This window comes from Acidovorax sp. ACV01, from assembly GCF_014851495.1.
GTDB classification, from domain to species: domain Bacteria; phylum Pseudomonadota; class Gammaproteobacteria; order Burkholderiales; family Burkholderiaceae_C; genus Acidovorax; species Acidovorax radicis.
On record NZ_JACUZT010000009.1, the window covers coordinates 166,710 to 224,380 of the forward strand.

Genomic DNA, 57,671 nt, shown 5'->3' on the forward strand with positions numbered 1-57,671 from the left:
GACTGCAGGGTGCTGCTCCAGCCACTGCGCCAGAGCCAGGGCCGTGGCACTGGTGCGGTCCATGCGCAGCGACAGGGTTTCAGCACCCAGCGCGATCTGGTGCGCGGCGTGGGACGACAGCGTGCCACCCATGTCGCGCAGGCCCTTCTTGCGCAGTTGCTGCAGGCCCCAGCCCTTGGCGTCGCCCTTGCGGTAGGGCGCAAAGATGTTGGGGTACGTGCTCCAGTCGAACAGACCGGTGTCTGTTACGGCGCCGCCCAGCGCCGCGCCCTGCCCGCCAATGCTCTTGGTGAGCGAGTTGAGCACCAGCCCCGCGCCCACCGTGGACGCACGGAACAGGTAGGGCGACGCCACGGTGTTGTCCACCACGTACAGCAACCCGCGCTCACGGCAGACGGCGCCCACACCTTCCAGGTCGGGGATCTGCGTACCGGGGTTGGCGATGGTCTCGACAAACACCATGCGGGTGTTGGGCCGCACCGCAGCGGCCACGTTGGCGGCGTCCGTCACGTCCACCAGGGTCACCTCGATGCCCAGGTCGGCCAGCGTGCCGAACACGCTGTTGGTGTTGCCAAACACAAACTGGCTGGCCACCAGGTGGTCGCCCGCCTTCAGCAACGTGAGAAAGATGGCGCAGATGCCTGCCATGCCGGTGGCGAACACGATGGTGCCCTGCCCTTTTTCCATCTGCGTGATCTTGGCCTCCAGCGCCGCCGTGGTGGGCGTGCCCTGCCGGGCATAGTTGAAGCCGCCTTTGGCCGTGCCCTGGAACACGGCAATCAGATCCTCGACCTTGTCGTAGCCGTACTGGACGGACGTATGGATTGGCTTGTGGATGGCCCCATGCTCGGCGCCGCCCTGGCGGTCTGCGTGCAGGATCTGGGTGGTGAAACGTTGGTTCTGCGGTGTCGTCATAAAAATCTGCGGCTGTTTTTACTGGTCTGCGTGCAAGGCATGGCGATGAATACTGGCGCGTCCCAATACCAGCGCACCCGTGGAACTGGCTCCGCCAGGCCACCGGGTGCGTCCCCCTCGGGTGGGAAGGCGCGCAGCGCCTCAGGGAGGTCAGCGCTCCGGCGCGATGTGCTCAGCGTAATCGTACAAGGCGCCCAGGATGTCCTGCGCGCGGTCATCGGCAGTTTCCGACATTTCATCGATCTCGGTGAAGAGTTGCTCGACCGTGCGCGCCCCGCCCTCGCCATCGAACAGGCAGGCTGCGCGGTGCGCCTCCCAGCGCTCCGCCTCTTCGGGCGACAGCGTTTGCGGAAAGTTGCGCGAACGGTAGCGCCAGAGCAGCTCTGCGAGGCGCGGGTCATCAAAATTCGCCCGGGCCTTGGCCAGCTTGTCGCCGCCCAGGGTGCGCAGGTCGTTCAGCAAACGCCGGTCGTTGTTGCCCACAAAACCGCCATACAGATCCTGGTCCACATCCGTTGCAGGTTCTTGCGGGCGGGCAAACACGGCGGGCCAGATGCCACTCATGTCGGGCAGCGCGTGTGCCACCTCGGCGTGCTGGGCGGCCTGCGCCATGTCGATGCCCCAGCGCTGCGCCAGCGCGGGCGTGAGCGTGTTCACATTGCCCACCACCATGGGTGACTTGTTCAGGTGGATGGTCTTGACCGGCAGACGTGTCACGCCCTCAGGCAACGCATCGGCCTTGCTGAACATGCGCAGGCGGATCTCGTCGGGGCCCATGGTGGCAAGGGGTGCGGGGTCATGGGCCAGGTCCCAGGCGATGAGTTCATTCTTGTTCGTGGGGTGGCTGGCCAGCGGCCACATGACAGCCAGGCAACCTCGTTCGGCAGGGAACATGCCGGACACATGCAAGAACGGCCGAGCCGTGATGGCGGTGGCCGGCAGGCGCAGTTCAGCCGCCACACGGTCCTTCTTGTGCAGGCTGAGTGCAAAGTCAAACAGCTTGGTGTTGTGCTGGCGAATGAGCCGTGCCAGCGCAATGGTGGCGCGCACATCCGACAGCGCATCGTGCGCCGCCTCGTGCAGCAGACCGTTGGCTTTGGACAGATGCTCCAGCTTGAAGCTGGGCGAGCCGTCTTCTTTTTTGGGCCAGGTGATGCCGTCGGGCCGCAGCGCGTAGGTCATGCGCACCACGTCCAGCAGGTCCCAGCGCCCACACTGGTTCTGCCACTCGCGCGCATAGGGGTCAATGAGGTTGCGCCAGAACATGAAGCGCGTGATCTCGTCATCGAACCGGATGGTGTTGTAGCCCACACCGATGGTGCCGGGCTGGGCAAATTCAGCTTCGATGCGCGCAGCGAACTGGTGCTCGGGCACCCCCTTCTCCAGGCAGAGCTGCGGCGTGATGCCGGTGATCAGGCACGAGACGGGATCAGGCAGGTAGTCGTTGGCGGGCTGGCAATAGAACATCAGCGGCTCGCCGATCTCATTGAGCTCAGCGTCGGTCCGGATGGCCGCGAACTGCGCAGGCCGGTCACGGCGCGTGTTGGCACCAAAGGTTTCGTAGTCGTGCCAGAGGAAGGTATGGGAGGCCATGGTCGGTGGGCAAACAGGGGCGGGACAAGGGCAGGGCAAAGAAGACATCGAACTGTACCCTGATTCGCAGGCACTTTTTGACCCCTAGCGCATACTGTAAAAGCGCAAGCAGCTATTGATTTTATAGCAAATGCACATTGCCACCCTGGCAGCCCTTTCACGCAGTGATACACCTGCGGCAGGGCTCGGGCACCGCCGCGCAGGACAATGGCGCATGCAACGTACCCCTCCAGCAGATTCCTCGGTCCCACGGCCCTCCCCTTCCCTGGCGTTCTCGCTCCCGCTGGTAGCGTGGGTGGCGGCTTTGGCCCTGGCGGGCTGCGCCTCAGCCCCAACGCCCACCCCTCGCCCGGAAACGGTAAAAGCACCCTTGCCACCCACCGCGCCACCTGCAACGGCTGGTGCACCGAGCCTGGACGCGCCCGCATCCACGGGCGGCCCAGTCATGGGCGTGGACCATGTTGCGGGTTTTGCTGCATGGCGCGACGCATTTTCGGCGCAGGCCTTGCAGGCAGGTATCCAGCCTCGCACGGTGCGCGATGTGCTGGGTCGGGCGCAATGGCAACCGCGCGTGGTGGAGCTTGACCGGGCCCAGCCCGAATTCACGCGCGCACCCTGGGCCTACCTTGACAGCGCGGTCTCACCACAGCGCATTGCCCAGGGGCAGGCCAAGCTGGCCGAGCACAGCGCCACGCTGGAGGCCGCCGCCGCCCGCTATGGCGTGCCGGCCACCGTGGTCACCGCCATCTGGGGCATGGAGAGCAACTACGGCAGCAACTTCGGGACATTCCGCACCGTGGACGCACTGTCCACGCTGGCCTATGAAGGCCGCCGCCGCACCTGGGCGCAGGCCGAGCTGCTTGCCGCGCTGCGCATCGTGGACCAGGGCGACATCGCAGCGGACCGCATGCTCGGCTCCTGGGCAGGCGCCATGGGGCACACGCAGTTCCTGCCCTCGGTGTTTCTGGCCTACGCCGTGGATGCCGATGGCGACGGCCACCGCGACATCTGGGGCAGTGTCCCCGATGTGGCGGCATCCACAGCCCACTTTCTGGCTCGGTCTGGCTGGCAAGCCCACGAAACCTGGGGCGCCGAAGTGCTGCTTCCGCCCTCGTTTGACCATGCCCGGGCAGACCCGGGCACGCGCCAAACCACGGCGCAATGGGAAGCAGAAGGAGTGAAGGCCACCGACGGCCAAGCGCTGCCGACCCTGAGCGGGGCTTTCATCGTGAGCCCCGCAGGCGCACGCGGCCCGGCCTTCTTGGTGGGAGCCAACTTCCGGGCCATCCTGCGCTACAACAATTCTGTCAACTACGCGCTGGCCGTGGCACTGCTGTCACGCCAGATCGGCGGCGGCGGACCGGTGGTTGCCGCATGGCCCCGCGACCTCGCGCCCCTGTCACGGCAGCAACTGCAGGAGCTGCAGGAGGCACTCAACCGCAAAGGGTTTGCGGCCGGGACCCCGGATGGCGTGATGGGCCCCGCCACCCGCGCAGGGCTGCGGGGCTATCAGCGCAGCATGGGCGTTGTGGCGGACGGCTATCCCACCGTGGAACTGCTGGAGCGGCTTACGGCGCCCGAATAAACAGCGCGACGGCCTCCCCAGCAGGCAGCCTCACGGTGTCACCAGCCCGTCCATGCGCACAACCTCAAAATCACGGCCCAACACCTGCCGCAGCTCGGATTTCAGGCGGTCGTTGTTCCAGCGCTCATCCGGCGCCCCGCTCAGATACCAGTTGGAGCCGTTGTCGGCCACCATCATCCCGTGGGTCTTGAGGGCGGTGAGGATGGCGCGTGTTTCGGCAGAGAAGCCTGCCGGGATCGCATAACCCGCCTTCAGGCGCACGCGCATGCCCATGGGAGGAAGGTTGAGGCTGGTATTGCTCGACGCCCAGTGGGTGGCGGGCGGCACGTAGGCGCGCCGGGTCTGGCTGACGGTGAAGCGCAGCGCGTGGCGGATGCCACCGGGGCCCAGCGACGCCTCGTCGTACCGCACCAGGCCCGGGAAGATCGGCAGGCCCGCTGCGTCCGCGCTGGTCCATCGCGGCTGCGCGGTCGGGCGCACGTTGTTGTTGTCCAGGTGAAAAACGGCACCACCTGACGCACGCCAGCTGCCATCGGGCTGCGGATAGCTGTTGCCGGTTTCATACAGGCGGTTGTTGTCGCGGTCGATCACGATCACGTGCCTGTCGCCCGCGCTGGAAGGGCCGCCTTCGATAGGCGCGTTGGGCGAAATCGGGTACGGGCCTGCATCACTCTCGTCGCCGTAGTCGGTGAACTGCACTGCCACACGTGGCTGGGTACCCGCCACCACCACATAGGGAATACCGATGGGCGCGCCTTCCCACAGGCCCGCGCCGAAGTCCGGAAACAAGCCCCGGGTGAGGCCGATGCTGGCGATGAGGTTATCGGAGTTGGGGTCCACCGCGCGCGTGGTGACGTCCGCGTTCCAGGCATTGTCGGCAGGGAACGGCAGTGCGCCATTCAGCGGTGCGCCCACGCCCAGGGTTGCGCCCCGCACATCACCATAGACATTGACCCCAGGGGCTGGTGCGGGTGCAGGCGCGGGTGCGCCTGGCGCTGGCGAAACGGGAGGCGCCGAAACCGGCGACGCGTCACTCTCTCCGCCTCCACCACAACCGGCCACCACCGCGCCCAAACTGGCGATGGCGATGCACCGGCTGATCGCGCCCAGACGCTGCGCGCGAAAGGCGGCACCCTGGACAATCGGGGCGGAGGGTGTCGGGGTGGGAATGGTCATGGGTTGTCTCCTGAATGAGCTCGCAGTATCCCGCCCCGCCCCCTCAGCCTGCTGCAGAACTGTACGAAAACGTTTCAAAGACCTTGGGACCGCGCACGGCGTCCGCACCCACCGATTCGCTGACGCGGCGGATCAACGCCTGTCGCTGCAGGTTTCGCAACCAAGCTGCAGATGCAGCATGGCGGATGGCGAAACCGGTGCGCGACGCAGGGGCGAAAAAAAGCCAGCCATCGCAATGATGGCTGGCTTCGGGAGGGGGCCGGTGCGTGTTGCAAAAGCGCCAGCGGCGCCAATGCCCATCAGTCTGCCGTGGCTTCCTCAGGCTCGGCGGGCTCGGACTTCGCGGAGCGCTCCTTCTTGGCCAGCGGCTGGATATCCAGCAATACCTCGGAGGTTTCCACGCCCTTGTCGTCGGTCTTCAGCTCGATATCGACCGTCAGGCGTCCACCCTCCGTCAGGCGACCGAACAGCAACTCATCGGCCAGCGCACGGCGGATCGTGTCCTGGATCAGGCGTTGCATAGGGCGGGCACCCATCAGCGGATCGAAGCCCTTCTTGGCCAGGTGCTTGCGCAGCGTGTCGGTGAAGGTGACTTCCACCTTCTTCTCGGCCAGTTGCGTCTCCAGCTGCAGCAAGAACTTGTCCACCACGCGCAGGATGATCTGCTCATCCAGCGCCTTGAAGTTGACGATGGCATCCAGCCGGTTTCGGAACTCGGGCGTGAACAGGCGCTTGATGTCGCCCATCTCGTCGCCCGCCTGGCGCGGGTTGGTGAAGCCGATGGTCGCCTTGTTCATGGTCTCGGCGCCGGCGTTCGTCGTCATGATGATCAGGACGTTGCGGAAGTCGGCCTTGCGGCCGTTGTTGTCCGTCAGCGTGCCATGGTCCATGACCTGCAGCAGCACGTTGAAGATGTCCGGATGCGCCTTCTCGATTTCGTCGAGCAGCAGCACAGCGTGTGGCTTCTTCGTGATGGCTTCGGTCAACAGGCCGCCCTGGTCGAACCCGACATAGCCCGGAGGCGCACCAATCAAGCGGCTCACGGCATGGCGTTCCATGTATTCCGACATGTCGAAGCGCAGGAGCTCGATGCCCATGATGTAGGCCAGCTGCTTGGCGGCTTCGGTCTTGCCCACGCCCGTGGGGCCGCTGAACAGGAACGAGCCGATCGGCTTGTCGCCCTTGCCCAGGCCAGACCGCGCCATCTTCACTGAACTGGCAAGCACTTCCAGGGCTTTGTCCTGGCCGAACACCACGCTCTTGAGGTCGCGTTCCAGCGTCTGCAACTTGCCGCGGTCGTCATTGGAGACATTGGCGGGCGGTATGCGCGCGATCTTGGCCACGATCTCTTCGATCTCGGCCTTGCCAATGGTCTTCTTGCGCTTGCTCGGCACCATGATGCGCTGCGCCGCACCCGCTTCATCGATGACGTCGATGGCCTTGTCGGGCAGATGGCGGTCATTGATGTACTTGGCGCTGAGCTCAGCTGCCGCCTGCAGGGCCGCCGCCGCGTATTTGACGCTGTGGTGCTCTTCAAAGCGCGACTTCAGGCCCTTGAGAATGTCGATGGTTTCGGCCACGCTGGGCTCGACCACGTCCACCTTCTGGAAACGGCGCGACAGCGCCGCATCCTTTTCAAAGATGCCACGGTATTCCGTGAAAGTGGTCGCGCCGATGCACTTGAGCTGGCCGCTGGAGAGCGCGGGCTTGAGCAGGTTCGACGCATCGAGCGTGCCACCCGAGGCCGCACCCGCACCGATCAGGGTGTGGATCTCGTCGATGAACAAGATGGCGTTGGGCTTGTCCTTGAGCGACTTGAGCACGCCTTTCAGGCGCTGCTCGAAATCGCCCCGGTACTTGGTGCCCGCGAGCAGCGCACCCATGTCGAGCGAATACACCACAGCCTCGGCGAGGATCTCAGGCACGTCGTTCTGCGTGATGCGCCATGCCAGGCCCTCGGCAATCGCGGTCTTGCCCACGCCAGCTTCACCCACCAGCAGCGGGTTGTTCTTGCGGCGGCGGCACAAGATCTGGATGGTGCGCTCCACCTCGTAGTGGCGACCGATCAGCGGATCGATCTTGCCTTCCTTGGCGGCCTGGTTCAGGTTCTGGGTGAACTGCTCCAGTGGCGACGCTTTCTCGTTGCGCTCGGACGCGCCCCCCTCTTCGCTTTCAGACGGGTTTTCGGCCTTGGCCGGCTCCGGCGGCTCGCCCTTCTTGATACCGTGGGCAATGAAATTGACCACATCCAGGCGCGTCACGCCCTGCTGGTGCAGGTAGTACACGGCGTGCGAATCCTTTTCGCCAAAGATGGCCACGAGCACGTTGGCACCCGTCACCTCCTTCTTGCCATTGCCCGTGGACTGCACGTGCATGATGGCGCGCTGGATCACACGCTGGAAGCCCAGCGTAGGCTGGGTGTCCACCTCATCGGTGCCGGCCACCTGAGGCGTGTTGTCTTTGATGAAGTTCGCCAGCGATGAACGCAGATCATCGATGTTGGCAGAACAAGCGCGCAGCACCTCCGCTGCGCTGGGATTATCGAGCAATGCAAGCAACAGATGCTCCACGGTAATGAACTCGTGGCGCTGCTGGCGGGCCTCAACAAAGGCCATGTGCAAGCTGACTTCCAGTTCCTGGGCAATCATGTGAACTCCTTTGTGCTTGCGTGGAAGGGATAACTGTAGATCGGGATCAAAAACCTGTTATTCAACAGGCTCACTGACACATTGCAGTGGGTGGCCCGCCTTGAGGGCGGCGTCAAGCACTTGTTCCACCTTGGTGGCAGCCACATCGCGGGAGTACACGCCGCAGACGCCTTTGCCATCGAGATGGATCTTCAACATGATCTGGGTGGCTTGTTCACGGTCCTTGCTGAAAAACTCCTGCAATACGACGATGACAAACTCCATGGGGGTGTAGTCATCATTGAGCATGACCACCTGGTACATCTGGGGCGGCTGGGTCTTCTGGGTGCGTCTTTCGAGCACGACCGAACCGCCATCATCCCGCGCTGGCCGGGTCACGGGCGGCGCGGTGGGGGGTGAAGGTGGTTTTGTTGCCATGAAAATCATTCTAGCGACCCACGCGAGGGGCTGCCGCAAGAGAAGTTGGTTGTTGACCCTGTATTTTTCAAGCCAAGTTGCCCCGGATATTTTGGGAAGCGCTGCCTTACTCGTAAACCACCGCAGCCGACCCCGACCCCACCTGCGCCGTCCAAGCAGCCAAAGCGGCGTCAGTAGGGAAAAAGCGTGCGTTTTCGCCCAATTGCAGTTCAGCGACGGCAGTTGCATCTTCGGCCTTGCAGCGCACGCCCATGCGCACGCGCAGGCCATGCATCAATTCGCCTTCGGCAACCTCCTCCCGCCGGGGAGGAAACTCCTGCACCAAACGCGGAACATCCGGCACCTGGTCCCCCACCATCACATGCAGGTATTTGCCAAACCGGCAGCGTGCCCCAGCCAAGTCCCACACCTGCTGCACTTTCACGCGCAGGCCGCCGCTGAAGTGGTCAAGTTGCAGGCGTCCCATCATCACCACGAACTCATCTTCCTTGAGCTGGTTGCGGTACGTGTTGAGCAAGGCCTCATCGGCAGACGCCTCAATGACGGCAGACTTGTCATCCAGTTTGAACAGGCCCAGTTTGCCCCGCTGTCCATTGATGACCCGGAAATCACTGATGATTCCGGCCAGAACCTGGGGTTCGCGGCTGTCCAGCAACTCATCGATCTGGGTGCGCACAAAGCGGCGCACCTCGGTGGCCACTTCATCGAACAAATGGCCCGACAGATAGAACCCGACCGCCGTTTTCTCCAGGGTGAGTCGTTCCTTGATCCCCCAGGGAACCGCGTCCACCAGTTCAGGCTCCTGCGTGCTGGAACCATGGGCATCGTCGCCCATCATGTCGAACAACCCACCCTGGTTCACGTTGGCCAGCGTGGCGGCCGCAAAGTCAAAAGCCCGGTCGATGGACGCCACCATCGCTGCCCGGTTCATGTTGATCGAATCAAAAGCACCCGCCTTGATCAGCGCCTCCACCGTGCGTTTGTTCATGCGCGCCTTGTCCACACGCAGACAGAACTCGAACAAACTCTTGAAGGGCCCGGTAGTGGTGCCATGCGGCCCCTCACCGCGTCCTTCGCGCGCAGCCACCATGGCCTCGATGGCCTGCTGGCCCGTGCCTTTGACGGCGCCCAGGCCATAGCGGATGATTTTGTCGGTCACGGGCTCGAACCGGTAAAAACCTCGGTTGACGTCCGGAGGCTCGAACGAGAGCCCCATTTTCTGCGCGTCTTCAAACAGCACCTTGAGCTTGTCGGTGTCGTCCATTTCGACCGTCATGTTGGCGCAGAAGAACTCTGCGGTGAAGTGCACCTTGAGCCAACCCGTGTGATAAGCCAACAGGGAGTAAGCAGCCGCGTGTGACTTGTTAAAGCCGTAGCCTGCGAACTTCTCCATCAAATCGAACACTTCGTCAGCCTTCTCCTGGCTGATGTTCTTTTCGGCCGCACCCTTTCGGAAGATCTCCCGGTGCTCGGCCATTTCCTCGGCCTTCTTCTTGCCCATGGCGCGGCGCAACATGTCGGCACCACCCAAGCTGTATCCCCCGAGCACCTGGGCGGTCTGCATCACCTGCTCCTGGTACACCATGATCCCGTAGGTCTCGGCCAGCACGGGCTCCACCAGCGGATGGGGATACTCCACCACTTCCTTGCCGTGTTTGCGGTTCACGAAACTCGGGATCAGGTCCATAGGACCCGGACGGTACAGCGCGTTCAGCGCAATCAAGTCTTCCAGCCGGCTCGGCTTCGCTTCCTTGAGCATGCCCTGCATGCCGCGGCTTTCAAACTGGAACACGGCCTCGGTCTTGCCGTCGGAAAACAGCCGATAGGTGGGACCATCGTCCAGCGGAATGGTCTCGAAGGCAAAGTTCTCCTGGCCCTTGTGGCGCTTGATGATGAACTCACGCGCGATTTCCAGAATGGTGAGGGTGGCCAGGCCCAAGAAGTCGAACTTCACGAGGCCAATGGCTTCCACGTCGTCCTTGTCGTACTGGCTCACGGCCGATTCGCTGCCAGGCTGCTGGTAGAGCGGGCAGAAATCCGTGAGCTTGCCAGGTGCAATCAACACCCCGCCCGCGTGCATGCCGATGTTACGCGTCATGCCTTCGAGCTTCTGCGCCATCTCGATGATGGTCTTGACGTCCTCTTCCTTCTGCACGCGCTCGTAGAGCATGGGCTCCAACTCCAGCGCATAGTTGTTCTTGTCGCCGTCCTTTTTCACCTCGGGCGGGTATGCCAGGGTGTAGGACATGCCGGGCTTGCCCGGCACAAGCTTGGAGATGCCATCGCAGAACATGTAGCTCATGTCCATAACCCGGCCCACGTCGCGGATCGCCGCCTTGGCAGCCATGGTCCCGAAGGTGGCAATCTGGCTCACGGCGTTCTTGCCGTACTTGTCCTTCACATAGTCAATCACCCGGTCGCGGTTGGACTGGCAAAAATCGATGTCGAAGTCGGGCATGGACACCCGCTCTGGGTTCAAAAATCGCTCGAACAGCAGGTTGTATTGCAGGGGGTCCAGGTCGGTGATCTTGAGGGCATACGCCACCAGAGAACCCGCGCCCGATCCCCGGCCAGGCCCCACGGGGCAGCCATTGTTCTTGGCCCACTGGATGAAGTCCCCCACAATGAGGAAGTAGCCCGGAAAACCCATCTTGAGAATGGTTCCGATCTCGAACTCCAGGCGTTCCACATAACGCGGGCGCTGCTGGTCCCGCTCAGCCTCTTTGGGGAATAGCAGCTTCAGCCGCTCCTCCAGACCGTCGAACGATGCCACGCGGAAATACTCGTCGATCGGCATCCCGTTGGGCGTGGGAAAGTCTGGTAACTGCGGCTTTCCCAGCACCAGGGTGAGATTGCAGCGCTGGGCAATTTCCACGGTGTTCGCGATGGCAGAGGGCACATCGGCAAACAGAGCCTCCATCTCGGCCGTCGATTTGAAATACTGATCCCGGGTGAACTTGCGAACCCGGCGCGGGTTCGCCAGGATCTCGCCCTCGGCGATGCAGATGCGGGCCTCATGGGCTTCATAGTCGTCCGCCGTGGCGAATTGCACCGGATGGGTCGCCACCACCGGCAAACTCAGGCGCGCTGCCAACTGGGCTGCGGCCACCACATGACTTTCATCGTCCACGCGGCCCGCCCGCTGCAACTCGATGTAAAACCGGTGAGGAAACAACCCCGCCAGGCGCAGGGCAACCTGGGCGGCCCCCGACTCATCACCCTTCAAGAGTGCTTGCCCTACAGGCCCTGCCTGCGCCCCGGCCAGGGCAATCAGCCCCTCGGATAGCTCTTCCAGCCAGGCCCAGGTGCAGAGCGCCAGATTTTTGACGACATTGCGCGTCCACGCGCGCGCCAGCAGTTCGGACAGATTGAGGTAGCCCTGCCGACTCTGCACCAAGACGATCAAGCGCGAGGGCGCTGCGCCCGCCTCGCCTTCCAGAAAAATCTCGGCCCCGAGGATAGGCTTGACGCCCTTGCCCCGCGCCTCCTTGTAGAACTTGATCGCGCCAAAAAGATTGTTGAGATCGGTGATGGCCAGGGCAGGCTGGCCGTCTTTGGCAGCCGCCTTGGCCACCTCATCGATTCGATTGGTACCGTCAACGACGGAAAACTCGGTGTGCAGGCGCAAGTGAACAAACATGGGGCCATTGTAGAAAGCCCCGGCACCTCTCCCCGGGCGAAAGCTCGCCGCGCAACGCCTCTTGACAGGTGCCGCCCCCGGTACAATGCTTTTTCGTGCCCCGGATACCAAGGGCGGTCGGTCCGCTGGACCAGCCCAGACATAGATATCCTGCACCCCTGTTTCCTCTTTTGCTGAAAGCTGCCTGCGATGCTGCGTGCCCCACTGCCCCTCGTTTCTGCCCTGCTGCTTGCCGGTCTGCTGGCAGGTTGCTCCAGCACGACCGAAGACAAAACGGCCAACTGGAGCCCCAACCGCATCCATTCGGAGGCACAGGACGAAATGAACAGCGGAGCCTACGACAAGGCCGTTCCCTTGCTCGAAAAGCTCGAAGGACGTGCCGCAGGCACTCCACTGGCCCAGCAGGCCCAGATCGACAAGGCCTACGCGCACTACAAGGCTGGCGAGAAAGCCCAGGCCATCGCGACGCTGGACCGCTTCATGAAGTTGCATCCGGCCAGCCCCGCTTTTGACTATGCGCTGTATCTCAAGGGCCTGGTGAATTTCAACGACAACCTCGGTCTGTTCTCGTTCATCTCTCGCCAGGATCTTTCCGAGCGCGACCAGAAAGCGGCCAAGGACTCCTTCGAGGCCTTCAGCGAGTTGGCCACCCGCTTCCCGGAATCCCGCTACGCGCAGGACGCACGCCAGCGCATGACCTACATCGTGAACTCGCTGGCGCAGTATGAAGTGCATGTGGCGCGCTACTACTTCCGGCGCGGTGCCTACGTGGCGGCCATCAGCCGCGCGCAGCTGGCCTTGGCGGACTACCAGGGCGTGCCAGCCTTGGAAGAAGCGCTGTACATCCTCATCCAGTCCTACGACGCGCTGGGCATGACACAGCTGCGTGACGATGCGCGCCGCGTGATGGACACCTCTTACCCCCAAAGCGCCTATCTGCGCGGCGGCCTCAAGGAAAAGGCTGAACCGTGGTGGAAGGTCTGGTAAGCACCTGAAGGGCGGCGTCAAACTCTGGCTCCGACTCCAGGCGCCGCATCGGAGGCAAGGCCGCCAGCAGGCGCTTGCCATAGCCCATGGTGACCAGGCGGGTGTCACCTACCACCAGAATGCCTTGGTCGGACTCACGCCGTATCAACCGCCCCGCCCCCTGCTTGAGCGCAACGGCCGCCTCGGGCAGCGCATACGACTTGAACGCTTTTCCACCAGATTTTTCAATGCGCTGCGTGCGTGCCTCCACCAAGGGATCTCCCGGAGGAGGAAAAGGAAGCTTGTCGATCACGACGAGTTGCAACGCATCGCCCGGCACGTCAAAACCCTCCCAGAACGTGGCAGACGCCACCAGCACGCAGCCTCGCTGCCCATGATCGCTGCCTTCGCGAAAGCGCTCCATCAGCCGGCGCTTGGGCCATTCGCCCTGCACCAGCACTTCCAGCGCCCCTGACGCAACAAACTGACTTGTCAGCGCGTCGCCAATCGTGCGCAGGGCCTTGAGTGTCGTCGTCAGAACCAGTGTGCGGCCGCCCAGCTGCGCTGCAGCATGTGCCACCCATTGCGCAAGCACCACGCTGTGCGAAGGGTCGGCCGGGGGCGGCAGGTGGCGTGGCACATACAGGGCCGCCTGGGACGCATAGTCAAACGGGCTCGCGACCCGCAGGACCTGTGCGTCCTGCAAACCCGCCCGCTCCGTGAACCAGCTCAAGTGTTCGTCATCGCCCAAGGTGGCCGAGGTAAAAATCCAGGCCCTGCCGGGCCCTGCGGCAGGCTCCCCGGGCCATCCATCTTCTCCCACCGGTTCTGCGGGTGCAGCCAGCAGGCGCGTGCGCATGGCCTCGGCAATGTCGAGGGGGGATTCCGTCAAACGCAATTGCGCCCCCACATCGACCCAGCGCACCGTATCCGGGTTGCCAGGCCCAGAAAAATGGGCCAAGCGCGCCAGCAGCTCTGTCCCCCGCTCGTACAAGCGCACGAAGTCGGGCGCTATTTCGCTGACGGTGTCGAGTGCCTCCTGAGCCTGGGCGCAGGCTAGCGCCATGCGGCGGATGGCCACGAGCCATTCATCCTGCCTGACCCCCTCGGGTGTTTCATCGGTCCAGCGCAGCTTTGCACCGCCCCGCATATCTCCCGCCGCCAGGCGCAAATCCCTGGCAGACATATCTACCTGGCTGGCAAGCCCTGACCAATCGGCAAGGCCCCGCGCAAGCTGGAGCCCGGCCGCCAGCAGATCCCGGCCGAAATCCATCAGCTGGCCTGTGGACAGCGTCAGCCCCAGAAACTGCACGCCCGTCTCGTTGATCTGGTGCGCCTCGTCAAACACCACCACGCGCACCGTCGGCAAAAGTTCGGCCATGCCCGACTCGCGCACGGCTACATCGGCAAAAAAGAGGTGGTGATTGATGACCACGATGTCCGCAGCCAACGCCTCGCGCCGCGCCAGATGCACATGGCATTCACGAAAGCGGGGGCACTGCGAGCCCAGGCAGTTCTCGCGGGTGGAAGTAACCAGCGGTATCACGGGCGACCGTTCGTCCAGCCCCGTCAGCTCCGCAAGATCACCCGAGCGCGTGGCGTGCGACCAACCCTCCACCTTGGCCAGCACACGCGCCACGCCAGGCTCGCGGGCGGATACGTCCTGGCGCGCCAGTTCCATCCGGTACAGGCACAGATAACTCGCCCTGCCCTTGAGAAGCGCCATGCGCACCGGCAGGCCCAGGGTCTGCGCCAGGCGCGGAAGATCGCGCGCAAACAGCTGGTCCTGCAGCGCCTTGGTGGCAGTGGACAGCAGTACCCGCTCGCCACTCATAAGTGCCGGCACGAGATAGGAGAAAGTCTTGCCCACCCCCGTACCCGCCTCCACCACCAGCGCGCCACCCATTTCAATGGTGTGCGCCACGGCCATGGCCATTTCCGTCTGCCCTTCCCGGGGCTGGAAGTGCACATCCGCCCGCGCCAACACACCGCCGGGGGCAAACACCTCCTGCACCATCTCCATCAGAGCCATCAGGCGGGCTCTTGGGGCTGGAGATCCCGTTCCAGGCGATCCAGGGCATCGCGCAGAGCGAGGCGGCGTTTTTTCAGGCGGCGCAGCGTGAATTCGTCCGGCGCCCCCTCAGGTGCACACAGGTCGATGAGCGCATCCAGATCGGCATGCTCGATGCGCAGCTCAATGAGTTGGCGCTGGGGGGAATGGAGGCTAGGGTTCAAGGCGGGGGCCGTGGGATGGCAAAAATGCCACAGGCGGGCGGATAATACGCGTTTGGCACCCTTTCCGCGACGGCCGTTTGCGTACGCGCCCCCACAATCACCAGCATGACCAAAGCGTTTCGCCTCATCGCGTCCACCGGCATCCACAAGGGTGACCGGGAGTACCAGCAAGATCAGGTGGCCTTGATCTCCCACGAGCGGCACAACGGCTGCGTGCTGGGTGTCATTGCCGATGGCATGGGGGGTCGAAGTGGCGGGCGCAAGGCGTCTGACCAGGTCATGATGACCGCCCGCCAACTCTTCGAGCGCTATTCGCCAGACACCGACGACCCCGTGGCGATGCTCAAGAGCATGGTGGAAGAAGCCCACATCGTGATCAGGCTCACAGCCATCTCTGCCGAGCAGGAACCACACAGCACCATCGCGGCCTTCCTCATCAACCCCCGGGGCGACTGCCACTGGGTGCATGCTGGCGACTCACGCCTGTACCACTTCCAAGGCGCGCGCATGGTGTTCCGCACCAGCGACCACTCCTATGTCCAGGCCCTGGTCGACCGCGGAGAGCTGACGGAAGCCGAGGCCAACAACCATCCACACTCGAACATACTGGTCGGCTGTCTGGGCACCGAAAGCGACCCGCCCATCACCACCCATGTGATCCCGCAGCTACAGCCCGGCGATGTGCTCATGGCCTGCAGTGATGGGGTATGGCACTACTTTTCCCCCACCGAACTCGGCTCCGTGGTGGACTCTCTCTCGCCACGGGAAGCCACGGAATTCCTGATCGAAAAAGCCCGTTCCCGCGCGCGAGGTGGTGGCGACAATCTGTCGCTGGTCATCGTGAAGATGGAGGCCCTGGCGGAAGAAAAAAAGGTCGTCCGCTTGGTGCCCGCTGACGCAGGCCGCCCTTGAAGTAGTTTTCATTCGTACGTGTTGGCCGGGCAAGCAAAAGGCTTGCCCCCCACCGAACAGAGCGGCGCAGACGCCATTCCCGCTGGGCCGTTGCTTCTTCAAGCGTCTCTCCGACCCCGCGCACCGAGCCAAGTGCCCTGAGACACACGCCCTGTCAGCGTGCTGCCGAGCCTGCTGGCAATGGCGCTGCGGGCAGGCGCCCCTGGGCGGCGGCCTCTGAGCGGGATTTCTCGACACGTGCGCGGCGCTCTTCTGCCGCTTGAAGTGTTTGCGCATGGCGCGCGCGAGCCTCTGCGGCACGCTCGGCATTGCCACTGGTGCGTGCTGCCTGCTCCTGTGCCTGCTTTTGCACCTTGCTGCGCTGCTGCTGTGCCCGCTGTTCAGCCTCATGGTCACGCTGTGACTTCAGGCCCTGGGGGTCTTGCGACGGCTTGCGCAACACGGCGCTGGCAGCGCTGCTGCCCTCTGCAGGACGACTCGGTACCGCCCCCTGCTTTTCTTCGATAGATTGGAGGCGTTCCGCCGCTTTTTCCTTGCGCTCGGCATCATTGAGCTCAATTTCCTGCGCGCGCAGACGGGCTTCTGCGTCGCGCACTCCGGCCCGCACAGTGCGCAGGCAGTCCTCCACGGAAAATCGTTGGTAACAGGCCGACTCATCCTGCTGGCGCTTGGCCTTGATGATCTCGCGTTCGTGGCGGATGCGATCGTGTTCCGCCTTGCGATGCGCCGCCGTGGCAGCCGCCTGCTGCTGCCGGTGGACCTCCGCGCCCGGGGCCGCCGGCTGCGCGATGGCCGAAGCGGTGAGCCCGCAGGCAAGCAGCGAGAAGATGGTGGAGAAGACCAAGCGCCTGAAGATCATGTCAGCCCCGTATCGACAGTGCGACGCTCTAGCGCCAGGAATTCCTTCGACTGCATCTCGTTGAGCCGCGAAATCGTGCGCGGAAACTCATGCGCCAGAGGGCCTTCGGTGTACAGCTGCTCGGGCGGTACCGCAGCAGACAGGATGAGCTTGACCCGCCGGTCGTACAGCACGTCCACGAGCCAGGTAAAACGCCGCGCAGGCGAAGCCATGCTCACCGGCATGTAGGGCACGTCGGAGAGCAGCACGGTATGGAACTGCGTCGCAATTTCCAGGTAGTCGTTCTGCGACCGGGGGCCGCCGCAGAGGGTCTTGAAGTCGAACCACACCACCCCGCCGGCCTTGCGGCGGGCCCGGATCTCGCGGGCCTCGATGTGCAGCACCGGATCTTCGTCGTGCACTTCGGCCAGCTGGTCGAACGCCTGGCCCATCTCGGCATCCGCCTCGGGGCCCAGCGGCGTGTGGTACAGCCTCACATGCTCCAGAGTGCGCCGACGGTAGTCGGTGCCGTTGTCGACATTGACCACTTCGAGCTTTTCGTTGAGCAGTGCAATCGCTGGCAGGATGCGGTCGCGGTGCAGGCCGCCGGGGTACAGGTCGTCGGGCTTGAAATTGGAGGTGGTGACAAAACCCACACCGTTGTCGAACAGTGCCGCCAGCAAGCGGTGCAGGATCATCGCGTCGGTGATGTCCGCCACATGAAATTCATCAAAGCAGATGAGTTTGTAGCGCCGCGCAATGCGCTCGCCCAGCACATCCAGCGGGTTCACCGTGCCCTGCAGGGCTGCCAGCTCGCGGTGCACCTCGCGCATGAACTCGTGAAAGTGCAGGCGCACCTTGCGCTTCAAGGGCACGGCATCAAAAAAGCATTCCATGAGGAAGCTCTTGCCACGCCCCACCCCGCCGTACATGTACACGCCGCGCGGAATGTCAGGGCGGTTGATCAGCTTCTTGAGCGCATTGGAACGCCGGGCTTTGTAGGCAGCCCATTCGTCCGCGCAGCGCTGCAGTGCGTCCACGGCCCGCAGTTGGGCGGGGTCGCTTTGGTAGCCTTTGGCGGCCAGCTCGGCCAGGTAAGCCTGTTTGACAGTCACTGGATGGGCACCACTCTGATACTATGAATTTAATAGCTACCAGCGCTTGATTATCAAGCGCTGGAGCCCTTTTTTATTCAAGATATCAGAAGTTCAGCGTGCGCTTGTCCACCGCCAGGGCCGCTTCCTTGGTGGCTTCGCTCAGGCTGGGGTGCGCATGGCAGATGCGTGCGATGTCTTCGCTGCTGGCCTTGAACTCCATGGCCACCACAGCTTCGGAGATCAGCTCGCTGGCCTGCGGGCCCACGATATGTACGCCCAGGATTTCATCGGTGTCGGCATCGGCCAGCATCTTGACCATGCCGGTGGTGTCGCCCAGCGCACGTGCCCGGCCGTTGGCCAGGAACGGGAAGGTGCCCGCCTTGTACTTGACGCCGTCGGCTTTGAGTTGCTGCTCGGTACGGCCCACCCATGCGATCTCGGGGCTGGTGTAGATGACCCAGGGCACGGTGTTGAAGTTCACGTGACCGTGCTGGCCGGCAATGCGCTCGGCCACGGCAACGCCTTCCTCCTCGGCCTTGTGCGCCAGCATCGGGCCTCGCACCACGTCACCCACCGCCCACACGCCGGGCAGGTTGGTCTTGCAGTCGGCATCGACGACGATGGCACCGCGCTCGTCCAGGGCCAGGCCAACGGCTTCGACGTTCAGGCCGATGGTGTTGGGCACGCGGCCGATGGAGACGATGAGCCTGTCCACTTCCAGCGCCTGGGCTTCGCCCTTGGCGTTGGTGTAGGCGATGCTCACGCCCTTCTTGCCGGTCTTGATCTCGCCGACCTTCACGCCCAGCTCGATCTTCAGGCCCTGCTTGTCGAAGGCCTTCTTGGCTTCCTTGGCGATCTGCTCGTCCACCGCGCCCAGGAAGGTGGGCAGGCCTTCGAGGATGGTGACTTCGGCACCCAGGCGGCGCCACACCGAGCCCATTTCCAGGCCGATCACGCCCGAGCCAATGAGGCCCAGCTTCTTGGGCACCGCGCCCACGCGCAGCGCGCCGTCGTTGGACAGCACCAGCTCTTCGTCGAACGGCGTGCCGGGCAGCGCACGGGCATTGGAGCCAGTGGCGATGATGATCTGCTTGCCAACGATGGACTCTTCAGCGGCGCCAGCCACCTTGATCTCGTAGCCACCTTCGGCGGCCTTGACGAACGAGCCACGGCCGTGGAAGAAGCTGACCTTGTTCTTCTTGAACAGGTACAGGATGCCGTCGTTGTTCTGCTTCACGACGGTGTCCTTGCGGGCGATCATCTTGGCCACGTCCATCTTGACGCCGGTGGCCGTGATGCCGTGGTCGGCAAAGTGCTTGTTGGCGTGCTCGAAATGCTCAGACGACTGCAGCAGCGCCTTGGAGGGGATGCAGCCCACGTTGGTGCAGGTGCCGCCCGGTGCAGGGCCGCCCTTTTCGTTCTTCCACTCGTCGATACAGGCCACATTGAAGCCCAGCTGGGCAGCGCGGATGGCGGCAATGTAGCCGCCGGGGCCGCCACCGATGACGATCACGTCGAATTGTTTGCTCATGGTAAATCTCGCTCAGTCTGTTGGAGAAAGACCCACCGGCGGGCAGGACCAGAGGCCAGGCCACGCGGGTGGGTCAATAAGGTCAGGGGGTCAGATGTCGAACAGCAGGCGCGATGGATCTTCCAGCGCGTCCTTCATCGCCACCAGTCCCAGCACGGCTTCGCGGCCGTCGATGATGCGGTGGTCGTAGGACATCGCCAGATAGTTCATCGGACGGACGACGATCTGGCCGTTTTCCACCACCGCGCGGTCCTTGGTTGCGTGCACGCCCAGGATGGCCGACTGGGGCGGGTTGATGATGGGGGTGGACATCATCGAACCGAACGTGCCGCCGTTGGAGATCGAGAACGTACCGCCGGTCATTTCTTCAATGCCCAGCTTGCCTTCGGCAGCCTTCTTGCCGAACTCGGCAATCTTCTTCTCGATGTCGGCAAAGCTCATCTGGTCTGCATTGCGCAGGATGGGCACCACCAGGCCACGGGGCGAGCCCACGGCGATACCGATGTCGAAGTAACCGTGGTAGACGATGTCGTTGCCATCGACCGAGGCGTTCAGCACAGGGTACTTCTTGAGGGCGTGCACAGCCGCCTTCACGAAGAAGCTCATGAAGCCGATCTTGACGCCATGTTCCTTGGTGAAGGTGTCCTGGAACTTCTTGCGCATGTCCATCACCGGCGCCATGTTCACTTCGTTGAACGTGGTCAGGATGGCATTGGTCGACTGCGATTGAAGCAGACGTTCGGCCACGCGGGCACGCAGGCGGCTCATGGGCACGCGCTGCTCAGGGCGGTCACCCAGGTCTTCCTTGGCGGCAGGGGCCGACACCTGAGGCAGTGCCTTGGTAGGCACGCCCGTGGGAATAGCGCTTGGGGCGGCCACAGCAGCCTTGGCAGCACCACCCGCCACTGCGCTGAGCACGTCGCCCTTGGTCACGCGGCCATCCTTGCCGCTGCCAGCCACGGCCGATGCGGACAGGTTGTTCTCGGCCAGCAGCTTGGCGGCGGCGGGCATCGCCACGTCACCCTTGGAGCCGCCAGCAGCGGCCGCAGGTGCGGGAGCAGCAGCGACAGGTGCCGATGCGGCAGCCGCTGGAGCTGCAGCAGGAGCCGCAGCGCCAGCCTTGCCTTCGGTGTCGATCTTGGCGATGAGCTGATCGGCCACCACGGTGGCGCCGTCGCCCTGGACGATTTCGGTCAACACACCTGCGGAGGGTGCGGGCACTTCGAGCACGACCTTGTCGGTTTCGATCTCGATCAGGATCTCATCCACTGCCACGGCCTCACCGGCCTTCTTCTTCCACGTCAGCATGGTGGCTTCGGCCACGGATTCGGACAGCTGGGGGACTTTGACTTCTACGATAGCCATATCAATTCTTTCGGAATGGGGTTTTGTTCTGTTGTCGGGTCGCAGCTGGCCTTATTTGGTCAGGACAAAACCCTTGAGCTTGGCAAACGCGCCGTCCACCAGCGCCTTTTGTTGTTCCTGGTGCAGGTGCGAGTAACCGACGGCAGGCGACGCGGAAGCCGCGCGGCCGGAATAGCCCAGCTTCTGGCCTTCGAGCATGTTCTCGTGGATGTAGTGCTGCACGAAGAACCAGGCACCTTGGTTTTGCGGCTCGTCCTGGCACCACACCACATCCGTGGCGTTGGAATAGCGCTTGATTTCAGCGGCAAACGCCTTGTGCGGGAAGGGGTAGAGCTGCTCCACGCGCAGGATGACCACATCATCGTCTTCGCGCTCGGTGCGCTTCTTGACCAGGTCGTAGTACACCTTGCCCGAGCAGGCAATGATGCGCTTGACCTTGGAAGCCTTTTTCACAATGGCTTCATCCTGCTCAGGGATCACGGTCTGGAAGCTGCCCTTGGTGAACTCGGACAACGGCGAGGTCGCGTCCTTGTTACGCAGCAGCGACTTGGGCGTCATGATGATCAGCGGCTTGCGCAGATCTCGCACCATCTGGCGGCGCAGCACATGGAAGATCTGGCTGGCCGTGGTGGGTTGCACCACTTGCATGTTGGCATCAGCCGACAGCTGCATGAAACGCTCCAGGCGGGCCGAGCTGTGCTCGGGGCCCTGGCCTTCGTAGCCGTGGGGCAGCATCAGCGTGATGCCGTTGACACGGCCCCACTTCACTTCGCCCGAGGCGATGAACTGGTCGATCACAACCTGTGCACCATTGGCGAAGTCGCCGAACTGTGCTTCCCAGATCACCAGCGTGTTGGGATCGTTGGATGCGTAGCCGTATTCAAAGCCCAACACCGCCTCTTCCGACAGGATGGAGTCGATGACAACAAAAGGAGCCTGGTTCTCGGCCACGTTCTGCAGCGGCGTGTAGGTACCGATGTCCCACTTCTCGCGCTTCTGATCATGGATGACCGAGTGGCGGTGCGTGAACGTGCCACGGCCACAGTCTTCGCCGGACAGGCGCACGGGGTAGCCGCTGGCCACCAGCGACGCGAACGCCATGTGCTCGCCCATGCCCCAGTCCACAGGGATGTCGCCACGGCCCATGGCAGCGCGGTCGTCGTACACCTTCTTGACCAGCTGGTGTGGCGTCACGCTCTCAGGAATGGTCGTGATCTTCTCGGCCAGACGCTTCCACTCGGCCAAGGGGATGGCGGTATCACCTGCGTCCGTCCACTTCTTGCCCAGGAACGGGCTCCAGTCCACGGCGTACTTGCTCTTGAAGTTGGTCAGCACCGGATCAACCGTGTGCTTGCCCGCGTCCATGGCGGCGCGATAGGCCTTGACCATGTCGTCGCCCAGCGTCTCGCCCAGGCCTTGCGCGGCCAGTTTGTCGGCATACAGCCTGCGGGTGCCAGGGTGGGCACCAATCTTCTTGTACATCAGCGGCTGGGTCAGCGCTGGGGTGTCCTGCTCGTTGTGGCCCAGTTTGCGGAAGCAGATGATGTCCACCACCACATCCTTCTTGAATTCCATGCGGAACTCGAGAGCGAGCTGGGTGGCCAGCACCACGGCCTCGGGATCATCACCGTTCACGTGCAGCACGGGCGACTCGATCATCTTGACGATGTCGGTGCAGTACAGCGTGGAACGCGTATCACGCGGGTCGGACGTGGTGAAGCCGATCTGGTTGTTGATGATGATGTGCACCGTGCCACCCGTGTAGTAGCCACGGGTCTGAGCCAGCGCCAGGGTTTCCTGGTTCACCCCCTGGCCGGCAAAGGCCGCGTCACCGTGCACCAGCACGGGCAGCACTTGCTTGCCATGGGGATCGGCACGGCGGTCCATGCGGGCACGCACGGAACCTTCGACCACAGGGTTCACGATTTCCAGATGGGATGGATTGAACGCGAGCGACAGGTGAACCGGGCCGCCGGGGGTGGTCACGTCCGAGCTGAAGCCCTGGTGGTACTTCACGTCGCCGGCAGGTAATTCTTCCGGGGCAGTGTGATCGAACTCGGCGAACAGGTCCTTGGGCATCTTGCCCAGCGAGTTGACCAGCACGTTCAGGCGGCCACGGTGGGCCATGCCGATCACGATTTCCTGCACACCCTTGGCGCCGGCAGACTGGATCAGTTCGTCCATGGCGGCAATGAAGCTTTCGCCCCCTTCGAGGGAGAAACGCTTCTGGCCGACGTATTTGGTGTGCAGAAAACGCTCCAGACCCTCGGCTGCCGTCAGGCGGTCAAGAATCTGCTTTTTCTTGTCCACACCAAAGCTGGGCTTGCTGCGGATCTTTTCCAATTTTTCCTGCCACCAGCGCTTCTGGTTCTGGTCGGTGGCGTACATGTACTCAGCGCCGATGGAGCCGCAGTACGTTTCGCGCAGCGCGTTGATCAGCTCACGCAGCGGCATCGATTCTTTGCCGAAGAACGTGTTGCTGGTGTTGAACACGGTTTCCTGGTCAGCATCGCTGAAACCATAGAAAGAAGGTTCGAGTTCAGGAATTGCGGGGCGCTCTGTGCGCTTCAGCGGATCCAGGTCGGCCCAGCGTTGGCCAACGTTGCGGTAGGCTGCGATCAGTTGCTGAACGGCAGTGCGCTTGCGGCCCAGTTCCGAATCAGCCCCCGTGGCAACCACGACCTTGGTACCGCCTTGTTTGGCACGCTCTGCAAAAGCATTGATGACGGGAAGGTGGGGTACGTCCTTGGCGTTGGAGCCATCAACGGCAGGCACATGCTGCAATGCATCGAAATACTCACGCCAGTTGTCAGGCACGCTGCCTGGATTGGCGAGATAGTTCTCGTACATCTCTTCGACATAGGGCGCATTGCCGCCGAAGAGGTAAGTATTGCCTTGGTAGGCTTGATAGACGGACGTCGTATCGCTCATATTCCGCTGACCTCCGCTTTCCTTGGGAAAGCATTAGCTGGTTGAGAAACCTTCCGCGACACGGCTGAACCGATTGGCGGATGCGACTGTGGCTGGGGAAGGGCCTTGGTACGGGCGCCATTGTGCCACTGAACAGCCAACCGCCCAACGGAAAAGGTTTGGCAGACGTGGCAGGGCTGGCGCAAAAATCAGATAGAAATCCGGGCTCGCGTACATTCCGGGTATCTCAATGCCACCTACCCACATGACGCCACCTACCCTTCAGAACAAAGTCTTTTTGCTGCTGCTGGCCCTGGTCACCATCGCCTTCGGAGCCATCCTTTGGCAGTTCCATGGAGCCGTCTTCTGGGGCGTTATCCTGGCAATCTTGTTTGCCCCCCTGCACCGCAAACTGCTGCGGCGCATGCCCCGGAGGCACAATCTTGCCGCGCTGTGCACGCTGGGACTGTGCCTGATCGTAGTCATCCTGCCCATGACGGCCATCACGGTATCGCTGGCCCAGGAAGCCACCCTGATATATGAGCGGATGCGTTCCGGCCAGCTCAATTTTGGGCTCTATCTGCAGCAGGTGATCGCCGCCCTGCCCACTTGGGCAGCCAATCTGCTGGACCGATTGAATCTCACGACCGTTGGCGAACTGCAACAAAAGTTTTCATCCGTTGCCGTCCAGGCGAGCCAATTTATTGCCGCCCAAGCACTGAGCATTGGGCAAAACACACTGCAATTCATCGTGAGCTTCGGCATCATGCTGTATCTGCTGTTTTTCCTGCTCCGCGACGGATCGAGCCTGGCCTTGCGCATTGGCCAAGCCACGCCACTGGACGAGACACACAAGCGCCAACTGGTGAGCAAGTTCACCACCGTCATCCGCGCCACCGTCAAAGGCAACATCGTTGTGGCCGCTTCACAAGGAGCACTGGGTGGCTTGATTTTCTGGATCCTGGGCATCCAGGGGCCCGTGCTGTGGGGCGTATCCATGGCATTCCTGTCACTCCTGCCCGCTGTGGGGGCCGGGCTGATCTGGGTGCCGGTGGCCATCTATTTTCTGGCGACAGGTGCTGTATGGCAGGGCGTGGTACTGACCGCATTTGGCGTTGGCGTGATCGGCCTCGTGGACAACGTCCTGCGCCCCATTTTGGTGGGCAAGGACACCAAAATGCCAGACTATGTCGTGCTGATATCCACCCTGGGAGGCATGGCGCTCTTTGGCCTGACTGGCTTCGTGATTGGGCCAGTCATCGCCGCCCTGTTTATTGCCAGCTGGGATCTGTTTTCCCCAGGCACCCACAATGAGACAACCTAATACAGCGGCTTGATACGACCCAGTGCGCGCCAGGAACAACGCTGCATGGCAGCGTGCATCCCACCAAGCCGATCGGGCAAAAAACAAAGGCCTCCGCAAGGAGGCCTTTGTTTGCACCAAACGACTGATGCCTTGAATCGGGTGGTAGGACGTACTGGATTCGAACCAGTGACCAACGGATTAAAAGTCCGAAATAGTTGGATTTCCTTGGACTCCCCTAGACAACCAAATCCTCACAAGCTGTTGATTTTTCTCGGTTTTTTATCCAGCCTCGTCTAACCACATCCAACCCCATCCACTAGAATTCTGGCAACGATCTGGCAACGGATCTCATTGCAAAGGATCAGATGGCAACCAAAACTCCGGGGCAAGTCATTCAAGAGATGCCTGCCGGCAAGTTCGTGACGATGGCGAAGGTGATGCCGAGCGGCTCGCTGCAAGCCAGGAAGGACAGTGCCGGGTCTACGAGGTTCTACTGGAGATTCAGTATCGGCGCCAAGAGTGAGCGAGTGCTCGTGGGCGTCTACGACTCAGCAGCATCACCAAAGAGCTTGACCCCAACCTCAAAAGGCTTCTCGGTTACAGCGGCTACACGAGCGGCCGAAGCCCTCGCACTAAGGCACTACACGAATCGGGAAAATGGCGGCCATCCCGCCTTAGTGGCCGCTAGCCGCAGCGCTCAAGCTGCAGAGGACGAAGCGCGGAGGAACGCCGAACTGAATACCTTGGAAAGGCTTCTGAGCCTTTACTGCGACTACCTTCAAGATTTAGGAAGGGAATCGCATAAGGACGCCCGTTCGATCTTTAACCTTCATGTGATGCGAGCATGGCCCGATGTTGCGGGACTGCCAGCCAAAGAGGTATCCACTGAGCAGTTCGCTGACATGATGCGCAACCTCATTGAAGCTGGGAAGAAGCGCACGGCCAACAAGCTCCGTGCGTATGCTCGGTCAGCCTTCCAGGTTGCAAAAGCAGCGAAATCTAAGCCCTCCATTCCCGTTGCGTTCAAAGATTTCGGCATTTCAATAAATCCAGTTGCCGATACTCTCCCGGATGAAACCGGAAACAGGTCGTCAAAAGCACCACTATCAGCGCACGAGCTTCGTATTTACTGGCAAAAGATCCGTTCGATGAATGGTCCTATCGGGGCTATGCTCCGCCTCCATTTGCTTACCGGCGGTCAGCGAATAGCGCAGTTTGTGCGCCTACTCTCATCTGACGCGACAACTGAACATATTGTCTTGTTCGATTCAAAGGGCCGTCCAGGTCAACCTGCGCGATCGCACACCGTCCCCCTTATAAAACCAGCCCGCGAGGCTCTTTTCGAGGTCATTTCGTCAGGAAAGTGGGCCCTCTCCACTGATGGCGGAAAAACGCATATCGCCGCAACCTCATTAAGTAAATGGGCAGTGGACGCAGCGGGTGATGAGATTCCTGGTTTTCTTACCAAACGCGTTCGCTCCGGCATTGAAACATTGCTTGCAAGCGCGAGGGTGAATTCCGACATCCGGGGGCGTCTGCAATCACACGGCATTGCCGGAGTCCAAGCCCGTCACTACGACGGGCATGATTACTTCGATGAGAAACTGGAGTCGTTGGAAAAAGTCTATACGCTACTGGAAAAGCCTTTTTCGGATACCCAGCGAGCGAAGTCTGGTTGAAGTTCGGGTAGATGGTTGTCGCAGTGCTTTTGCTGCCACTGAGGGCTCGACGCCAGCTTCTGCCAAGCGTTCAGTGCATCGAATGCTGACGTATTGCGATCCCCTGTCGGAGTGCTGAATCAGGCTGCTGTCTCGCTCGGGTGACGGTGGTGAAATGTCAAGCGCAAATAGCGAAGAAGTAGTGGATGGATTCGCCCTCACCTGACCTCTAGATTCAGCGGTCTAGCGCACGCAGTACAACCTCGAGGTTCTTCACCGCGATCTCCAGTTCCTTCGGCGCATATGCGGCAAAACCCATGAGAAACCCGGGCCGGCACGCGCCCGATGCATGCAATGGCGTAAGCCCCAGCAAATCGATACCGGCACGCTGCGCTGCGCCCATGACTTCCAGTTCGGGAATATCGCGAATGAGCCGACAAGGCATTTGCATGCCGCCGTCCGGTACCTCCGGCTCCACGAAGTCTGCCAGGTGCTCGTGCACGAGCTGCGCCAGGACATCGCGCCGCTCACAATAGACGGCACGCATGGTTCGCACATGCGCCCCGAAATGCCCACCCTCCATGAAACGCGCCAGGGTCAGTTGCGCAATTGGCGCGCTGTGTCCATCCAGCAAGGTGCGTGCGGCGGTCATCGGCGCCACAAGCTCAGGCGGAAGCACCATGAAGGCAATACGCAAGCCCGGAAACATCGACTTGGTGAACGTACCGATGTAGATCGTTCGCTGATGCGGGTCCAGTCCCTGTACGCAGGCCGTGGGTTTTCCCGCGTAATGGAACTCGCTGTCATAGTCATCCTCGATGATCCATGCATGGTGCTGCTGGGCCCATTCGATGACGTCCAGCCTCCGGTCCAGCGCCAGCGTGACTCCGGTCGGAAACTGGTGCGAAGGCGTAAGAAACACCGCCTTGCCCGGTTGTCGCACCTTGCGCAGGTGCCCCACCTGCACTCCCTCGGCATCCAGCGGGACGGGCACGCATTCCAGCCCCGCGGCGTCGAACGCCTTGCGCGCGCCGTGGTACACGGGGTCTTCAATGAAGATGCGGTCGCCAGCGTCCAGCAGCACGGTAGCGCATAGGGTCAGGGCCTGCTGGGAGCTGGTGAGCACCAGCACACGCTCGGCCGTGGCATGTGCGCCGCGTTCCAGATTGACATAGTTCGCAATCGCGCGCCGTAGCGGCACCATCCCTTGCGGGGAGCTGTGCAGCAGTGCTGCGGTGCCCCACTCCTTCAGCACCTGCCGCTCCAGCCGCTCCCAGGTGGCCAGCGGGAAGCCGCGCGTTTCCGGCACGCCAGGAGCGAACGGGCGGGGAGCCAGAAAGTCCCGCACCCCACCGCCTCGGAACATGGCCGCTCCGCGCTGGCTCAACCGCAGAGGTTCCCGCAGTGCCGCAAGGTGCCGCCCCGTGCCGCGCCCCCGCAAACGCTGCGCCCGCTCCGAAACGAAGCTGCCACTGCCCACGCGCCGTTCGATAAAGCCCTCCGCATGCAGCTGGCTGTATGCCGCCTCCACTGTGTCGCGGGACACGCCCAGCGACGTTGCCAGCCCGCGCGAAGCAGGCAGTGGCGCGCCCGCCCCCAACGCACCGTCGAGGATTAGTTGCCGGATGGCGCGCTGAATGCGCGCGTGCAGGGGCAAAGCGCCACGCGCTGGGTCGAGGACCCAGGCCTTCACCGATTCGAGTAGCGCATGCTTGAACAATTGGCCGGTATCTCTTCGAAAAAATGGCAGGGCACAGTATGCCATTTCAAGCCTATAAATCAGCACTACGGCCCGCTCAACGGGGCCACTTTCAGGAGCCTTGATTCCCACATGCCGTCCCCACCGCCCTCACCCTCCTCCTCTTCCCGTTGGTCCGATCTCGCCCATCCCATCGTCGCGGGCCTCATTTCCGTCATCGTCAACTACGGCGGGACCTTCATTCTCGTGTTCCAGGCGGCCAGGGTGGCAGGCCTGAGCCCGGAGCTGACGGCATCGTGGGTGTGGTCGATTTCGATTGGCGTGGGAGCCACGGGAATCTTCCTGAGCTGGCTGACTCGCGAGCCGATCATTACCGCCTGGTCCACACCGGCGGCGGCGTTCCTGGTGACGGCACTGGCCACCACGCCCTATGCCGAAGCGGTGGGCGCGTACCTGATCTCCGCCGCGGCCTTTGTGGCGCTGGGGCTGTCAGGCTGGTTCGAGCGCTTGATCCGGCTGATTCCTCCGGGCGTGGCCGCAGGCTTGCTCGCGGGCATCCTGCTGCAGTTCGGCATCCAGGCTTTCGGCGGCATGGGCATCGATCCGGTACTGGCTGGCTTGCTGATCGCGACCTACGTGGTGCTCAAGCGGCTCAGTGCACGCTATGCCGTCGTGGGCATCCTGGTGCTGGGTCTGCTCTTTCTGCTCATGCAGGACCGGGTGGAGCTGTCGGGACTGTCGTTGAGGCTCGCCGCCCCGGTCTTCACTATGCCGGCGTTCTCGCTCAACGCGTTGCTGAGCGTGGCCTTGCCGCTGTTCCTCATCACGCTGACCGGCCAGTACATGCCCGGCATGCTGGTGCTGCGCAATGACGGGTTCAAGACCAGCGCCAATCCCATCGTGGCGCTGACCGGGCTCGGCTCGCTGATGATGGCGCCGTTCGGTTCGCATGCCTTCAACGTGGCCGCCATCACGGCCGCCATCGCCACGGGCCGGGAGGCGCACGAAGATCCGTCCAAACGCTGGATCGCGGGCATCGCCGCAGGCGTGTGCTACATCCTCGTGGGCGTGTTCGGCGTGGCGCTGGCGGGCGTCTTCATGGTTTTCCCGGCAACCTTCATCACCACGCTGGCGGGCCTGGCGCTGCTGGGCACCATCGGCGGCAGCTTGGCCACTGCCCTGGCCGACGTGAAGACGCGCGAAGCGTCGCTGATCACCTTCCTGGCTGCGGCGGCCAATATCACGCTGCTGGGCATCGGTGGTGCGTTCTGGGGCCTGGTGGTGGGCCTGGCGGCCCACGCCGTGCTCAATGGCACGCTACCGCGCCGCGGGCGCCCAACCACCGCGGCACCGGCCGCCGAGCCCATGATCATCAAGAGGAAAAGGAACCAGGCCAATGCTTGAGCCACCGGACACCCAGACCCGCCACGGCCAGCATGGCCGCTATCCGCAGGCAGCTTCCGTCGAAGATTTCCGGCACAACCTGGCGGCGGTGCGGGCCCGCATGGATGCCGCCTGCCACCGTGCGGGGCGCGACCCTGCTGGGGTGCGACTGCTGCCGGTGAGCAAAACCAAGCCCGAGCCCAGTCTGCGCCTGGCCTACGCGACGGGTTGCCGCCTGCTGGGTGAAAACAAGGCGCAGGAAGCCTTCGGCAAATGGGAAGCCATGCAGGACCTGGCCGATCTGCGCTGGTCGATCATCGGCCATCTGCAGACGAACAAGGCCAGGCTAGTGGCACGCTTCGCCAGCGAGTTCCAGGCACTGGACAGTCTGCGCGTGGCCGAGGCGCTGGAGCGCCGTCTGCAGGCCGAGGGCCGCGCGCTGGATGTGTTCGTGCAGGTCAACACCTCGGGCGAGGCCAGCAAGTACGGCCTGTCGCCCGAGGACGTTCCGGCGTTCCTGCGCGCCCTGCCCGCTTTCCCGGCACTGCGCGTGCGCGGGCTGATGACGCTCGCGCTGTTTTCTTCCGATGCTGAGCGGGTGCGCCAGTGCTTCATTCTGCTGCGCACTGTGCGCGACCAGTTGCGCCAGAGTGCGCCCGCCAGCATCGCCTTGGAGGAGCTGTCCATGGGCATGTCCGGCGACTTCGAGATCGCCATCGAGGAAGGTGCCACGGTGGTGCGCCTTGGCCAAGCCATCTTTGGCGCTCGCTCCATGCCGGATAGCCATTACTGGCCCGACGCGCACAGCACCAAGGAGCCACGCCCATGAAAACCGCCATTGCCCTGCGCCATCTGCATTTTGAAGACCTGGGCACGCTCGAGCCCCTGCTGGTAGCGCGCGGTTATGCGGTGCGCTATCTGGATGCCCCCATCGATGACTTGTATGCAGCGGACATGGCTGCGGCTGATCTGCTGGTGGTACTGGGTGGTCCCATAGGCGCCTTCGATGACCACATCTACCCTTTCCTCCGCGACGAACTGGCGGTAGTTCTACAGTGGCTGGCAAGCGGGCGCCCGCTGCTGGGCATCTGCCTGGGTGCGCAGCTGATTGCCCGCGCACTTGGCGCGAGTGTTGCCAGCATGGGTGTGAAGGAAATCGGCTTTGCGCCACTGACACTGACCCAGAAAGGCGAGGGGTCACCATTGGCGGCGCTGGGCCAAACGCCGGTGCTGCACTGGCATGGCGACCACTTCGGCATTCCCGACGGGGCAACGAGGCTGGCGGGGACACAAACCTGTGCCAACCAAGCTTTTAGCAAAGGGCGCAATGTGCTGGCGCTGCAATGCCATCTGGAAGCCAACCCGCTCCAAATTGAGCGCTGGCTCGTTGGTCATGCCTGCGAACTGGCGCAGGCTGGCATCGACGTGCGTACGTTGCGCAGCCAAGCGCAAGCTTTGCGATCCCGCTTGCCGCAGGTGGCACGGGCTGTATTTTCCGCATGGCTGGACGAGATCGAGGCACTTCGTCCCTGGGAGGCTTCATGAGAGCTGCCGCTGGAGGCGTGACCCAGACCGGCCGCTTCCAGCCTGAACAAGTCGGACATAACTTGGCGGCCAACAATAGCGCGGTACCGATGATCTTGGTCAAAGCGAGCCGCCATCAGTCCACCACGCTGTTGGTCGTCGAGGATCTCACCTGCGCCGATCCTGCCAGTTGTTCACCAACCGGCTCCATGCCGCCATGCGATCACCTGCTGGCGTGCCGGCCGTCCCGGAGTTGCTGACCACCAGTCGATCAATCACGGCCTCCTGCTCCTGGCTGAACTCCTGTGGAAACATCGGTACGACGGTGACAATGCAGTCCCCAGCCTCTGCCTCGTTCGTCCACGGCAGGCCCGCGTTTTTGATGCGGTAGTTCAGATGGCCCCGCCGCAGCTTCATCTGTTGCAGCCCGCGGAGGGTTGGAACCTCAATCCAGCGATTGGCCATCCATGCAAACCCATCGACGGGCAGCTCGCACTTCAAGGTCCCATCGGCTTCAGCCGTGAAGAATTCGTGCGGCTGCAGCTCCACGCGCACGCGCAGCGCCAGCTTGTGCTGGCGTCGATTGCCTTTCACTCGGGCGGTGACATCGAGCAGGTCGCCAGCGCGCGCGCCAGGCGCGACCGGCACCCGGCAGCGGTACTTGCTCGGCGGTGCCTTACCGCTCGCCGCGCAGGCAGTGCAGCTGTGGCGCGTCTTCCCCTGTCCCTGGCAGGCTGCGCATTTGTCCGTGGACGAGATCCAGGCGAACCAGAGACGCTGCCGGATGTGGCCGGCGCCACCGCATTCACTGCACTCGGTAGCCTGCAGTTGCAGGCCACTGCCGGTGCACTCGGCGCAGTCTTCGATCACCTCGCCTCGAACTTCCCTGACGCAACCGCTCACCACCTCCTCGAGCGTGAGGCTGATGGTTTGCTCGACGGTGGATTGTTCCGCACCGGGGGTGGGATCTTCGGTTTCAGCCTCTGGTTCGGCCCGGGCGTTGCGGATCATTTCCAGCGCCCGATTGATACGCTGAATCTTTCGCAGGGCATGCGGGCTGTTGTTGCGATCCGGGTGCCAGCGTGCGGACAGGCGGCGCCACGCAACCTTCACCTCGGCTTCGCTGGAGCCTGGTGCCAAGCCGAGTTCGTGGTAAGGGTCGTCGAGGTCCATGATCTATGTTGCAGCGCAGCATGGTAGCAGGCGCATCTTGCCGGCAGAATCCTCGGGCTGGGCGGGCCGGTCTAGCCTCCTCTGTGCGAGGATAAGCTTAGAAACGCGCGGTCGGTTGTAGTCGCATGGAATTTCAGGCGTTCAGTCGCGCCACTGTGACGGCCACGACTATGTTGACGAAAAACTGGAATCGCTAGAGACGGTTTTTTTGCTGCTGGAGGCTGGGCCTGAGCGCGGAGAAAGGCTGTTGATTTCCGATCAGCAAATCTCTAAAACCTCCTGATGGACTGCTTCGCAGATTACTGTCTCCGAGTTCAGTTCGTGACAGCTCAATAGGGCAAGAGAAAGTACAACAAAGCGACCAATTTGTAGCCCTGGTTAGACGGTCAGAGCTCACCAGAACGAAATCGCAAGCGCCAGGGCGCGAATGTGAAACGTCCTAAGTAAAATGGTAGAGCTCTACCGCACGCTTCCCGGAACGAGGCCCGAATCGCCGATGGCAGGCTGGCACGCGTCACGGGAGCGCTAGCAACCAATTCGTTTCGAACCACAACCAGTCAGTGATCAGTACACCAGTAGATGCAACAGTCCAGCTCACCCAGCACCATCTCGAGGGCATCTCTTAAACCCCTGACTCCCAAAAATTCCCACTTGCAAAACATCAATTTATATGAAGTCGATCTTCCGCAGGGAGGACTTTTATAATTACCCAATATTATTCAGTGCATCTCCAAGCTGGCTTGGCGATTAATATCATCTTCCATCAGTACAAATTTTCTTCTTAACAAGAAATTTCGTGCAAAAATGTCAATTTGCCAGATGAGATCTACTGTGACAGCGAAGCATAGACAAGATCAATAAATTTATTTGCAAACTGCGTGCAAATATCTTTAACAGGAGAATTACAAACAACGAATCAATTCCACCTTTTCGATCAAAGGGAAACCGGGAGGAGATGACATAAAAGAGTTTTACTCAAGTCATTTTTCAAAAATTTAAAATTTCTAAGAAATCAAGATGGTCATTCGTAAATTTCGATCTTTGCTGCTTGTAGTCGCAGTGAGCTCACTCTTAGCCTGCGGCGGAGGAAGCGGCGGTAGCCCTAATCTTGTTGGCGACAAAATGATTGGAAACCTAGCGACGCCTGACGGAAGCGTCCAAGTTGCTGGAGGTAGTAGCCTCGCGATTTCGGCAATTGCAGACACAAGAGGGCCGGGACTCACAAGTCATAAGTGGACCATTGCGCCGAAGTCGGATGGCGCACTGCGTGCAAAGGCACCCACTATCCAAAATGCTGATTGCGCGAATGCAGTCACGTCCCGCAAACCTATTGCTGGTGGGGCTGTCATCATTGCGCAATCCAAGTGCGACAGCTGGATGGTCGTCCCTGTAACCGCTGTTGATGCAATATGGACCATCACGTCGACCGCAGTTGGCACGGATGGTACGGCCAGTTCCGACTCGTTCGATCTTGTCGTCAAAGCACTTCCTTTGCCTGTCTTTGATATCACAGCCACGTCGAGTGAAAATCCCACGCTCGATAAGGCCGTCTTCTTGAACGGAGTGGCAAAAGTTGGTGCTCCTACGGTTGGAAAAGTGAAATTTGCTTGGACTCAGATGGCCGGGCCCGCCTTAACATTGGGAGGCGCGGAATTGGCAACAGCTACGTTTATTCCGAGCACACCTGGTGAGTACGTCTTTCTTCTCACGGGAACCTGGGAAATAGACGATGTTTCTCGAATAGAAACCGATATTGTTCACTTCCGCGTGAACAGCATCCAGCCGAGTGAATTTGACTTCAAGGTCTTTGCGGAAGCAGATCCAGTAGCCCCGTCCAGCGGTACCCCTGTCACCCTGCGCGCAAAATTCACGACCAAGCTGGGAGCACCAGTAGATAGCGTTACCTACAAGTGGACCAAGCTCTTCGGGCCCGATGGAACAACAACTGCGACTACCAATCAAAGTCTTGTAGTCGCGCCTGAAATTCCGGGCACCTACGTGTGGGCCGTAGAAGCAACCTTGAAATCCGGAACCTATACCGAGACGCAGACTGCACATGCCAAGTTTGAGGTGAGCATTCCTTAATACGAAGAAATAAAAAGGCCCGGAAAATCCGGGCCTTTTTATATTTTGAATATAAAGTACATCCTACCCGATCAACGCCACTTGCGCTTCACCATCGACGCGAAAACGATGTTTCATTCCTATGCGATTATTAATCGAATTCGAGTGAAATCTAAACACCAAATATTCACTACTAGATGGAGCCCAGAACCCCTTCTGAACATCCGCAATTAACCAATACCCTGAGATATAAACTTCAGCCCAATTGTGGTAGTCATATGGGGCGAGAACAGCGTCGCGGCTAACCACATGCCCCCCCACCATTCTGGATGGAATGCCATTGGCTCGGCACAAAGCTACCATGAGATACGCGAACTCCGTGCAATCTCCGTGTCCCGTCAAAACCGCGTCCAAAGCGCCTCGATCCTCAGACAAATACCCAGAGTCGCGAATATTGTCTTTAATCCATTCAAATGATGCCTTGGCAGTAGAAAGTTGATCTACCCGTTTGAGATCTACCGCAATATCTCTTATTTCTCTGGCATCGCACTCGATAAAGGGCTCACTCTTCAACCACTCCTGAGAAGAAATCCTGGGTTCGGACGCCGATGTGCCCATGTTCAGAATCACGTCAATAGTGACATTTTTCCGCATGTACGCTTGCAACTCCAAGAACTCCATGACCAGCACATTGTGGCCATAGCTATCAGGAATGACAGTATGGGGAACAGAGACGGAAGAGGAGATCAAATTTTGCCGGTCAGGAACTGACGCAGGAAGATAGCAATATATCGCCTGTGCTTTTAGTGCCCTTTCGGTTGGGTTGGCGAGCAACAAGAAAAATCGGATATGCCTTCGACTCCACTTCTTTGCACCCATATTCTCGTCGGCCATAGTAGGAAAGGCATGAACTATGGCAGTTCCCAAACCGAGCAGTGCAAGCCTCCTTTTCATCCGCAAATTCCCGTATCAGAGGCCACAGCCGGGAACCTTGGGCCCACGGGCGTATGCTGCCCACATGGCCTTGTTCGCATTTTGTTGGGATACAACCCCCTCCCAACTCCCCTTATAGACCAGCAGAGGATTCGGAGAAAGCAACCCTCGAAGGTGAGCAATTTCTTCATTGGCAATGCTCGATACAAGCACAACTGAAGCCGTCAAAGACCGTGGATTGGCCTTGCGATATTTTTCCATAAACTCCTTGACGGCCCCCACACTCGCATTCGGGATTTCATAGGTGGCGCCAATGTCAATTCGCTCTTTGATCGCAGACTTGTCAATCAGCACGATGTTGTAAGAATTTTGTGCTTCAATCAGTAGTTCAGCGGCAGAAATTTCAATCAAATCAACCCCCTCGGAGGCATAGCCAACAACAGGCAGATTTTTATTTAACCAAGAAGGCATTCCTCCGCGCAGGACATGGACACTTCGATACCCAACGCTCTTGAGTCGTGCGCACTCGCGATAGAGTTCAGCCTCGGCTCTCCCATTTCCAATCAATACGACTTTTTTTGAACGCCAGTACGGTTTGGCAACTAAATCTGTGATCCCAAGGCTCATCGCTCCTTCGATGTGAAAGCTCCGGAAGTCAGAAGCGTCTCTACGATCCACGACAAGCGAATCTCCCGCAATTTTCATCGATGCAAGAGCATCGGCAGTAATTGAACACTGCAGATCGACCTCATAGGTTCCGGACGAGGGAACGGGCTTTTCACCCTGCTTGGGAGCGTCACGGCGGCACACTTCGCTCACAGGGCTTATTTCCTTCAGTGCGTCCGGAATCTGATCACCCGGCCTTGAAATCTGGGCCAAAGAAATGGCACACCAAGGCACGGTGCTGAGAAAAAAGGCGGCGCCCTTAAATAGGCGATAAATCGAAATTTTCATTTGATATCAACACTATGGCTTCACAGGGGAAGATTTGAAATTTTGAGCACTACCTAAAGCACTTTTTGGAGTGGCATCTGGCCTTACCACAACAAGATCAGGAGGATATGAAAACACCCAGTCTGAATATTTTTCCGAATTCTTGAACCCACTCTCACTCAGGTCAAATCCATCTATTTTGAGTGGCTGCATTTCGGACAATGAATAAATACCGACAATCTTGCCGTCAATCCTCAAAACACCCCATTCACTACTCCCTGTCAAGGGATCAATGAAAATTCTTCTGAGATGACGGGTTGTGCCCGGGAAGCGCTTGTCTTCAAGCAAGTCTTCAAAGCTTGCTGGATAAACCTTCCTGTCTACCGTTCGCGATGCCTCGTAGTAGCGCCCGATTGCTCCCCGGAACTGCCGTCCAATGGAAATCAATTCCTTTTCTTTCTCTCGTCTTGAGTTTGTGGACTCAACCTCCATCGCAACGGACAAACCCAAGCTCATGAGAAAGATCAGCATAAGCGTCCACATGTAGCTGAAGCCACCGTGGCTAAAGAGTTTCCTCTCACATCGACGCATACGACATGCCGTCCTTGCTCATGCCTGGTGCACCACTTTTCACGTCAACGATACCGGGATTTTCGGAGTCTTGGTGGGGAATCAGAACCCAAGTCTTCGCAGACTCTGTTATGGGATCCATGGGTATGGAACGGAGATATTTTTCCTGCACCAAATCTTCCAAAGAAGATGGATGCTTTCCTTTGTCACCATAATACTTGTCAATCACCACCCGCATGACTCGCAAATTCTCCTGAAGTGCTACATCTTTCGATCTCGAAATTGAACCGAAATATTGCGGCAGAGCAATCGTTAAAAGCAGCGCCAAAATTGACATTGCGATAAGGATTTCGATGAGCGTGAACCCTCTTCTTTTTGACTGCGAATTGATTGTTACCATTTAACGTATGGAATCCCGTTGAGTCCGATTTTCGCTGACTTGCTGTATACGTCGAAAACATCATCCCCCTCAGCAGGCTCATCAGGAGGAGAAGCGTAACTTCTCAATCCCCAAGAATCCCCCGGCTCCAAGGAAGTGTCAGAATTCATTGGATCAGCGGGAATTCGCCTCAGAAAGTATATTTTCTTCCTGTTGGGACTGCGCTGGTCCTCCACCCCCTCCACCAATTCAATGAGATTCTTGGGGTATCCGGATTCACCAATTTTGACCGCAATTCTTCCTTGGTCGGAAGCCCGCTTATAGGAGTCCAAAGCTTCTCGAATTTCCGCAAGAGACACTCTCAGCGTACGCTCCTTGTCTCTCTGGTATGACCACTGCGCCATAGGGACCGCCACCACGGCGAGCACCGCCATGATGCTCAACGTCACCATGAGCTCAATGAACGAGAATCCCCGAACGGCCTTCAGCATCACGGAAAATCGATCAAGGATTAATGCGAACGGAATGCAGCACGGGCACCTTTACCGGATTGGGTGGAGAGGGTTCCGGTGAAGCAGAAAGCAGTTGCAATTTGGCCTCTCCAGTCTTGATGGCTTTGAAGTTCACCGTAACCGCTGCCCCGGTGCCGTTGATTGCAGCTGCGTCTGGGGTTGCCCCTTGCCGCACCAGTGCGACAAAAATTTTGCCTTGGCCCGCGTCAACACGCTGACTGAAAGTGGTCTGTGCACCTCCTTGCTTGAAGAAGTCCCCTTCTTGGACGCTCGCAACCTGCAAATGCTGAGGGTCGAAGGCCAGCAAAAGCGGCATGCCGCGCACAGCCAATTGGCTATTGACCCGCAAGACGACGCTGAACTGCTCTCCAACCTTCGTCTGTGATGGCCCTTGCCATGCCAGCGACACCGATCCACCCGCAGGATTCTGGGCGGCAGAAGAACCCGCCGCGGTTCCTGGCGGTGGTTGAAGAGATGGATTGCTATCCCCTTGAACCGGTGCGGCGGGAGGCACTAAGGAGGCCGCGCCCCCCTTAACTGTGCCATCCCTAGAAGCAGCGGCATCCTTGGGATCGGCAGTGGGAGGCTCCGCATCCTCTGGCGAAGACAATTTCAGGGCAGACGCGCCAATGTTCATGTCTGTTCCTGATTCAAATTCAGCCGCCAGCATGTCAGGTCGCTGAATGGACCGGACAACCCGGGGGGTGATCGACAGGAGAATCTCGCTCCGTTGTGTGTCATCCTTGTGGCTGCCAAATAGGCGGCCGGCCACCGGCATTTCTCCCAAGCCGGGGACTTTGTTCGCCGTAGTGCGATCTTCATCGCTAATCAATCCAGCCAAGATCTGCGTCTCTCCATCCTTCAATCTAAGGACGGTATTCGCACCGCGACTACCAATTTGGTATGACAAGGTCCCCGACTTGCTTACTATTTCTCGCACCAGGTTCGAAACCTCCAAGTTGACCTTGATCGCCACCTCCTCATCGAGATAAATCGTAGGTTCTACTTCCAGCTTCAGCCCAACATCCACATAGCTGACCGACTCGGAAACAAAGCCAGTGGATGTTGATGTCGTGGTGATGACAGGTACACGATCACCAATCTGTACCTTTGCTTTCTCCTTGTTTCTAACGCGAATCCGGGGGTTTGCCAAAATATTGGCATCCTGGTCTTCTTTTCTTGCATTGAGAAGGATGTTCCCAGTACTTACGGTCGTGGCCTCGGCAAAATTCAGATACTTCAGATCTTGAACGGTGAGTTTGGCATTTGCCATTTGCAACGGCGTGAGGGTCACTTGGCTCGGCCATTGAACTCCAAGCTCCATCAACTTTGTGCGCTTGATTTCCAGAATTTCGACTTCCAGCATGACCTCTGGGTCACTTAGATCTTGCAGCGCCACGATTCTCTCTGCCATCCGGATGGCCTCAGGGGTATCACGCATGATAATGATACCCAGTCTTTCATCAATCACTAGGTCTTTAGTCTTTACAATTGTCTTAATCGAGTTTGAAACTGCTTTGACATCAGCGTTTGTCAGATAAAAGCTTCTGACAGCAAGAGTCTGGTATTCCTTGATTTTCTGCGGAGTGCTTGGATAAATGAGGAGCGAGTTTTCATTGAGGATTTTTTGCTCTAACTGGTTGGTAACCAGAAGTACGCGCATTACATCTTCAATCGAAGTTTTCTTAGCAAAAATCGTTGCTTTGATATCCGGCCTGATATCACGATCATAGAAAAAATTCAATCCAGAAACTTTCGAAACAACCTCTAATATGGATTTTAGAGGAGCGTCCCTGAACTCCATTGAAATTGGCTTTTTAAACGTCGCCGCGAGCTTGTTTTCAGGGCGCAACTGCTTGACAAGCGAATCTTCAACTCTTGCCTTGAGATTCAGTGCATCCCTTTGATTGGGATTCTCAGAAACAATTGGTCGAATTTTTTCCAATGCAGTATTCAAGTCAGCTACTTTTCCCTTCTTGAAAAGCGCTTCAGCTTCAGCTATTTGCAGGCGATGGCGCCTCTCCACTACGAGCGCCTGCAGCCCTTGACGGGCCATTGCATGTTCAGGATCCATCGTTTGGACCTGGCGATAAGCACGCTCGGCGTCCGTGATACGCCCTTGCCGTCGCGCCGCCTCCGCTGAGCTATTTAGTTTGTTGATGGCAGAAGCTCGGCTAGTAGCAAGTGCAATGCGATATTCGGCATTCTTAGGCTCAAGGCTTACGGCCTCTTCCAGCTTCGCCAAACCTTGATCCACCTTCCCTTCAGCCAAAAGATCGTTGCCGTCTCGAAAAGCTTGCCTCCCAGCACATCCAACCAGCATCGCGATGACCAGCAATAACCCCGAAGCCTTGAAAAAAATGGAATAAGACTTACCAGGGAGGGAAGATTTGAATTTTTCTACACAAAAAAACATGAAACAATACCAAAATCAATTAGAAACGCTACCAACCGGAAGTTGCTGAATCTGGTCAAGGGGTAAAAAGCGGAATTTCACTGAAGACTCATCAATCGATTCTACTTTGTAGTCTTCAAAAATGGTATCTCCAGCATATATCACGTAATTATTATTCATATGCTGCAGAAACACTCCGCTACGCCCTCCTTCCTTGTACTGACCTATAACCTGAAAAGGTAACGGCGGCGCTTGGACTGGAGGCGCAGGCAACGGAGGAACTATGGGAATCTGGGCTTCGGTAGATGAGGTTATCTTTTTCTCTTTGTCACCCCAGGATACCTTTTCAAACAAGCTGGCACTTAGTTCTCCATCAGCGGCACTCTCACCTCTAGGTTTTATCTGCAAGACGACCAACTGCTTATCATCGCTTCGTCGATTTCCATTTTCAGTAATGACTTCACGACCAGGTGCCTCTGTCTTCGTCCGAACGGCAGGCAATACAAGAGATGTATCCTCCTGCTTGGGTGCAAGCAACGCTGCAATCAATGTCGCAGCCAGCAGACCAAATAGAATACCTCTCTTCAAATTTACTTTCACTTAGACGCCCCTCGCAAATCAGAGGATGATTTTCCATCCTCGCGAAATGGGGGTTTTGTTAAAACGATCCACTGGATCTTCGCTTCAATTACTTCCGAGCCGACGCCTTCACGCTTGAACTGCAGACCATCCAGCGTAATATTTCCATGAGTCACCAGGGTTTTACGCATGAAGCGGTAGATGGAGTTCGATGGGCCTTTCACTGGCAAATTCATCTTATAGCGGGAAAATCGCCCCTGCTGATCCATCTCAGATTGATAATCCCCACGCTCTATCGTTAAACCTTCATCCTCTGCAATTTGCAATACACTTCTCACAAGATCTGGGATGTCTTCATGCGGCAAAAGTAAGGTTTCGAACGCCTTGATATTCAACTCATTGCTGGGCGGGGTACGTTGGTTGGCGCCGGCTGCATCTTGCAGTTTTTTTGATGAAGCCAAAGAACTTCTCAGTTCCTGCAGTGCATGCTCTTGGAAATAGGCGGCGCTCCCCCCTAAAATAGCCATGACCACAAGAACAATAGAAAACCAAAGCCAAACTCCGTGTTTTCTCGTACGATACGAAATCACGCGACGAATTTTCCAAACAAGGATAAGTGCGTAGTAGTACGGTTGCGAGCTTAGGTTCTGATCGGTCAATCGGACCATTTAGCCTCCACCGTAAATTTATACGGACAACGTCCTAGTTTTTCAGAAAATTCATGCCGGAGCAGAGAAGCTCCAGTGAAAGGCTTTCGATCAGAGACAAAAGCAACGTAACGGGCCATATCCGCCGTGCTGCATGCCTGCCCCGTGAGCTTGATACTGGATGTTTTTGATGAAGCGCTCAGAGTCTTTCCAACGGTCTCCATCCCCAGAACGGCTACCTTGATATCCTTCGGCGGAATTAATGCTTCCAAAAGTGCATCGACAGGTACGTTCAGATCACGCACGGCTCTATTAATGGACTGAAATTTATTGACTTCCTCTTTGCTCCATTTTTTCACCACCTGCAAACTGGATGTAATTCGTTGGATTTCTGATATTTTTGAGGCAAGATTGCGATGCTCGCTGGCACTGAAACCGATACGAATTGCAAGAAAAAATACCGTGAGCAGCAGAGTCAATAGAATCAACCAATGCCACGACTTCCATCCTGGGGCGGTATTCTCAAGCCTCAACGGATGTCCTGTCATCACGCTGGCAGCTTGAACTAAATCTCCAATGCCCATCTTCAATAATGCACTGCCTGGTCTCTGAGTGTCATCCTGGCTCACAAAAGCAAGGCTGCCACTTGAGACATTAAATACAGGTATTTCTTCCAAAGCTTTGAAATGAGGATTTCTCAAAGCAAATCTCCGCCAAGCCATCTGCACGCCACCGAGTTCGTCAGAGACTAAGTCAGCATATCGATGGCTAATACCCTCAATAATTCCATGCTCTGCAGAAACACCAATGGGCCCATAAACAAGGGTTACGGAGTCCTTGTCTGAAAGCGCCAGCATCCGCCATGGAGGCCGGGAAGAATTTTCTCGTGACAGTTTCCTCGTCGCAGACTGCCGCAAAAGCGCCCATCCAGCGAGATAGAGTGGCTGAACTGAAATCAAGGCGCCACCCAGTTGGGAAGACCATTTGCGCAACGTCTGAATTAATTGGTCTGGATAAAGAACCGCGAGTCTGGGTTGTCCCTCGGGCCCATCTCCAATTTGAAGTACGTCTGCAGATGCAAGCATTACACCGCTTGCAAGAAATTGATCCCGAAGAAATGCTTGTTCCGTCTCGATTCGTAGCAATGCCTGAGACCAAGGAACTGACAGCGACTGAAGCCAGCGCTCCGAGGCGATGACGTGGATATCGCTCCACCTTTTATTTGCCCCCTCATCCTGAAAAAGCATTTTCTCGAGTGCGTCGTCCAAGTCTGAAAGGCCTTGCCTGTCACCGCTGACGGGTATTGCCGATTGTGCGATGGAAGTCCATGTATTGCTTCCACCCGCTTGACTCAAATACCCAAGCTCAACATCATTGTTCTTCAGAATGACAAACAGGGACTGGCTCGCCTTCACTTGCCTGGATGTAGGCGCCTTATCCTGTAACACGGATCACCTCTTCCAGCGTCGTCTCGCCCCTGGCGACCCAATTCAAGGCAGACTCCCGAATAGGTTGCAGGCCACAATGAATGGCCCGCTCTTTCAACGTAGAGATGGGAGCCCTTTGGACAATCATTTCCCGAAGCAAATCATCGAGAATCAAAACTTCCGCTATTGCCTTGCGCCCTTTGTATCCGACACCGCGGCAGTGACCGCAGCCCATTCCTTTTTTAAAGACCCATCCTTGTACCCTTGCGTCGGAAAGCTCCAGAGCTGCTAACTCTTCTGGATTTGGTGAAACTGTGACAGCGCAGTAAGAACAGTTTTGGCGCAGCAATCGTTGCGCAACGATTCCATTCAACGCCGCCGCAAAGCTGTAGGCATCAACTCCCATGTGAAGGAATCGGCCAAGTACATCGAAAACGTTGTTCGCATGGACAGTCGTAAAGACCAAATGGCCGGTCAACGCCGCCTGCACCGCAATCTGTGCAGTTTCGTCATCACGAATTTCACCCACCATGATCTTGTCAGGATCGTGGCGCAGGATGGACCGTAATCCTCGCGCGAAAGTGAGGCCTTTTTTCTCGTTGACAGGAATCTGCAATACCCGTGGAAGCCGGTATTCAACAGGATCTTCGATCGTAATTATTTTTGAACGCCCAGTATGTATCTCGGTGATCGCGGCATATAAGGTCGTTGTCTTCCCGGATCCTGTAGGTCCAGTAACGAGCAACATGCCATGAGGTTTTGCTGCAAGCCTGCGAATTGCCGGCATCGCAATCTCGTCAAGACCCAAATGGTCCAAACGGAGAGATCGCGCTTCTTCAGTGAGAGACTGCCGATCCAAGAGCCGCAAAACTGCGTCCTCACCAAAAATGTTCGGCATGATTGAAACACGAAAATCGATCTCCCGGCCATTCACGCGCACCTTGAAACGGCCATCTTGAGGAATACGCCGCTCGGCAATATCAAGCTCCGACATCACCTTGATGCGCGAAATCACCTGCTCGGTCATTTCCACGCCGTTTATCTGCGTAATGGGAACAAGAACACCGTCAATGCGATAGAGGATATGCAGGCTACCAGCATCGCATTCCAGATGGATATCGCTGGCTTGCATTTTCAGCGCGTCATAGATCGTTGAATTAACCAACTTTACAACAGCGCTATTTTCCTCATTGATCGAAGCCAGGGAAATTACTGCAGAGATGTCCTCATCTTTGGCCAGAGATTCAGAGGATTCAAAGCCATCCATTGCATGCAACTCACGCTCGTGCTGCGCTAAAAATGCACTGATGTCATCTTCGTAGGCTAGATGAATCTGTGGGTGCATGCCGGCTTGCGCACAGCGTCTCAGGGCCCACTCTTCCGCATCGGCATCGAATGGATCGGGCAATACAAGAATTGCCGGTTTTTCTTCGAAAGCGGTCAGAATCAGGTTTTGTTGTGCGCTTTCTGAAAATGAAATGGTTTGAAAATTCGGTTTCGTTTTTTGCAGATTTGGCATATCCAGCACCGGATACCCAAAACTCTCGCCAAGGGCTGCCATCAACTGAGAAGAGGACCAGCCATTCAGATGCTGCAAGGCACTGCACACCGTATGCCCTGACCGAGAACAAAGGTCTTTGGCATCGCGAATCAACTGTTCCGATATGCGGGCCAAATTAGCATCATTGATCACTGCAAGCTCCCAGCCAACTCAAATATCGGCATATACATCAAAACGACCACTGAGCCTATGATCAGCCCAATAAGGAGCATCAAAATCGGCTCAAGGAGTTTGGACGCCCAGTCAACCCAGCGAGTAAAATCATCATCCACGAATCTTGCCGTCCGCTCCAACATCTCTGCCATTTGTCCCGAGCGCTCACCAACCTTCAACAATGAATCAGCGACCGGAGTAGAAAGGGAGTTGGATGCCAAGGCGTTGGAAAAACTTTGACCATTCTCAACAGCTAGCTGGCACTGAATTAACCGGCCCTTTTGTTCCTGACTAAGCAACCCACCCACCATTGCCATTGCGCGAGGCAATGCCACGCCTGATTCCAGTAGCAGCCCCAACGCACGATAAAAGCGCCCTAATCGGAACTCATCCGCTCTGCGTGCAATACCAGGAAAACGAAGTACTTTTGATAGCAGCCAAGTGCGTCCTTGCGAAGTACTTACAGTCCAGCCGGCGAATGACAAACATAGAGCGAAACCACAGAGCGCCCACTGCCAGTTGCGATGGATGAATCGACCGAAGTCCAGCAGCATTGCAGAGAGAAGCGGTATCTGACGCCCTGAGGTTTCATAGACCGACGCAAATCTGGGCACGACATAGCCCAACAGAAACAGGGTCACAAAGCCACCGACAACAAGAAGCATGGCCGGATAGATGGACGCGGAAACCAGCTTCTTTCGGATGCCCTCAAACTGAATTTGATACGCGATGTACCGTGCCAGGGACTGGGGCATGTCCCCTGTGCGCTCCGATGCCTTGACAGTCGCGACGTACACTGGCGGGAAGTTCTCTGGCATGGATGAAAGCACGTCCGAGAAACTCTTCCCTTCACGCAATGCACCAAGGATCTTGTTCAAGATCGTGCGTGGTCCCGAGCCGCGCTCTTTGGCTACCAGCGTATCAAGTGCTTCAGTGAGATTGAGTCCCGCTTCAAGCAGGGCCAGCAGCTCCTGGCTGAACAGCACCAGCGGAAAGTGACCTTTCGGAAGGCGTTCGTTCTCGACAGCGCTCCCTGCGCTCACCGATTCACCCTCGATAGAGAGAACGGTAAACCCTCTTGACACGGCACGACGCACCGCCATGGGAACAGTCATATTGCCAAACTCTAAGTGCTCGACAGATCCCCGTGAATTCTTCACGCGCAGGCGTACATGCCCACCTAAAGCTCCAGGCTGGGATGTTGACGTGGTCTCACCGCGAAGTCGCTGAGACGACTCCGTTTGATTTGGCGAGCCCACGGGGACCGCACTTTCCCTCATTTTTTGCACAAGCCGCCGTACTCAACGAAATGAGATGTCCTCGGCATCGCCATCACCCCCTACCTGGCCATCTTTGCCCGTGGAGAACAAATCAAAGTCCCACGATTGGCCCGGTGATCTGTAGACGTATTGATGTCCCCAGGGATCCTGAGGAACGGCCTTTTGCAGATAGGGCCCACGCCACTTGGGCTCATCGTTGGGTTGCAGCACCAGGGCATTCAGCCCCTGTTCCGTTGTGGGATGGTGGCCTGTGTCCAACCGAAAGGTATCCAACGCCTTGGCCAGACCATCGATTTGCGCTTTGGCCGTATTTCGCTCTGATCGCCCCAATTGCGAAAAGTACCTAGGCCCCACATACGCGGCCAGCAGGCCGATGATCACGATCACGACCAACAGTTCGAGAAGAGTGAAGCCTTTCTCGCCCTCCGCCCATCTGCCAATAGGCACACTTTTATTATCTTCAATCATGGCTGAACAACAACATTCCATTTGAACCAGAAACCGGCCCCAAGACCCATGCCGATTTTGAAAACATCGCCGGGAATAGCAAACTTCGAACGAATCGTCACCGTGTCATTCGTTTTGACCGTCTCCCCTTCGGCAACCGCACCAAACGTCAAGTTGCCTTCAACGATTTGGATATTGAGGGGCATAGGTCGCAAGGTGGCGGTCACACCGCGGGCATCAGCCCCCGTGTTCGTCAGTTCAGCTTTCAGAACGTACTCCCAGTTCCGCGCATCCACTTTGCGTTCACTGACGAGCTGAATGCCGCAAACATGAAGCTTTGGATTGTTCGTCGAGTTGGCGAAGTCAAAGTCTCCAATATTCACGACATTGACAGCCCGACCGGACAACCCAATGTAATTAGGATCCGCTGACTGGGCGGCCCCCGAACGCACCTGGTACTGCTTGCTGCCGTTGGGCGTGCAATCGTTCCTGCCCGTAACCTTGACGGTCTGGTTCGTAGACCAATTTTGGGGCGTGAAAATTAGGCTCCCTGGAGATACAACTCCTGCGTGAGCATTGGTGCTGGCCAAGGGAACGACAACTTCTGCCGTTGGTGCCCGACCCAGCCGGATGGAGAAGGATGCACTGCCGCCCATCTCGGTAGTCAGCAAGGTACTCGGTGCCGTCACCGTGATGCTACCGGCCTGCTGAGCTGGTGGAACCACCACGGCCCCAGGCGCATAGGCCTTGCCGACGCCTTTGGAGTCATAGATAACGGCATAGATGTAGTACGTGCCCGTGGTCAACCCCGTGACGTCCCAAACATGAGATCCTGTTTGTTTGCCTGCAGCCTGGCGCAAACCATCAACAATCAAGGTACCCGCATACCCAGTCTTGCTGGTGCCGTAGTAAAGCGCAACCGTGGGCTCGATATTGGGGTCTGTTCCCTCCCACCGGATCGTCACCTGCTTGCGCGTGCCAGCGGGAGTCGTAACAACCTCCGGAACTATCGGAGTACCCGGCGAAGTCACCGCAATGGTCGGGTCCTGATAGGGCGCCGTGCTGATGTACAGCACGCTCGGCGCGCTCCAGGCGCTCGTCGCCTGATGGGCATCCACGGCTCTCACACGCCACCAATGGGTGGTCTTGTCGGCCAAGGTGCTGGGCACGACATAGGCTGCAGTATTTGAGACTCCCTCGGCCACCCGAGCTGTCAGCGCAGCGTCCCTGAAAACCTCGAATTGGTACTTCAGCTCCTCGCCCTCGGGGTCAATCGAAGGATTGGCCTCTAGCGTGGGCTGCTGAGAGGCGCTCCACGCCCCGTTGCCGGGGTTTTTGACCGTTGGGGCTGAAGGGGGGTCATTCACGGCGTTGACGAGGAAACTACCCAGTGTCCACGCAGAGTCTGCCCTTCCATCCTGGGCCTTGACGCGCCACCAGTACTTTTTGTTCTCGACAAGATCCGCTGCCGTCCAGCTGGTACCCGCGCCGCCCTGGATGATCTGGCCCGAGCTCTTCTTGTCCGACGAATCGAAGGTGTTGACCGTATCCACTTCAAAAACATAGGTCACGAGATCACCCTCGGGGTCCACGCTGTTCTGGATGTTCAACACGGGGGCCGTGGAAGTGCTGACACCACCCACGGCCGGGCTGATGATCACGGGCGCAGATGGAGCCGCATTGCCTGTGTTGACCGTCAACGGACGAGCAGGCGTAGTGGTTTGCGCGCCCAAGGCATCCTTGGCCGTCACGCGCCAGTAGTATTTGACATGGTTGGTCAGCGGCGCAGGCACTTGCCAGCTGCTGCTCCCTGATGCCGACTGAGCTACATCGGGCGACTGCGCTGCCACCTCGGTCAAGGCCGCGTCTTTATAGACGCTGACCTGGTAGGTGATGGCATCGCCATCCTTATCGTTGCTGTTGGTCCAGGACAGCAACGGAGCCAGAACCGATACCTCGGCATTGGGCGCAGGGCTGGTCAGATTGAAGCTGTCCGGTGGGTCATTGAACGTGTTGGCAAAGAAGCGCCCGTTCACCCATGCGCTGTACAGGGTGCCATCGAACCCACGGGCACGCCACCAATAGTGAGTGTTGTCGTTCAAGGTGGTCGTGACCTTCCAGGTGGTTGGCATGACCACCAAGCCACCGCCGTTGCCGTTGCTCAGAGGTGTCTTGTCCACCAAGCCAGTGGCAACCAGTTGTGTTTCCGCCTCATCGGAATACACCTCAAACTGCACCTTGGTGGTCGGATCTTGCGGATTGGCCGACGTCTTGACGGACAGCGTCGGTGTAAGGCTCGTCACCTGGCCGCCCGACAAGGGGGACTCAATCGTTGGCGTTGCGGGACCAGGAGGCAAAGTATCCACTTCCACCTTGATCGATGCCGACCGGGCAGAAGACAAAGTTCCGTCACTGGCCGTATAGGTCACCACATAGGTTCCAGCAGATCCCTTCGGGGGAGTCCAGTCAAAAACGGCACGGGTCAACCCTGGCGCGGCAGGGTCCGCAGCTTGGCGTGTAAACACGGCCCCTGCGGGCAAAGGCGCTGCGCTCAAGGTGATCGGCTTGCCCTCCGGGCTGCTGCCTTCCACAAGGAAGGAAACCTGCTTGCCCTCTTGCACCACCCTGTCAGGGATGAACTGCAACACCGGAGCCCGTGCAGCGGGTGGCGGTGCATCAAACTCGGTGTCATAAACACCCGTCGTGTTCACATCAAAGAAGTTGACCCAGTACTCCCATTGCTTGGTCTGTTCGTTGCGCGTCTGGGACAACCACACGTTGTCTGGCAGCAGCTCCTTGGCATCCGAGCGGGCGATTTTGCCCAAGGCTTTGGCGCCGTTGTAGGGATCAGGCAGCTTCACATAAACGAAACCCGCCGTGGGGGGCATGGTCAGCTGGAAGTTGGCCTTGTCCCCCTGCCCTCCTTTTGGCACCAAGGTCGCGACACTGCTTCGATCCGTGACTTCAGTGTCCGGACCGTCTGACTCATACACGCGGATCACGTCGCCATCCTGTGCGAGAAAGTCGCGCACAAGATCGCGTCCGGGTAAATCGACGCGAACATCTCGAATCAAGAAATGCGCGTTGGTGGCCTGAACCAGCGATGTCAGCGCGCCGCCCAACTCGTCTGCGTGGCTGAACTTGGCGGTGAATTCGGTGAACTTGCCGGCAAGGGTCGTTTCCATCACCCAGCGGCCCATCTTGCTGGTCTGCGCGGCAATGTCCCCAAAATCGATCAGCAGCGTGTTTTGCGCGGGCGCATCGTTGACGTAGCTCCCTGTGAGCAGGAAGTTGATGAGCAGACCTTGGTTGTTTTCGATGATCTTGGGCTGGGCCGAATCAATCTTCAGGTTCTTGGCCGCAGTGAACCCGTTGTTGCGCACCCTCACGCCCAAGGTGAACGGCACCACCGGTTCTACAGCCGGTGTCAAGGGATCATCCGCCCACACATCCTGGGTCAAGAAGTAGTCCAAGGTCAGCAGCGGCAAAGGCTTGACGGTAATCACGTCTGGGGAAACGTCGAGGACCGTGTCCTCCCCTCCATAACGGTATTTGAGGGTCGCGCCCACCAGGTACTTCTTACCAGCGGGATTGGTACCGGCAGAACCCGGTGCAGGAATCAGCAACCAGTTGATCACGCTCGTGGTCTTGGGGCTGACCACCCCGGTTCCATCCACGGCATTGATGTTCTGCTTGCTGGCAAGCCGCAAAAAGAACTTGGCAGAGAGATTGTTGGGATCGTCCGTGACCGCAACAGGCGTGCCCGCCTCGTCTGTCACTTTGACCACCACAGAAATGTTTTCAATGACCCCGGTGTCTGTCGTGTTGTGGATCTTCATCTCGGCGTCGAACGCCTGGCGCTCCAGCGTCAACTCTTGCTTGATCTCGATCTTGACGCGGGCGCACACCGTCTCTTGGGCGGCGGCTGGCGCAACAACAGCAAGGCAGGTCAGCACCAACGCGCCAACCCGCCATCCTTTCCAGGACCATTTCATTCTCGCTCTCCCTCTCTTTGTCACCGCCGTGCGACGGTGCGTCAAACGTTCTAATTTTGAGGTTGCCGCATCGCAACCAAAAACTCGTCAGAGTCAAACCCACCCTTCATGTGGTGGCCTTTGACAATCAGGTACGGCACGCCCGTGCTACCCAGGCTTTTAAGCTGCTGCGCACAAGCGGCCTGTTTGTCGATATCGCACTCTTGATACTTGAATCCATACTGCTGCATCCACCCCTTAGCAGCCCGGCAGTAGGGGCACCAATCTGCCGTGTAGAACAACACGTCCTGCGGCTGAGATGCTGCAGCCAAATCAGCTACCTGCTGGGCTGACAGGCTTGCGCCGCTATTCAGCCAACTCCCACCAATACCCGCTTTGTTATGTGCAGCTTGGTATCCCGCATACAGAGCCCATGCCGCAAGCAGCACACCAAAGAACTTGCGCCACGGAATTCCGTCGCTTTGCGCAGCAGATTCCACATACCGTGAGCGCGGCGCTTCTCGACGAAATGGTGGCTCTCCACCCACCTTGGCATACGCCACACCGCACGAAGGGCATTGCCAATCAGGTGCGGACGTTTCGCTCGGACGGACGGCGTTGCATTTAGGGCAAATCTTAGACATATACAAAATACAACCAAGACGGATCAACACCTGTGGCAACTTACTCAAGTAAAAATATGTGCACTGAAAACCGATTTGAGCACAACAAGCACCCAATAGCATCTAAATTTTTTAACTTGGGATGCGCGTTAATTGGATCCACCAAAATGCCCATACAGGTATTTTGCCGACGGATGATAATGCGATTTGTTTGGCTTAATGTAACAATGACGCAGTTTCGGCATGCCACAAAAGAATTCAAAATCCCCGTCACACACTTCCGTTTTAATCAGAGAGAAAATTTCGAGATCTGGCATACTCGCAATTTTTTTCAGACTATCGATTTTTGGTAGTTTCTCAATGATAAGAGATGTCAAAGATGGCAACTCAAAAATAGAAGCCACACTTGACAACTTCATCAAATTCATCATCTCAAGATAACGAATTTTACTCAAAGCCCCAAGCGCGGAAATATCGAGCAGATTTTGACAATATCCAAGAATTATTTTTTCCAGACGAGGGCAGAATTCCACACCAGAGAGATTATTTAGATTTCTAGCTTGAAGAACCGAAAGATCCACCATATTGGGGAATTTCTCTAGAAATGCCAAATCAGCACCTTTGTGAAAATCAACCCATAGTCTTTTGACTTTTGGCATACGGGTACTAGGCAGCAACCTCCATCGGCCAATTTCTATACCAATTTCTTCAACCCCTTGAAGCTCTCCCAAATCAAAATCTGCCAAAACATTCTTGCATAAATATATTTCCTTTAAATCAGGAAGTTTATTCAACACACTCACATCGATTATTTTTTCACACTCCACAGACACGGTCTTAACCCCAGCAATCAGAGAAAGAAAATCAATGTCATTGAGAGCACTGCTGCCGGTCAAGTTCAAGGAAACTCTTTTGACATCCGACTCATTAATGCATTCAATCGCCTCATTCACATTAAACCCATCCAGCAGCCAGAAATTTTTACCCTCAGAGTTTTTAATCAGCTTAATCATTTCAAGAACCTCCGCCCCGGAGATGCTCGCCAGTTGTAATTATCAGAACTACGGTGACCGCCGGCATCTGTCATCATTCGCCTGTGTTCGTCTTTAAAAGATTCATTGTCATTTGCAGCCGGTGTCCAATCAATGAATAGCAATTCATCTTTATATTTGTCAGTTTTATCTCTAGCAGATTTTTGCGCACGGTCCCAATCACCTTTTCCGTGATATTTTTTCCCACTCTTGAAATGACAGGTATATGACCCAAAACCATTGTGAACAATATACCCGGACTCCCCCACAAAGAACGTATGTAGGTTCTCAACTTCGAGGTTGTAAACCCGGACTATCTTGACCTCGATCCGCACGTCCTCAATCGTGGCCACGCCTGCTGAGTCGTCATCCCTCTCCCCGCTGCCCATCAGCAGCAGCTTGGTGCCCTTCTTCAACAGCACCGCATCCCGCCAGCCTTCGCTGGTGCGGAATGGGTGTCCGTCAGTCGCGGTAATGCTCCTTCCACCAGCCAGCGTGATGTGCACCAGCTTGCGCTCTTTCTCGCTGCTGTAGACATCGCTCACCTTTTCATAGCGGGTTGCGCTTATCTGCTGTGCGCTGGCGCCTGTTTTGGCTTGAACTTCCTGGCTGTAGCCGTTCTTGTCTTGCTTGAGCTTGCCGTCGTGCGCCGCCATTTCATCCCAAGCCAGCACTTCGTCACCGATCTTGATGTCGACAATCGGCTTGAGGGCAGGCTTGCCCTGGCGGTCTCTGACGTGCACCAGGGTTTCGCCGGTAAAACTGTTGCCTCCCGCAGCTCCTGCGACCAAGCTAAATAGCTTGCCAAACCGGCCACATGGGTCGGGCACGGGCAACATCGCAAAGATGCAGCTCTTGAGGCAGTCCTTGGCGTTTTGCGCCCAGTTCACCTCGCCACAGTTCATGAAGGCGTCGCCCACAGCGCTTTCGATGTTGCACATGACGTTGCAACGGGCGTAGTTAAGCAGCAAACAAGGGATGATTTCGCCGGTGGGGTCGGTGTAGCGCCCCGGCGCTGCGGCCGCGTAGGCGTAGAGGTTGATCCCACCTTCAAACCCGATTGGGTCGCTGCTCAGGTACCGACCCGTTTCTGGGTCGTAGTAGCGTCGGTCGTTGTAGTGCAGACCCGTCTCGGCATCCCAGTATTGGCCGGGGTAGCGCAGGTTGTTGGTCATGGCCTTGGCAGCATCCACCGTAGTGCGGGTGATGGCCTTGCCGTAGGCGTCGTAGTCGGCCGCCCAGATGACGGCGCCGCTCTTGTCGGTGATGCGCTGCGGGGTGCCCAGGTGGTCGTTGTGGTAGTACACCGTGCGCCATTGGCCCGGGTTGGCGGCATCGGGTGTGCGCGCAAACAGGGGCGCAACGCCGTTGTCCTTTTGAGGGTTCCAGCCATAGGTGGTGGTGAGCTGACCGCTGCCGTCGGCTTCGGCCAGCAGGCCCCATTCGGTGTGCAGGTAGTGCGTGGCGCTGTTGGGTGCGCCTGCGCTGGCCTGCAGAGTGGCCGAGTCGCCCCGCTCTTTGCGGATGCGCCGGTCGAAGGGGTCGTAGGCGTAGCGGGCGATGCGTTGGCCTGCCCCGTCTTTGACCTCTGCCAGGCGGTTGAAGGCGTCCCAGGTGTAGCGCGTCGTGCGGTAGGGTTCGGGGCGGCCGGTGTCGGTTTTTACGATCAGATTGCCGCTGGCGTCGTACTGGTACGTGGTGGTGCCACTGCCCGATACGCTGGGGCGCTGGGTCAGGCGCCCGGCAGCGTCGTATTGCCACTGGGTGCTGCCAGTCTGGTTGTGCGTGAGGCGGTTGCCATTGGCGTCCAGGGTGAAGGTTTCACTGCGTGCAGACAGCAGGCCTGCGTTAACCTGGGTCAGGCGCCCTGCGTCGTCGTGCGTGTAAGCCAGTTCGTTGCCGTCGATGCGGGTGTTCTGGATTTCTGCCAGCTTGCCGTACTGGTTCTTGAGTTCGAACACGGCCGCCTGGTTGGGGTTGACGACCTTGAGTTGGGTCAGGCCCTGGTAGCCATCGTATTCCATGCGCTGCTCGGAGCCGCCGGGTAGGAGCACTTTCTTGGGCTGGAACCATTGCCATTCCGTAACGGCCATGGTGCCTTCACCGGGGATCTCTACTCGTTCGAGCTGGGCGGCCCCGTCAAACTCGTAGCTGATGGTGACGCCATCAGGACCTGTATAGGTCTTGATCTGGTGGTTGCCATGGTAGGTGTAGGCGTGGCTGAGCGTGAAGTTGTCTTGGCCTGCGCCGTAGGTGATGGTTTCATTCGTGAGTTGGTCTGCGTCGTCGTAGCTGCGCAAGGACGAGAAGGTACCGTCGTTCCAGGTGAGCAGATTGCCTGCGTCGTCGTAGGTGTAGCTGGCTGTCTTTTGCTGGGCGCCTTGGGCGTCGTATTCCTGGTGCTGGGTGATGCGCCCGACAGAATCGTAGCCATAGGTCACCTTTTGGCCATTGGCTTGCAGAATGGCGCTCAGCCAGCCGTTGCTGTTCCATTCGTAGCGGGTGGTGTTGCCCAGTGGGTCGGTGCTGATGACAAGGAGGCTGCGCCGGTCGTAGCCCATGCGGGTGCGGCCACCGCTCGGGTCGATCACTTCGATGACGTTGCCCCGGGTGTCATGGACCAGGCGCAGGGTGTTGCCGAGCGGGTCTTTGGCGGTGGTGACCTGGCCGTAGGCGTTGTATTCGTAGGTGCGCGTTTTGCCGTTGGCGTCGGTCAGCGTTTTGCGCCGGCCAGCCTTGTCGTAGCCGTAGCTTTCCACCCGCGTTTCGCTGCCTGCGACGTCGTTCTTGAGAGCCAGGCTGTCGCGCTCGTTGTAGCGCATGACGCGCTGCATGGTGGGGTAGATCACCTTGCTGGGCTGCATCGAGTTTTTCTCGACGCCATCGGCTTCGGTGTATTCGGCGCCGTAGGTTTGCCCCTTGCCGTCCGTGGCCTTGGTCAGGCGGGCCAGCGCGTCGTAGTCCATGCGCATGGTCTTGCCGCTGGCGTCTTTGACGCTGGCCAGGGCCCCACGCACGTCATAGGTCACGCTGTAGTGGTTTTGCAGCGGGTCGGTTTGGCTGATCTGGCGGTTGGCAGCATCGTAGGCGTAGCTGTAGACCTTGCCGCGTTCGTCGGTGGCGGTGAGCAGGTTGCCGACCTTGTCGTAGGTGTAGCTGATGCTACGGCCCGCAGGGTCTTTCTCACCCAGTTGGTTGCTGTCGGCGTCGTAGGTGTAAGTCCACGAGTGGCCTTGCGGGTTGGTGTATTTGACCAGGTCGCCCACCCGGTTGAACACGTAGCTGCGCTTGTGGCCTTCGGGGTCGATGGTCTGGCGGATGTTGTCTTGGGCGTCGTATTCGATCTGCCACACGGCATCAGGGGTGGTGGTGCCGTTGAATTCGGTGCGCCCCTTGCGGGTGATACGGCGCGCAAAGCCTTTGCTATCGCGTTCGTATTCCGTGACACGTTCGTCCGGCGTGCCTACGGCCTGGATCGTCTTGACGAGGCTGCCGGCAGTGTCGTACTGGTATTGGGTCTTGAAGCCCAACTCGTCGGTTTCTTCCGTGATGCCCAGGTGCTGAGCGGAGTAGCTGGTCTTGCGCACCGAGCCGTCCGGCAAAGTGACTTCTGTGATCTGGTCGTACTCGTTGCGCACGGTGCGGGTGGTGTAGCCCCGCGCGTTGGTGCTGATCTCGGCCCGGGCGCCGGTGTCGTAGCGCACGGTGGCCTCGACCTGGCCATTGACGGTGCGCTGCACGAGTTTGCCCACGCGGTTGTGCGTGAAGGTTTCCACGCGGCGACCCGCGGGGGTTTCCGGGCCAATGATCTTGCTGGTGAACTGTTTGTTGACATTGTCGTAGTCAAACTCATAGTCGGTCACGCCACCGTCTGCCGTAATGCGCTGTTTGATGAGGTCGCCTTCATAGACGATGCGCTCTACCCGCCCTTCCTGGTCGGTGATCTTGTTGATGCGATTGGAGGGGTCGTAGCCGTATTCGATGGTGTGGCCACGCGCGTCGGTAATGTGGGTGAGGCGGTTGCGGTCGTCGTATTTGTATTTGATGCTGCGCGCGGGCAGATCGCCTTCCAGGCCCGCCACGGGCTGGTCACGCACTTCCGTGATCAGCTCTCCGGTGTAGTGCAGGGTTTGCAGCACGCGTCCGTTGCCGTCCACCAGCGCAACCATGCGCCCCGTGTTGTCGCGCTGCAGCCAAATGGTGTTGTTGTTGCGGTCGCCCATGGCCACCACTTGACCCTGGGTGTTGTAGTCCACCCAGTCACCCGATTTTTGTGACTTACGGTAACCCTTGGCATTGGGCTGGGGGTCAACGTTGATTTGGCCAGCCCCCGGAGCGCCTGCCGGGGCGGGCAGTACTTGGACGGGCTTTTTTTCGAGCACCGAGTTGTTGTTGAACGCGTAGCGCCCGTTGTCTCCCAGGTACAGCTCGTTGGCAAGGCGCAGGGCTTCTGCGTCGATCATCCCCGCCCCGCTGCCCATGCACAGGGTGGCGTAGTCCAAGCTCACCCGAACTCCGGGTGCGTAGTCGCTTTTGCTGCCCCCGTCTCCCATGATCCTGTTAAACGGTGTGGTGCGGATCGGCGCCACGGCCTGCATTTGCACCACGCCGTTCACCGTCACGGGCTTGGAGACGCCTCCAATCGTGACCATCTCGGGTGAGGGCTGCCAGTCTTCATCCACCCACACCCAGCAGCCTGGCTCGCCTCCGCTGGAGGTGCTGCCCAGCGCCCCTGTGGTGTCTGCCGTGTTGCTTCCGGTCAGGTTCTTCCAGGTTTGCGACAGGCTGTCCCATTGGGCTCCGAATTTCCACTCCCGTCCGTCCCAGCCCAAACCGCCGCCGCTGCTGACGCCGCCGCCTCCTCCCGATCCGGAGCCCGAACCACGCGCGCCACTTCCGCCTCCGCTGCTTGCATACGGAAGCGTTGGCCCTGAAGACGTCACGTAGCCGTTGGGCAGCGAAACCTGCGCGCCGACCTGCGCTTGCACTCCCCCCGACAGGCCCAGTACCAGCAATGCAGCTCCGGCTACGCAAGTGCGCGCTGCCTGAGCCACAAGGCGCCAGCGCGTTACGGACTGGCTATGAGAGTGATCCATCTGTGTCATTTCCATACGCGTTTCTTCAAATTCTTGTCGTGTCATAGCCGTCAGCTGCACTGCAGGCGGCTGGCGATGTATTCGCATTTCTTGCCTGGCATCCTGATGGTGGTGCTGCTGCCGCCGCCGTAGCCACCTGCACCGCCAGGCCAACTGATACCGCTGCTGCCGCCCGGGGAGGAAGGCCCACCCGAGGAAGAGCTGCAGGAGCTATTGCTCACCGAAAACCACGATGCAGAGGAGCCACAGGTCGACTGTTCACCGTTCTTGCAGGTGAACGCGCATTCCAATCGGAAGCTTGTGCTGTAGCTGTAGCACCCCCCACCCGAAGCGTTGGCGCTTGAAGCTGCAGCCTCCAGCGACTGCAGCGAGATCACCCGATAGGGAATCGTGACGCGCTGCTTGGCCTCCAAGGTCTTGGGGACCTCGACCAGAAACTCGTAGCGAAAATACGCGTCGCTTTGCGGCAGGTGCTGCTTGACGGCATCCGCACGAA

The 57,671-nt window shown here is 58.8% G+C and carries 41 protein-coding genes and 1 tRNA gene (2 of these 42 cut by a window edge); 9 read left to right on the forward strand and 33 right to left on the reverse strand.

Annotation, left to right across the window (positions count from 1 at the left end; all coding sequences use genetic code 11):
• Positions 1–915: the 5' portion of a cystathionine gamma-synthase family protein gene (locus IB243_RS23140; protein ID WP_192429552.1), read on the reverse strand. Its footprint begins 333 nt before the window's first position; the window shows 915 of its 1,248 coding nt (coding positions 1–915); it begins with the start codon at positions 913–915; its stop codon lies off the left edge, out of view.
• A gap of 150 nt (positions 916–1,065) precedes the next feature.
• On the reverse strand, positions 1,066–2,508 hold the full coding sequence (gene sbcB, locus IB243_RS23145; protein WP_192429553.1) for an exodeoxyribonuclease I: 1,443 nt from the start codon (positions 2,506–2,508) through the stop codon (positions 1,066–1,068).
• A 214-nt stretch (positions 2,509–2,722) separates the two neighbouring features.
• Here sbcB and IB243_RS23150 point away from each other — a divergent pair, with 214 nt between their 5' ends.
• Positions 2,723–4,093, forward strand: coding sequence for a lytic murein transglycosylase (locus IB243_RS23150; RefSeq protein WP_192429554.1), 1,371 nt, complete (start codon positions 2,723–2,725; stop codon positions 4,091–4,093).
• Positions 4,094–4,123: 30 nt separating this feature from the next.
• Here IB243_RS23150 and IB243_RS23155 read toward each other — a convergent pair whose 3' ends face one another.
• From IB243_RS23155 to dnaE, 4 genes are all read right to left on the reverse strand, one after another.
• Complete coding sequence (locus IB243_RS23155; RefSeq protein WP_192429555.1) at positions 4,124–5,269, reverse strand: hypothetical protein; 1,146 nt, start codon at positions 5,267–5,269, stop codon at positions 4,124–4,126.
• A 299-nt stretch (positions 5,270–5,568) separates the two neighbouring features.
• Positions 5,569–7,917: an ATP-dependent Clp protease ATP-binding subunit ClpA gene (gene clpA, locus IB243_RS23160; RefSeq protein WP_010465500.1), complete on the reverse strand. Its 2,349-nt coding sequence runs from the start codon at positions 7,915–7,917 to the stop codon at positions 5,569–5,571.
• 57 nt (positions 7,918–7,974) lie between these two features.
• Positions 7,975–8,343: an ATP-dependent Clp protease adapter ClpS gene (clpS, locus tag IB243_RS23165; RefSeq protein ID WP_029414237.1), complete on the reverse strand. Its 369-nt coding sequence runs from the start codon at positions 8,341–8,343 to the stop codon at positions 7,975–7,977.
• Between the two features lie 97 nt (positions 8,344–8,440).
• Complete coding sequence (dnaE, locus tag IB243_RS23170) at positions 8,441–11,974, reverse strand: DNA polymerase III subunit alpha (protein ID WP_192429556.1); 3,534 nt, start codon at positions 11,972–11,974, stop codon at positions 8,441–8,443.
• Between the two features lie 189 nt (positions 11,975–12,163).
• Here dnaE and IB243_RS23175 point away from each other — a divergent pair, with 189 nt between their 5' ends.
• Positions 12,164–12,961, forward strand: coding sequence for an outer membrane protein assembly factor BamD (locus IB243_RS23175; protein ID WP_192429557.1), 798 nt, complete (start codon positions 12,164–12,166; stop codon positions 12,959–12,961).
• Here IB243_RS23175 and IB243_RS23180 read toward each other — a convergent pair.
• Positions 12,924–14,972, reverse strand: coding sequence for an ATP-dependent DNA helicase (locus IB243_RS23180; RefSeq protein WP_192429558.1), 2,049 nt, complete (start codon positions 14,970–14,972; stop codon positions 12,924–12,926). The two genes, IB243_RS23175 and IB243_RS23180, sit on opposite strands and share 38 nt — an antisense overlap.
• A complete protein-coding gene (locus IB243_RS23185) occupies positions 14,972–15,175 on the reverse strand; it encodes a YdcH family protein (RefSeq protein ID WP_081474686.1) in 204 nt (67 codons plus the stop codon). Before IB243_RS23185 ends, IB243_RS23180 begins: the two co-directional genes overlap by 1 nt.
• A gap of 105 nt (positions 15,176–15,280) precedes the next feature.
• Between IB243_RS23185 and IB243_RS23190 the strand changes: the two genes are divergently transcribed.
• Positions 15,281–16,087, forward strand: a complete 807-nt coding sequence (locus IB243_RS23190; RefSeq protein ID WP_010465509.1) for a PP2C family serine/threonine-protein phosphatase — start codon at positions 15,281–15,283, stop codon at positions 16,085–16,087.
• A gap of 154 nt (positions 16,088–16,241) precedes the next feature.
• Here IB243_RS23190 and IB243_RS23195 read toward each other — a convergent pair whose 3' ends face one another.
• From IB243_RS23195 to IB243_RS23215, 5 genes are all read right to left on the reverse strand, one after another.
• On the reverse strand, positions 16,242–16,946 hold the full coding sequence (locus tag IB243_RS23195) for a hypothetical protein (protein ID WP_192429559.1): 705 nt from the start codon (positions 16,944–16,946) through the stop codon (positions 16,242–16,244).
• Positions 16,943–18,040, reverse strand: coding sequence for a cell division protein ZapE (gene zapE / locus IB243_RS23200; protein ID WP_010465513.1), 1,098 nt, complete (start codon positions 18,038–18,040; stop codon positions 16,943–16,945). Before zapE ends, IB243_RS23195 begins: the two co-directional genes overlap by 4 nt.
• Before the next feature lie 85 nt (positions 18,041–18,125).
• The gene (lpdA, locus tag IB243_RS23205; protein ID WP_192429560.1) at positions 18,126–19,553 is read right to left on the reverse strand and encodes a dihydrolipoyl dehydrogenase; all 1,428 of its coding nucleotides are present in this window, start codon (positions 19,551–19,553) and stop codon (positions 18,126–18,128) included.
• A gap of 90 nt (positions 19,554–19,643) precedes the next feature.
• Positions 19,644–20,918 (reverse strand): 2-oxoglutarate dehydrogenase complex dihydrolipoyllysine-residue succinyltransferase, encoded by a 1,275-nt coding sequence (gene odhB, locus IB243_RS23210; protein WP_192429561.1) that lies wholly within the window; start codon positions 20,916–20,918, stop codon positions 19,644–19,646.
• A 51-nt stretch (positions 20,919–20,969) separates the two neighbouring features.
• Entirely contained in the window at positions 20,970–23,849 is a 2,880-nt protein-coding gene (locus IB243_RS23215; RefSeq protein WP_010465520.1) for a 2-oxoglutarate dehydrogenase E1 component, read from the reverse strand.
• A 244-nt stretch (positions 23,850–24,093) separates the two neighbouring features.
• On the opposite strand from IB243_RS23215, the gene IB243_RS23220 reads away from it, so the two are divergent.
• The gene (locus IB243_RS23220) at positions 24,094–25,152 is read left to right on the forward strand and encodes an AI-2E family transporter (protein WP_192429562.1); all 1,059 of its coding nucleotides are present in this window, start codon (positions 24,094–24,096) and stop codon (positions 25,150–25,152) included.
• Between the two features lie 142 nt (positions 25,153–25,294).
• On the opposite strand, the gene IB243_RS23225 is transcribed toward IB243_RS23220, so the two are convergent.
• Positions 25,295–25,386 (reverse strand) — tRNA-Lys (locus IB243_RS23225).
• A gap of 113 nt (positions 25,387–25,499) precedes the next feature.
• On the opposite strand from IB243_RS23225, the gene IB243_RS23230 reads away from it, so the two are divergent.
• Positions 25,500–26,813, forward strand: a complete 1,314-nt coding sequence (locus IB243_RS23230) for an integrase (RefSeq protein WP_225585257.1) — start codon at positions 25,500–25,502, stop codon at positions 26,811–26,813.
• Positions 26,814–27,027: 214 nt separating this feature from the next.
• Here the strand turns inward: IB243_RS23230 and IB243_RS23235 are convergent, their stop codons facing one another.
• Positions 27,028–28,512 carry a PLP-dependent aminotransferase family protein gene (locus IB243_RS23235; RefSeq protein ID WP_192429619.1) on the reverse strand — a complete coding sequence of 495 codons (1,485 nt, stop codon included), beginning with the start codon at positions 28,510–28,512 and terminating at the stop codon, positions 27,028–27,030.
• Positions 28,513–28,623: 111 nt separating this feature from the next.
• Here IB243_RS23235 and IB243_RS23240 point away from each other — a divergent pair, with 111 nt between their 5' ends.
• The 3 genes from IB243_RS23240 to IB243_RS23250 are packed head-to-tail and all read left to right on the forward strand — an operon-like array spanning position 28,624 to position 31,419.
• Positions 28,624–29,895, forward strand: coding sequence for a benzoate/H(+) symporter BenE family transporter (locus IB243_RS23240; RefSeq protein ID WP_192429563.1), 1,272 nt, complete (start codon positions 28,624–28,626; stop codon positions 29,893–29,895).
• A complete protein-coding gene (locus IB243_RS23245; RefSeq protein WP_192429564.1) occupies positions 29,888–30,703 on the forward strand; it encodes a YggS family pyridoxal phosphate-dependent enzyme in 816 nt (271 codons plus the stop codon). Before IB243_RS23240 ends, IB243_RS23245 begins: the two co-directional genes overlap by 8 nt.
• The gene (locus IB243_RS23250; protein ID WP_192429565.1) at positions 30,700–31,419 is read left to right on the forward strand and encodes a glutamine amidotransferase; all 720 of its coding nucleotides are present in this window, start codon (positions 30,700–30,702) and stop codon (positions 31,417–31,419) included. Before IB243_RS23245 ends, IB243_RS23250 begins: the two co-directional genes overlap by 4 nt.
• Positions 31,420–31,566: 147 nt before the next feature.
• Here the strand turns inward: IB243_RS23250 and IB243_RS23255 are convergent, their stop codons facing one another.
• The gene (locus IB243_RS23255; RefSeq protein WP_192429566.1) at positions 31,567–32,571 is read right to left on the reverse strand and encodes a DnaJ C-terminal domain-containing protein; all 1,005 of its coding nucleotides are present in this window, start codon (positions 32,569–32,571) and stop codon (positions 31,567–31,569) included.
• Between the two features lie 1,017 nt (positions 32,572–33,588).
• Here IB243_RS23255 and IB243_RS23260 point away from each other — a divergent pair.
• The gene (locus tag IB243_RS23260) at positions 33,589–34,656 is read left to right on the forward strand and encodes a hypothetical protein (RefSeq protein WP_192429567.1); all 1,068 of its coding nucleotides are present in this window, start codon (positions 33,589–33,591) and stop codon (positions 34,654–34,656) included.
• Positions 34,657–34,719: 63 nt separating this feature from the next.
• Here IB243_RS23260 and IB243_RS23265 read toward each other — a convergent pair whose 3' ends face one another.
• From IB243_RS23265 to IB243_RS23345, 17 genes are all read right to left on the reverse strand, one after another.
• A complete protein-coding gene (locus tag IB243_RS23265; RefSeq protein ID WP_192429568.1) occupies positions 34,720–35,529 on the reverse strand; it encodes a transglutaminase family protein in 810 nt (269 codons plus the stop codon).
• A gap of 75 nt (positions 35,530–35,604) precedes the next feature.
• Positions 35,605–36,522 (reverse strand): rhodanese-like domain-containing protein, encoded by a 918-nt coding sequence (locus IB243_RS23270; RefSeq protein ID WP_192429569.1) that lies wholly within the window; start codon positions 36,520–36,522, stop codon positions 35,605–35,607.
• 12 nt (positions 36,523–36,534) lie between these two features.
• Positions 36,535–37,032, reverse strand: coding sequence for a type II secretion system protein (locus IB243_RS23275; RefSeq protein WP_192429570.1), 498 nt, complete (start codon positions 37,030–37,032; stop codon positions 36,535–36,537).
• A gap of 46 nt (positions 37,033–37,078) precedes the next feature.
• Positions 37,079–37,471 carry a type II secretion system protein gene (locus tag IB243_RS23280; RefSeq protein WP_192429571.1) on the reverse strand — a complete coding sequence of 131 codons (393 nt, stop codon included), beginning with the start codon at positions 37,469–37,471 and terminating at the stop codon, positions 37,079–37,081.
• Complete coding sequence (locus IB243_RS23285; RefSeq protein WP_192429572.1) at positions 37,465–37,941, reverse strand: type II secretion system protein; 477 nt, start codon at positions 37,939–37,941, stop codon at positions 37,465–37,467. Before IB243_RS23285 ends, IB243_RS23280 begins: the two co-directional genes overlap by 7 nt.
• A gap of 13 nt (positions 37,942–37,954) precedes the next feature.
• Entirely contained in the window at positions 37,955–40,378 is a 2,424-nt protein-coding gene (locus IB243_RS23290) for a cohesin domain-containing protein (RefSeq protein WP_192429573.1), read from the reverse strand.
• Positions 40,379–40,393: 15 nt separating this feature from the next.
• Entirely contained in the window at positions 40,394–40,957 is a 564-nt protein-coding gene (locus IB243_RS23295; protein WP_192429574.1) for a hypothetical protein, read from the reverse strand.
• The gene (locus IB243_RS23300; RefSeq protein WP_225585259.1) at positions 40,954–41,604 is read right to left on the reverse strand and encodes a hypothetical protein; all 651 of its coding nucleotides are present in this window, start codon (positions 41,602–41,604) and stop codon (positions 40,954–40,956) included. The genes IB243_RS23295 and IB243_RS23300 overlap by 4 nt, the downstream gene beginning before the upstream one ends.
• Complete coding sequence (locus tag IB243_RS23305) at positions 41,592–42,998, reverse strand: hypothetical protein (RefSeq protein ID WP_192429576.1); 1,407 nt, start codon at positions 42,996–42,998, stop codon at positions 41,592–41,594. The genes IB243_RS23300 and IB243_RS23305 overlap by 13 nt, the downstream gene beginning before the upstream one ends.
• A 19-nt stretch (positions 42,999–43,017) precedes the next feature.
• Complete coding sequence (locus tag IB243_RS23310) at positions 43,018–44,703, reverse strand: GspE/PulE family protein (RefSeq protein ID WP_370540381.1); 1,686 nt, start codon at positions 44,701–44,703, stop codon at positions 43,018–43,020.
• Entirely contained in the window at positions 44,700–45,839 is a 1,140-nt protein-coding gene (locus tag IB243_RS23315; RefSeq protein ID WP_192429577.1) for a type II secretion system F family protein, read from the reverse strand. Before IB243_RS23315 ends, IB243_RS23310 begins: the two co-directional genes overlap by 4 nt.
• A 186-nt stretch (positions 45,840–46,025) precedes the next feature.
• Positions 46,026–46,472, reverse strand: a complete 447-nt coding sequence (gene gspG / locus IB243_RS23320; protein WP_192429578.1) for a type II secretion system major pseudopilin GspG — start codon at positions 46,470–46,472, stop codon at positions 46,026–46,028.
• Positions 46,469–50,446 (reverse strand): hypothetical protein, encoded by a 3,978-nt coding sequence (locus IB243_RS23325; protein WP_192429579.1) that lies wholly within the window; start codon positions 50,444–50,446, stop codon positions 46,469–46,471. The genes gspG and IB243_RS23325 overlap by 4 nt, the downstream gene beginning before the upstream one ends.
• Before the next feature lie 50 nt (positions 50,447–50,496).
• The gene (locus tag IB243_RS23330) at positions 50,497–51,117 is read right to left on the reverse strand and encodes a glutaredoxin family protein (RefSeq protein WP_225585261.1); all 621 of its coding nucleotides are present in this window, start codon (positions 51,115–51,117) and stop codon (positions 50,497–50,499) included.
• Between the two features lie 80 nt (positions 51,118–51,197).
• Positions 51,198–52,061 carry a hypothetical protein gene (locus IB243_RS23335; RefSeq protein WP_192429581.1) on the reverse strand — a complete coding sequence of 288 codons (864 nt, stop codon included), beginning with the start codon at positions 52,059–52,061 and terminating at the stop codon, positions 51,198–51,200.
• Positions 52,058–57,175, reverse strand: a complete 5,118-nt coding sequence (locus IB243_RS23340) for an RHS repeat-associated core domain-containing protein (protein ID WP_192429582.1) — start codon at positions 57,173–57,175, stop codon at positions 52,058–52,060. The genes IB243_RS23335 and IB243_RS23340 overlap by 4 nt, the downstream gene beginning before the upstream one ends.
• A gap of 50 nt (positions 57,176–57,225) precedes the next feature.
• Positions 57,226–57,671, reverse strand: partial view of an Ig-like domain-containing protein gene (locus IB243_RS23345; protein WP_370540382.1) — the 3' portion only. It continues 5,710 nt past the right edge of the window; 446 of the gene's 6,156 nt are visible here — the last part of the coding sequence; its start codon lies beyond the right edge, outside the window; the stop codon is at positions 57,226–57,228.

Coding starts and splice junctions, on each gene's coding strand:
- sbcB (WP_192429553.1), bottom strand. CDS start 2,508: ATGGCCTCCCATACCTTCCTCTGGCACGACTACGAAACCTTTGGTGCC.
- IB243_RS23150 (WP_192429554.1), top strand. CDS start 2,723: ATGCAACGTACCCCTCCAGCAGATTCCTCGGTCCCACGGCCCTCCCCT.
- IB243_RS23155 (WP_192429555.1), bottom strand. CDS start 5,269: ATGACCATTCCCACCCCGACACCCTCCGCCCCGATTGTCCAGGGTGCC.
- clpA (WP_010465500.1), bottom strand. CDS start 7,917: ATGATTGCCCAGGAACTGGAAGTCAGCTTGCACATGGCCTTTGTTGAG.
- clpS (WP_029414237.1), bottom strand. CDS start 8,343: ATGATTTTCATGGCAACAAAACCACCTTCACCCCCCACCGCGCCGCCC.
- dnaE (WP_192429556.1), bottom strand. CDS start 11,974: ATGTTTGTTCACTTGCGCCTGCACACCGAGTTTTCCGTCGTTGACGGT.
- IB243_RS23175 (WP_192429557.1), top strand. CDS start 12,164: ATGCTGCGTGCCCCACTGCCCCTCGTTTCTGCCCTGCTGCTTGCCGGT.
- IB243_RS23180 (WP_192429558.1), bottom strand. CDS start 14,972: ATGGCTCTGATGGAGATGGTGCAGGAGGTGTTTGCCCCCGGCGGTGTG.
- IB243_RS23190 (WP_010465509.1), top strand. CDS start 15,281: ATGACCAAAGCGTTTCGCCTCATCGCGTCCACCGGCATCCACAAGGGT.
- IB243_RS23195 (WP_192429559.1), bottom strand. CDS start 16,946: ATGATCTTCAGGCGCTTGGTCTTCTCCACCATCTTCTCGCTGCTTGCC.
- lpdA (WP_192429560.1), bottom strand. CDS start 19,553: ATGAGCAAACAATTCGACGTGATCGTCATCGGTGGCGGCCCCGGCGGC.
- odhB (WP_192429561.1), bottom strand. CDS start 20,918: ATGGCTATCGTAGAAGTCAAAGTCCCCCAGCTGTCCGAATCCGTGGCC.
- IB243_RS23215 (WP_010465520.1), bottom strand. CDS start 23,849: ATGAGCGATACGACGTCCGTCTATCAAGCCTACCAAGGCAATACTTAC.
- IB243_RS23220 (WP_192429562.1), top strand. CDS start 24,094: ATGACGCCACCTACCCTTCAGAACAAAGTCTTTTTGCTGCTGCTGGCC.
- IB243_RS23230 (WP_225585257.1), top strand. CDS start 25,500: ATGGCAACCAAAACTCCGGGGCAAGTCATTCAAGAGATGCCTGCCGGC.
- IB243_RS23240 (WP_192429563.1), top strand. CDS start 28,624: ATGCCGTCCCCACCGCCCTCACCCTCCTCCTCTTCCCGTTGGTCCGAT.
- IB243_RS23245 (WP_192429564.1), top strand. CDS start 29,888: ATGCTTGAGCCACCGGACACCCAGACCCGCCACGGCCAGCATGGCCGC.
- IB243_RS23250 (WP_192429565.1), top strand. CDS start 30,700: ATGAAAACCGCCATTGCCCTGCGCCATCTGCATTTTGAAGACCTGGGC.
- IB243_RS23255 (WP_192429566.1), bottom strand. CDS start 32,571: ATGGACCTCGACGACCCTTACCACGAACTCGGCTTGGCACCAGGCTCC.
- IB243_RS23260 (WP_192429567.1), top strand. CDS start 33,589: ATGGTCATTCGTAAATTTCGATCTTTGCTGCTTGTAGTCGCAGTGAGC.
- IB243_RS23265 (WP_192429568.1), bottom strand. CDS start 35,529: ATGGCCGACGAGAATATGGGTGCAAAGAAGTGGAGTCGAAGGCATATC.
- IB243_RS23270 (WP_192429569.1), bottom strand. CDS start 36,522: ATGAAAATTTCGATTTATCGCCTATTTAAGGGCGCCGCCTTTTTTCTC.
- IB243_RS23275 (WP_192429570.1), bottom strand. CDS start 37,032: ATGCTGATCTTTCTCATGAGCTTGGGTTTGTCCGTTGCGATGGAGGTT.
- IB243_RS23280 (WP_192429571.1), bottom strand. CDS start 37,471: ATGGTAACAATCAATTCGCAGTCAAAAAGAAGAGGGTTCACGCTCATC.
- IB243_RS23285 (WP_192429572.1), bottom strand. CDS start 37,941: ATGCTGAAGGCCGTTCGGGGATTCTCGTTCATTGAGCTCATGGTGACG.
- IB243_RS23290 (WP_192429573.1), bottom strand. CDS start 40,378: ATGTTTTTTTGTGTAGAAAAATTCAAATCTTCCCTCCCTGGTAAGTCT.
- IB243_RS23300 (WP_225585259.1), bottom strand. CDS start 41,604: ATGGTCCGATTGACCGATCAGAACCTAAGCTCGCAACCGTACTACTAC.
- IB243_RS23315 (WP_192429577.1), bottom strand. CDS start 45,839: ATGACTGTTCCCATGGCGGTGCGTCGTGCCGTGTCAAGAGGGTTTACC.
- gspG (WP_192429578.1), bottom strand. CDS start 46,472: ATGATTGAAGATAATAAAAGTGTGCCTATTGGCAGATGGGCGGAGGGC.
- IB243_RS23325 (WP_192429579.1), bottom strand. CDS start 50,446: ATGAAATGGTCCTGGAAAGGATGGCGGGTTGGCGCGTTGGTGCTGACC.
- IB243_RS23335 (WP_192429581.1), bottom strand. CDS start 52,061: ATGATTAAGCTGATTAAAAACTCTGAGGGTAAAAATTTCTGGCTGCTG.
- IB243_RS23340 (WP_192429582.1), bottom strand. CDS start 57,175: ATGGATCACTCTCATAGCCAGTCCGTAACGCGCTGGCGCCTTGTGGCT.